Origin of the sequence: Streptomyces cellostaticus (assembly GCF_001513965.1) — a bacterium.
Lineage (GTDB): Bacteria > Actinomycetota > Actinomycetes > Streptomycetales > Streptomycetaceae > Streptomyces > Streptomyces cellostaticus.
The window spans coordinates 253463-311133 of the sequence record NZ_KQ948020.1 but is presented as its reverse complement, the minus strand read 5'-3'; the positions used below and the strand labels follow the sequence as shown (position 1 = coordinate 311133).

The window sequence follows — 57671 nt, the reverse complement described above, 5'->3', positions numbered from 1 at the left end:
GGTCGGCGGCCGGACCTACCTGAACGGCACCAACGGCACGGTCAGCAAGGTCGCCAAGATCTGGATCAACCCGGACTACACCGACGCCACCAACGGCCACGACGTGGCGGTGCTGACCCTGTCGACGGCGATGTCGTACACCCCGGCGTCGTACGTCTCCTCCTCCCAGACCAGCGTGTACGCGGCCGGCACCACGGCCCGCATCCTCGGCTGGGGCACCACCTCGGAGAACGGCAGCTCCTCCAACCAGCTGCGGACCGCGACCGTCCCCGTCGTGGCCGACTCCAGCTGCAAGAGCTCCTACGGTTCGGACTTCGTCCAGACCGACATGGTTTGCGCCGGATACACGTCCGGCGGCACAGACACCTGCCAGGGCGACAGCGGCGGTCCCCTGCTCATCGGGGGCGTCCTGGCAGGGATCACTTCCTGGGGCGAGGGGTGCGCGGAGGCCGGTTACCCGGGTGTGTACTCCCGGCTGACCACCTTCTCGGACCTGGTGACCGCGCAGGTCAACTCGTAACCCGGAAGAAGGACACCTGAGCACCCCTCAGGTAGATACCAGGGGGGCGTTGCGAGCCACCACGAGCGGCCCGCAACGCCTCCCTCTCCATGCGCCCCGCCCCGTAGGGGGCTACTTGTCGGCCGTGAGCTTCCCGGCGGCGCCCCAGCTGTCCGCCGGCACCTCGTGGATCCACACCTGCACGCTCTCCGCCGGGATCTTGTACGCGTCCACGAAGGCGTCGGTGACCCGCTTGACGAGGTCCCGCTTCAGCTCGGTGTCGCGGGGGCCCTGCTGGATGGTGACGATCGGCATGACTGACTCCCTGTGTCCCTGCGGTCCCTGGTGACCGCCTGTGGGAACAGTCCATCGCGCGGCGGGCCGCCGACCAAGAAGCAGATCGCGACCGCAACGATCAGCGTTCGTGATCGTTGCAGGCCAGCAGTAGTTTCTCCAGGTGCGGGGTGGGGGCTGCGGCGGACACGGCGAGGCCTGTGGACAGGGCGAGACCGGGTGCGCGGAACGGAACGTAGGCCACGCGTGGCGTGTGCAGCACGCGCGCGTGGGAGGCGTAGACGACCGTCCACAGGGGGCGGGAGCCGATGGTGGCGAGGGTGTCCTGGAGGGAGCCGTTGACAGGTCCCGGCACCGGCTCGAACCCGGCCGCGTGACAGGCGCCGACGACGAGGTCCACCAGGGCGGGGTTGTTGCGGCGCGGGGTGAGGGCGAGAGGCAGCCCGGCGAGGTCGGCCAGGTCGATGTCCGGGCGGCCGGCCAGGGGGTGCGAGGCCGGAAGGGCGGCCACCAGCGGGTCGGGCCACAGGGGCAGCACCCGTACGCCGGGCGGGGGTTCGGCCGACCGGACGAAGGCGGCGTCCAGCCGGCCGGCCGCGACCCGGGTCAGCCGCTCGGAGGCCGGCAGGGAGAGCAGTTCGACGGGCACGTCCGGTGCCCGCTCGGCGAACGCGGCGAGCACCCGGTCCAGGTGGGCGCCGAGCCCGGTGCTGGTGCCGAGGCGCAGCCCCGCGGGCTCGGCCACCGCAGCCCGCGCCTTCTGCGCCGCCGCCAGCACCGCCCGTGCCTCGGGCAGCAGCCGCTCCCCCGCCGCCGTCATCCGTACCCGGCGCGGCGAGCGGTCGAACAGCTCGGCGCCCAGCTCCCGTTCGAGCCGCTGTATCTGCTGGCTGACGGCCGACTGCACGATGTGCAGCCGTTCGGCCGCCCGCCCGAAGTGCAACTCCTCGGCGACGGCGACGAAGTAGGTGAGCTGCCGCAGTTCCATGGCCCCGACTGTAGACGCGTCCTCGCCGGGCTCACCGCCGTACGACGGTGCCGAACCGGATGTCGTACGACGTCCCGGGGTGCATGGTCGCCAGCATCCGGGCGCCCTCCTCCCTCACATCCTCCCGCTGGGTCTTGGTCAGTGTCCCGAAGGGCTCGATGACCAGGATGTCGCCGTCCTGCTTCCACAGGCCGGCCAGGAAGCCGTCGACCAGGAGGGTGCGGAGGGCCTGGTTGCCCTGCCAGCTGCGGCCCCGGTACTCGGGCGGTACGACACGGGTGCGGTCGGCGTGGGAGAGGAGGAGGTTGTCGGACTCGGGGAGGAAGCGGGGCGGGGCCGGGGTCGCGGGGTCGGGGCGGGGCGCGTCGGGCAGGTCGAACAGTTCGACCCCGTTCGCGTCCCGGAAGGTGAGCAGCCGGGGGCGCAGGCGCTCGAAGGCGTCCCGGAGCCGGGTGAGTCCGGCCCAGGTCTGCATGTCCTTGACGGAGGCGGGTCCGAACGCGGCGAGGTAGCGCAGGACCACGGCATCCGGTGCCGGGGCCGGTTCGGCGGGGCGGCCCAGCCAGTGCTCGGCGGTGGTGAGGGCGACCTGGCCGCTGCGGCCCCACAGGCCGCGCGGGGTGACCTGGACCAGGGGCAGCCGGCAGCGGGCGGCGACACCGAGGGACTGCGGGTCGGCGTCCGGCCACTCGGCGCCGAGCGCCTCGCGCAGCTGGGCCATGGTGCGGGGCTCGGCCTCCACCAGGTCGCGGGCGAGCGCGGCCAGCCGGTCGAGGTCGACGCCGTCGAGGCCCTTGCGGAAGTTCGTGAGCTCCCGGTGCCGGGCGGGCTGGACGAACGGCCTGAGGGTCAGGCAGTCCTCGGCGGTGTGGGTGTGCAGGGTGGAGCGCAGGGTGACGATCCGGGCGACCTCGCGGCCGGCCATGAGCGCGGACAGCTGCTCCGGGGCGAAGCCGTCGAGGCGGGCGGCGAGGGCGTAGTACGGCGGCTTGACGTTCTGCGCCTGGAGGCCGAGGAGGTGCCGTACGGCGTCCGCCGCGGACAGCGGGGAGCGGCGCAGCAGGAGCTGCCGGGCGAGGGTGGCACGGTTCAGGGCGCGGGTGTCCAGGAGGGGGGCCACGGCTGCACTGCTCTTCGTCATGCCCGCACGTTAACGGGGCTTGCGGACACCTCCTGTCCGCAACTCTCACCGAACCCTGCACCGGTTCCGGGCGCCTGCCGGGTATGCCCCCGATATCCTGCTCGTACCCGCTGCGTGATCACGCCGTACGCAGGCTCGACCGAGAGGGAGCCGATGTCCGAGCGCCCCGCCCGCCCCACCGCGAAGACCGCCGAGGCCTCCGGCACCCCGGGCAGCACCGCGAAGGCCGGGAACGCCCCTGCCGCCGCGAACGGCGCGAGCGCCGTGGGCGGCAGGAACGGCGGCGGCAAGGGCAACGGAGGCGGCCGCAACGGAGGCCGCAAGCCCGTCTGGCGCCGTGCCCTGCCCGCGCCGCAGCCGGCCGCCGAGCCCGCCACCACCCGGTCCCCGGAGCCGGCCGACACGGCGCGCGTGGTCCAGGCGGCGCTGTACCGCGACGGCGTCCGCCTCGCCGCCCCCGCCGGCCTCGCCGAGACCTACCGCGAGCTGCGCGAGCAGCCCGCCGGCATGGCGTGGATCGGCCTCGCCCGGCCCACGGAGGCCGAACTCCTCTCCTTGGCCGCCGAGTTCGACCTGCACCCGCTCGCGGTCGAGGACGCGATGGAGGCACACCAGCGGCCGAAGCTGGAGCGGTACGGCGACACGCTCTTCGTCGTCCTGCGTGCCGCCCGCTACCTCGACGCACCGGAGGAGGTCGACTTCGGCGAGCTGCACGTGTTCGTCGGCCCCGACTTCGTCATCACCGTCCGGCACGGCGCGGCCACCGACCTGTCCGCGGTCCGCCGCCGCCTGGAGGACTCCCCCGAGCTGCTCAAGCTGGGCCCGGAGGCGGTCCTGTACGCGATCCTCGACGCGGTGGTCGACGGCTACGCACCCGTCGTCTCCGGCGTCCAGAACGACATCGACGAGATCGAGACCGAGGTCTTCCGCGGCGACCCCGAGGTCTCCCGCCGTATCTACGAACTCTCCCGCGAAATGGTCGAGTTCCAGCGCGCCACCCGCCCGCTGGTCGGCATGCTGCACGGCCTGATGGCCGGTTTCGCCAAGTACGAGACCGACGAGGAACTCCAGCGCTATCTGCGGGACGTCGCCGACCACGTCACCCACATCAGCGAACGCGTCGACGGCTTCCGCCAGGCCCTCACCGAGATCCTCACCGTCAACGCGACCCTGGTCACCCAGCAGCAGAACGCGGAGATGCGGGCCCTGGCCCAGGCGGGGTTCGAGCAGAACGAGGAGGTCAAGAAGATCTCGTCGTGGGCGGCCATCCTGTTCGCCCCCACGCTCGTCGGGACGATCTACGGCATGAACTTCGACCACATGCCGGAGCTGCACTGGGGGTTCGGATACCCGTTCGCGATCGGGCTGATGGGCGTGGTGTGCGTCAGCCTGTACGTGATCTTCAAGCGACGGGGCTGGCTCTAGGGCACACCGGCTGACCTGGGTTCCCGGCCTCGGCCTCAGGGGGCGATCTTGTCCGGGCGACCGGAGAATGGGCGGGTGGACGAGCGAGCCGCACGCATCGCGGACTTCATCGGGCCACTGCGGGTGGCACCGGGTTCGAAGGTGCGCCTGGGCCGGGACTTCGACCCCCGCTACAAGGCCGGTCTGAAGAAACGGGAGAGCGTCGAGCTGCTGCGCAGCGGGGTGGCTCTGCTGGCCGAGTACCAGGAACGGCTGGCCGCCCAGGACACCTACGGCGTCCTGCTGTGTCTCCAGGCACTCGACGCCGGGGGCAAGGACGGCACGATCCGGCACGTGATGAGCGGCGTCAATCCGCAGGGTGTGAAGGTGAGCAGCTTCAAGGTGCCCTCCGCCGAGGAACTGGACCACGACTACCTGTGGCGCTACGGCCGGCGGCTGCCCTCGCGCGGCGAGATCGCCATCTTCAACCGCTCCCACTACGAGGAGGTCCTCGTCGTCCGCGTGCACCCCGAGAACCTCGTGCGGCAGAAGCTGCCGGACCGGGCGCGCGGCCCGGACGTCTGGGCGCGGCGCTACCGCGAGATCAACGAGTGGGAGCGCTACCTCACGGACAACGGGTTCAAGGTGGTGAAGGTCTTCCTGAACCTGTCCGAGGAGGAGCAGCGCACCCGTTTCCTGAAGCGGATCGACCTGCCGGAGAAGAACTGGAAGTTCTCCGCGGCCGACGTCCGGGAGCGGCGCCACTGGGACGAGTACCAGAAGGCGTTCTCCGAGATGCTCTCGGCGACCAGTACGGCATGGGCTCCCTGGTACGTCGTACCGGCCGACCGGAAATGGTTCGCGCGGATCTGCACGGCGGCGATCCTCGGGCACACGCTGATGGACATCGACCCCCGCTACCCCGAGGTGAGCGAGGAGGCGCGCAAGGACCTCCTGGCCGCCCGGCGGGAGCTGGAGCAGGAGGCACCCTCCGGTGTCCCGGCCGATCCGTATGCGGCACGCCATCCGTCGGCCAAGGACAGACGCAGAGCCGGCCGAGGGCAGCCGGCGGGGAAGAAGCGCGGCCGGAGCTGACAGACCGGGACGCGACCGGCCCGGATCGGAGGCAGGGCGATGACGGTGCAGCCGGATTCCGCCGGGGCAAGGTCCCGGGCGTCGCAGGAGGCCTGGTGCGCGCGGTCCGCCCCGGACGTCGTGGCGGCCCTCGGCGTCGATCCGGCGGTCGGGCTCTTTGCCGCCCGGGCCGCCGAACTGCGGGCTGCACACGGCCCGAACGCCCTGCCCGAGGAGAAGCGGACTCCGGCCTGGCGCCGGTCCCGGACCACTTCTTCCCCACCGTGGAGGCCGCCGTCGCCGCCTTCCGCCTGCGCACCGGAGCACAGTGGACGACCCTGCCCGAATCCGGCCCCGGCCCCGGACCCGGGGAACCCTGACCGCGGTCAGGCGGCGTCGCGTCCTGCCGCGGCCCGTCCCATCGTCAGGGCCAGACGCCGTACCCTGCGCCAGTCCATCGGCGGGGCGGCGCGCGGCGCTCCGGGGCGGTGCCGCGGCACGCGGACGCGCAGGGCGCCGGGCGCGAGACGGCAGTGCACCGGGGTGGGCAGCATCAGGGCCTCGCCGTCGACGCCGACCGGGATGACGGGGGCGTCGGCGTCGATGACGACCTCGCGGGCGGTGACAGCGGTCAGTCCGCGGCTGCGCTCACCGCGCAGCAGCAGCTCCGTCGCCTCCGCCGCGGTGCCGACCTCGACGGCCAGGACTCCCAGTCGGCCGGAGTCCAGCCGCTCCCGGCGCCCCAGTCCCGCCGGGTCGCCGCTCAGGTAGGGGTTGTTGCTCACCAGGACGGCCTGGGGATCGTCCGGGAGCCGGGCACCGGCACGGACCGTCAGATGCGCGCCGCCGTGGTGGGTCAGCAGGTCCGGCAGCAGCTCCAGGGTGGTGCGGGCCTTGTCCTCGCGGTAGGCGGGACTCTGCACCACGGCCGCGTACACGCCGAACGAGGCGTTGTTGACGAAGACGCGCTCCGCGCCGGCGTCCGCGGGCCGCCGTCCCGCGCGGATGCGGCCGAGGTCGACGCGGAGCTCGACGCCGTCGGTCAGCGCGTCCAGACAGGTCGAAGGATCCTGCCGGTCCAGGCCCAGATCCATGGCGAAGTGGTTGCGGGTGCCGGCGCTGATCACCACGAACGGGATGTCGTGCGCCGCGGCCACCGCGGCGACCAGCGCCTGCGTACCGTCGCCGCCCGCGACGCCGAGCAGGTCGGCGCCCTGCGCAACGGCCCGTCGCGCCAGCTCGGTCACGTCCTGGTGGTCGGCCGGGTCCAGCACGACGACCTCCGCGCCCAGGGCCCTGGCGCGCTCCGCCAGGCGGAACTCCTCGACCTTTCCGCCGCCGGAACGCGGATTCATGATCAGGAAAGGCCGCCGGGCCCGGCCGACGGCACGCTCCGGCATCCCCGGTGCGGTGTCGTCGACGAGTGCGGCCCGGCCCGCAAGGACGGCGAGCGCCCACAGGCCGAGCGAGACCAGCACGACCCACAGCAGCCCGGCGGTCGCGTACCAGGTGAGGACGGTGAGCGGGGTGGCGACCGTCAGCAGCACGGCCAGCGCCCTCGTCCACCCGGTGCGGGTCAGCAGCCACCAGACCCCGGCCACCGTGAGTACCAGCCCGGCCGCTCCCACCGCCAGGAGTACGACGCTGCCGAGTCCGGCGAAGACCAGCAGCACCGCCACCGCCGCCGCGCCCGCCAGCAGGGCCAGACGGGCGGTCCAGCGCCTGTTCATGAGGCAACCTCCCGTCCCCGTACCCGCGTCCCGTTCCATGGGCGTCGGCGTCCACTTCAGGCTACGAGCGGGCGCCCTGACCGGCACGTCCGGCACGCCCGCGGCAAAAAGCCGATAGGACGGACTTCAAGGAGCTGACATGACCGAGGCGTTGGTGCTGGGCGGCGGCGGTGTGGGCGGGATCGCCTGGACCACCGGGCTGCTGGCGGGGCTCGCCGGCACCGGGCAGGACGTGACCGCGGCCGATCTCCTGCTCGGGACCTCCGCGGGGGCGACCGTCGCCGCACAGGTGGGCAGCGGGCTGGGGCTGGAGGAGTTGTACGCCCGGCAGGTGGATCCCGCGTTGCAGGCCGCCGAGATCATGGCCGAGATGGACCTGGAGAAGTTCGCCGCGGAGATCGGCGCGGCGACGGGCTCCGCCGCCTCGGTGCCGGAGCTGCGGCGCGCGGTCGGACAGGTGGCGCTCGAGGCTCGGACCGTGCCGGAGGCGGTTCGGCGCGCGGTGATCGAGTCGCGGCTGCCGTCCCACGGCTGGCCGGACCGTGCGCTGAAGGTCGTCGCCGTGGACGCCGAGAGCGGGGAGCCGCGCGTCTTCGACAAGGACTCCGGCGTGCCCCTGGTCGACGCCGTCGCGGCGAGCTGTGCCGTGCCGGGTGTGTGGCCGCCGGTGACGATCGGCGGGCGCCGGTACGTCGACGGCGCGGTGCGGTCCGTCGCCAATGCCGACTACGCGGGCGGCGCGGACCGGGTGCTGGTGATCGTGCCGCTGGGGGCCACCGAGCCGTTCCCCAGCGAGCAGCCGCTGGAGCGGGTCGTCGAGGAGCTGCGCGCCCGGGGGGCCGAGGTCGTGGTCGTCACGCCGGACGAGGCGTCGCAGGCGGCGATCGGCGACAACGCGCTGGACCCGGCCACCCGCCGCCCGGCCGCCGAGGCGGGACGGGCGCAGGGACGGGGGCTGAAGCTTCCCTGGAGCCGGGCCTGAGCCACCTCCTCGCCGTCGGCCTGCACCCGGTTCCGCCCCGGCCCGTCCGGCTCAGGTGCCGTGGCGGTCGTGGTCGTCACGCCGGACGGGGCGTCGCAGGCGGCGATCGGCGACAACGCGCTGGACCCGGCCACCCGCCGCCCGGCCGCCGAGGCGGGACGGGCGCAGGGACGGGGGCTGAAGCTTCCCTGGAGCCGGGCCTGAGCCACCTCCTCGCCGTCGGCCTGCACCCGGTTCCGCCCCGGCCCCGTCGGGCTCAGGTGCCGTGGTCGCAGACCGACGGCAGCCAGGTCAGTTCCTCGTCGCTCCTGAGGCTGTCCAGGTTCTTCAGCAGGCCGTCCAGGTCGTGCGGGTCGGCGAGGAAGTCGATGGTGGCCTGGGCGAAGGCGTCGCGGACGGCGGGCGGCATGGCGTCGGAGGCGTCGAAACAGTGCACCGCCTTCCTGCCCAGCAGGGTGCCGGCCAGGGAGCGGTGCCAGGAGCCGGTGGGGCCGGCGGCCGGCTGCGCCCGGGCGTCCACGGAGAAGCCGGACTCCGTGGCGTTCCAGGCCTGCTGGGCGTCGGCGGAGGCGAGGTGGCGGATCAGCTGCCGCGCCTCGGGGGTGTCGTGCAGCAGGGCCACCAGGTCGCCGGAGACCTCCCAGGTGTTCCTGGCGCTCGCGCCGGGGATCAGCCGGTACGAGGGCCGGTAGCTGCCGTGCGCGTCCTTCCAGGGCCGGTAGGTGCGGACGAAGGACGCCTGGTGCTCCAGCATGCACTGCCGCGGCCGCTGCGTGACCAACTGGGACACGTCCTGGTACTCGGTCTTCAGGGCCCGCGCCACGAGGTCCCGGGACCCTTCCGCGCCGACCAGGTCACCCCAGGTCCGCCAGGCCCGTTCCACCTCCTTGGACTGCCAGGGCAGCAGACCGCGCGCCCACCGCTGGTAGATCCGCGGGCCGGACTGCTGCAGGAGGATGTCCTCGATCCAGTCCGTGCCGGGCCAGCCGCTGGTGGCTCCGGATCCCATGCCCAGGCACCACTGGTCCGGCCGGCCCCTGGCCTCGTCCAGCTGCCGGTCGGTGGTGCCCCCCGGGTACCAGACGATGCTCTTGACGTCGGCCTTGAGCGGGAACCAGTACACGTGCCCGTTCAGCGGCGTGGCCCAGGACGTGCTGAACGCGCCCTCGGGGACGAGGTCTTCGACGGGGAAGAGCTGCCCCCGCCCGGCGTAGTCGGCGAGTTCGCCCGGGCCGGTGAGCACCACCACGTCGGGCGGTGTTCCGGCCTCCACGTCGGCGCTGAGCACCTGGCTCTCGGCGGAGCTGCCCTGGTAGTCGACGTGGATGTGCTGCTTGTGCTCGAAGGGGGCGATCACCGCGTCCCGGAAGTGCCGCGCGTCCTGGCCGGTCCAGTTGGCCAGCAGGGTGACGGTCGGTTCCTGCCTGATCGCGTGTACGCCCACCACGACGGCCGGCACCAGCACGGCCAGGCAGCTCGCCACCACGGTGAGCACGCGCGCGGGGTGCCTGAAGAGGCGGCGCCGGGCGCCGGGTGCGGCCGTCGCGGGGCCGCTGCCGGGCGCGCTCACCGGGGCCTGAACCGGTAGTCGTTGATGTGCGGCCTGAGCCCCGCCTCGGTCAGCACCATGAGCAGAACGCCTCCTATCACGATCCACACCGAGGCCGCCGCGCGGAAGCCGGTGTGCGCCAGGTACGAGGCGGTGTGCCGCCCCGCGTCGGGTATGTCCGGGCCGGGCGACGCCCCGTCGAGCAGGGTGCGGGTGTCCGCCATGCCCTGGTGGGTCCACACCGTGAACATCAGCAGCGCCCCGAACCCTGCGGCCGACAGGGCGCCCGTGGCGATGAGTTGACGGTTGTACCTGCGCCGGAACCGGCGGCGCAGGAAGAGCTGCGTCTCCGCCAGGGCCGCGCCGAGGGCGAGGACGAGCAGCGCGGCCACGCTCCAGCCGAGCCACAGCAGCGGCCCGAAGGAGGTCTGCCGCCCGACCGCCGCCAGCTGCTCGCGCTGCAACTCCCGCAGCCGGGCCTCGATGCCGGCGTCGCCGGCCTTCAGGAGACTGGTCGCGTAACTGAGGTAGGCCTCCCGCAACACGCTTCCCGCGGGCTCCGCCTGGGCCTTCTGGACCATGCCGGTGTACCCGGTGATCAGTCCGGAGACCGTCTGTACGGCCTGCCGGCCCGCCGGGCCGCCCACGTCGCCGGCGGCGGCCCGGGAGAGGCTCTGCGCGGCCACCGAGATCTGCTTCTGGAACTCGCTGAGGGACGGGGGCGTCGCGGTGGCGTCCGCCTGCGCCTCGTCGAGCGCGTACAGCGCGGTGTCGATGGCGAGGACGGCGGGGGCGCTGGAGGTGCGCAGCGGGTTCGCGTCGCCGTGCACGCCGTCGTAGGAGAGGAACAGGGACAGGGTCAGCAGGGCCGACAGGGCCAGCAGCAGCCGGCGGCGCACGGCGAGGTCAAGGGCGGTCGTACTGCCCTCGTCCGGCGGGCGCCGCCCCACACCCGGGAGACGGCCGAGGAGGCGGGGTACGGGGGCACTCGCACCCGTGGCGGCTCTCATGAGGCCCCCTTCAGCAATCGCCCGCAGTCGCCCCCGCAGTACACGGAGTCCGCCGGGCCGATCCAACGGCAGCCCGGGCACTCGATGAGTTCGTCGGGGCCGGGCGGGGCCGACGGACCCGCCGCGGGCGGATGGGCGGCGGGTGCACCGGCGGCCGGCTGCCGCGGTGGCGTGGTCATGGCGGTGGAGAGGATCAGGTGCTGCCAGTCGACGTCCTTGAGACCGTCGCGGACCCGGCCCGTGCCCGGCGCGGCCTCGATCCGGCGCAGTTCGTCCAGCAGGGGCGCGTCGCCCAGTTCCGCGGCCAGCGCCAGCGCCCGGGCGAGTTCCCGGTCCGCCGTCGCCCGGCCCTCCGCGCGGCGCAGCCAGGCCCGGTGCGCCCGGGCCACGGCGGCGCTCGCCTGCTGGTACAGCTCGTGGCGGCGGACCCCGGGATGCTGCCGGGAGGCGTCGAGCGGGTTGTCGGTCCAGCGGACCAGGACCGGCCGCGGCGCGGGCAGCCGTACGGTGCGCCCGAAGTCGGGTACGACCACCTCCACGGCGGCGAGCTGGAGGTCCTCGCCGGTCTCGTGGCCGGTCGGGTCGGCGGTCAGGACGACCTGGAAGTGCCGGATCTCCTCGCCCCAGGCCCGGGTGACGTACTCGGCGCCGCGTTCGCCGAACCCGGCGCCGGTGGCGAGGAGATCCTGCTCGATCGGCACCACCTGCTTGACCTGGCGGATCACCGTGCCGGGGGTCGGGGTGAGCTTGATGCGCAGCTCGGGAACGGCCGTACCCAGCAGGCCGCTCATCAACTCCTCGTACGCGGCGGGGAGTTCGGATGCGTCGCGGACCGCGCCAGCCCGGCCGTGCAGTCGCCGGGCGATGCCGAGCAGGAGGTCGGCGTCCCAGTCGTCGCCGATCCCCCAGGCGTCACAGACGAACCGGCCCTCGCAGGCGTCGAGCACGGTGTCCAGCCGGACGGCGCTGCGGTGGTCGTGCTCGTTGCGCCCGTCGGTGAGCAGCAGGACGTGCTTGATCGGCGCGGACTGCTGTTTGAGCAGCCGCCGGGCCAGGTCGAGCCAGGTGCCGATGGCGGTGCCGCCGTCCGCCTCCAGGATCCGTACGGCACGCTCGGCGGCCTCGCACTCGGCGGGCCCCGCGACGGCCATCGTCGCCCGGCCGGGCCCGGGGTGGACCACGGTGGCGTCGAACCGGCCGGAGAGCACGGCGAAGGCCGTGCCCTCGGGCAGCAGCCGGATCGCGGCGGCCGTGGCGTCCTTGGCGGCGTGCAGTTTGGCGGCCGGGTGGAGCATGGAGCGGGAGGTGTCGACGATCAGCACCTCGGCGAGGACGGGTCCGGACCCGTGGGCGGGCCCGCCGGCGATCCCCGGGGCACCGTTGCCCCTGACGCCGATCTCCAGGATGGCGTACATCTCGCGGCCGTGCGGCTGCCCGGCCGCGGTGGGTACGGCGGGCAGTTCCTTCTGCTGACCGACCGCGAGGGTCACCTCGACGCTGCCCTCTGTGTTCTCTGTGTTCTCTGTGTTCTCTGCGTTCTCGGCGTGCTCTGCGTGCTCTGCGTTCCCGGCCGCACTCATGGCCTGCGTCCCCCTCGCTGCCCTGTGGGCTCGTGTGTGTGCCGCGTGCTCAGAACGTGGTCATGGGCCGCACGGCGTGCGCCAGGTCGAGCAGCCGTCCGTGTTCACCCGCGGTACGCGCCTGGGCCGCCAGGTGCCGGAAGGACTGCTCCAGCAGCACGCGCAGGGTGTCCTCGGCGTCGGAGCCGAGCAGCTCGCCGGCGGGGAAGTCGGACCCCCAGCCCTGCTCCGGACGGCAGTGCAGGACGTTCTCGCGGACCTCGGCGACCAGCCGGGCCCGTGACTCGCCGTCGGCGGCGCCGCCGTCCAGGCGCAGCTCGGGCAGCCGCCGGTCCGCGTCCCGCAGATCGGCTGTCGTCGGGGGGTGGCCGTGCAGGATGCCGGCCCGGATCCGTACGGCCGCGATGCGGGCGGCGTCGTAGTGGCGGGAGGTGGTGGGGACGTCGTCGAGGACGTGTACGGCGGCGTCCCGGTCGCCGGCCAGGAGGTGGCCGCGGGCCAGGCCGAAGGCGGCGGCGGTGTGGGCGAAGTCCCGTGCCCACACGGCCTCGTAGAACCGCATGGCGTGGGGCGTGCGCCGGTCGCCGCCGTGTTCGGCGCAGTAGCCGAGGGCGAGCTTGGGCACGTATTCGCCGGGCAGGGCCCGGTAGACGGCCTCGAAGCAGCTGCCGGCCTCCCGTACCTCGGCCCTGCTCAGGTGCAGGACGCCGCGGTGCCAGGCGATCCGCCAGTCGTAGGCGGCGGCGCGTTCGCCGAGCTGGGTCGCGGCCTCGGCCAGCCAGCTCTCGGCCTCGCTCTGCTCGCCTCGCCTGAGGTAGGCGCGGCACAGCCACAGCGCGGTCTCGGGGGTGCCGAGGCGGGATTCGCGGGGCCACTGCCGGGCGACCCGGTCGGGTGCGTCGGGCGGGAAGGTGTCCAGCAGCAGGGCCGCGCCGTCATCGGGGTCGGGGACCGGCTCCGGGAGGGCGCCGGCGACCTCGGCGGCCGGGGGCGGGGATACGTCAAGACCGCCGGGGCGGCCGGTCCAGTGGTCCAGGGCGGGGATCGCGCCGAGTCCGGCGTCGAGGCTGGCCTCGGTGGCGCGGAACCGGGTGGAGCTCTCGGGCAGCTGCTCCCCGAACTGCAGCGAGCGGAACTCGCGCAGCACTTCCCAGAGTTGACGGGACATCTCGGCCGCCGAGCGGAACCGGGCGCGGGGTTCGGCGTGGGTGGCGCGCTCGATGAGGCGGCGGAAGGAGTCGGGGGCCAGGCCCCGGGCCGGCTCGGCGCCCTCGTACAGGTCCTGCAGGGTCCTGCCGACGGTGTAGAGGTCGCTGTCGACGTGCCAGCCGCGGCTGTCGAGCTCCTCCTTGGGCGGGGCGAAGACCGCGGTGTACACGTAGGCGGAGCCGCGGTCGCCGATCGCGCGGACCGCGCCGAGGTCGATGACCTTGACGGCCCGCCCGAAGTGGATGACATTGGCGGGTTTCATGTCGCAGTAGAGCAGCCCGCGTTCGTGCATGTACTGCAGGGCGCCGAGGATCTTGCAGCCGTAGGTGAGGACGTGGTCGAGGCGAGGGCGGCCGTGGAAGATCCGCTCGGTGTCCTCGGCGGCGAAGAGCTGCTGGAGGGAGCGGCCGCCGATGTAGTCCATGACCAGGTAGCCGGTGGGTGAGCTGCCGCTGACCTCATGTTCGGCGTAGGTGATGATGCGGACGATGTCGGGGTGGTGCAGGTCGGTGAGCGAGCGGCGTTCCTCGACGGCGTTGCGGCGGGCGAGGGCGTCGTGGACGTCGATCAGCCCCTTGAGGACGACGCGGTAGCCGTCGGCGCGGGTGTCCTCGGCGAGGTGGATCCAGCCGAGGCCGCCGCGGGCCAGGCAGCCGAGGACCCGGTAGTGGCCGGCGACCACGTCGCCCTTGTTCAGCAGGGGCAGGAAGGAGTAGGGGGTGCCGCAGCGCGGGCAGCGGCCGGTGGCGCGGGCGCTCTGGCCGCCGTAGCCGATGCCGATGGTCATGGTGCAGCCGCCTGCGCCGCACGGGCGGCCCCCGGTGGGCGGCCGGGGGTCCTCGACGAGCCCGCCCTCGGGGACCGGGACGTCGGGCAGCCGGACCAGTCCGTGCTGGTCGAGCTCGCCGACCCCGGCGACGGCATGGGTGGGCTGCGGGCCGGGGGGCTCCTCGCTGCCGGGGCCGGGCTGCGAGGGCGGTGGCTCGGTCCGCGGCTCCTGGTGCCGGTGTCCGCAGGTGTCGCAGTAGCCGGTGCCCATGATGTGGCCCGCGCAGCCGGGCCGGATGCACGAGGTCATGGGGCGCCCTCCTTCCCGGGTGCGGTGCCGGAGCAGAATCCGATGAACCCTTCGACGGCGCTCTCCGCCAGGTCCACGTCGCAAGGGGTCTGCCGCAGCAGCGACAGGGCGCGTTCGTAGAGCCGGTAGGCCTCCATGACCCGGTCGCCCTGGGCCGTGGCCCGTTCCCGGCACAGCGGCCACTCGGCGGTGACGCGGCCGAGGAGTTCCCCGCGGCGGCGCAGCCGGGCGTCGAGGGCCGAGAGTGCCTCTTCCAGACGCCGGCGGCGGCGTTCGGCGGCGTCCTCGAAGGTGAACATCAGGTCGGCGCGCCGGGGTTCGCGCTCGCGTTCGGGGGTGTGGGCGACCCAGGCGCGCAGCATCCGGGTGCGCCGTACGCCGGCCTCGGCCTGGTCCAGCAGGGGCCGGGTGCCGGGGTCCGGCAGGACGCGGTCGCGTCGCTCTTCGAGTGCGGGTCCCAACTCGTCCACGATGCGTTCGAGTTCGTGGTGCAGCCGGGTCCAGCGGTCGCGCAGCGGGCGCTGGACAAAGGATTCGGCGGCCTGGGCCGCGCGGCCGCCGCTGCGGCGGAAGACCAGGAGCAGGCGGGCCCCCTGCTGGGCGAGCCGGTCCAGCAGGCCCAGCAGGGCGTCGGGTTCGGCCGCCTGGTCGACGCCGACCAGGACGGCGGCGAGCGGGACGCGCAGGGCGCCCAGCTCTTCGGGCATGGGGTCGCCGCGGATGCCCAGCCGTCCGGCGATCCGGTCCAGCACCTGATTCACGGTCAGGCCTTTGACGTCCAGGGCGAGATCGTGGCCGCCGGCCGGGGGCACCGTCTCGGGCGGGTCGTGACCGAAGGCGCTGGTGTTCTGCAGGGTGCGCAGTTCCCGGTCGGCCAGGGTGATGGCGCGGGTGAGGGTCCAGGCGCGGCCGCTGCGGGCGGGGACGACGGTGACCAGCACCGGCCAGCCCTCGCCCCGGAACCAGGAGGCGAGTTCGGTGGCGAACGGCACGTCGAGCCGGCCGGCGCCGTCCGTCGCGCCGGTGCGCAGTGCCGGGTCGACGGCTTCGGCGCCCTCGGTCCAGGCGGCGATCTGCGGCAGATGGCTCAGGATGGTCTCGGTGGGGCTCATGTAGCTGAAGACGGAGCCCTCTCCCTCGTCGACGCTGAGGACGATGCCGATGACCTCGTCGGTGGCGTGGTCGACCACTCCCCCGCCGCTGAAGCCGGGGGCGGCGCGTTCGTCCGGGGTCTGCGGGCGCAGTTGCACCTGGTTGTCCCGGCCGCGGGCGGCGACCAGGGTGGCGCCGTGCCAGCGGCCGCCGTCGTCGCCGGCCGGGAAGCCGTACATGCTCACCGGGCCGTGCGGCGAGGCGAGCCGGTAGAGCCGGGTGGCGTGCTCGGCGGGCAGCGGCCGTGCCAGCCGCAGCAGGGCCAGGTCGCCGCTGCGGTCGCCGAAGGCGTCGTTGCGCTGCGGTACGTGCTCGTCGGCGTCGGCCGTGGCGGCGACGCCGGGTACGCCGGGCACGCCGACGAAGTGGACGACGTAGGGCCGGCCGGGACTGACGACATGGGCCGCGGTGAGCACCCGGTCGGGGGCGAGCAGCACCCCGGCGCCGAGGACCCGCCCCTCCGGCTCTTCGATGCGGGCGATCCAAGGTGGCGTCCGTAACCGCGACTTGACGGCTCGCTCCCCCGTGCGCGTCATGGCACCCGAGGTTACTCCGCGTGGCCTTCCGGTACTACTGGTGTGCACGGGGTTGTCGCTCAGGGGCGGGTCTCAGTCGCCGCGGACCGGTGCCCGCGCCTCCCATCCGGTCCACCGCCGTACGGTGACCGTGATCACCGGGCCGGCCGGCGGGCGGTCCCGGTACTGCGGGTACTTCGCGCGCAGCAGCCCTACGGCACTCTCGTACGCCTGCCGTACGGCGGGGTCGGCCGCGTCGGGCCACAGGATGCGGGCCTCGCCGTCGGCGCGGACCCACCACAGGTGGTCCCAGTTCTCGTCGTAGGCGTCCGCGAGCAGGCAGACCGGCGGATGTGCCGCGATGTTGCCCAGCCGCTTGAGGCGGGTGGTGGTCTTGGGTTTGTGGTCGACGGCGGTCACGAGCCGGTCGGCGCCGGCGGCGGTGTGCGCCGCGAAGACCACCGGCACCTGGTGGGGGCGGCCCTTCGGGCCGACGGTGGCCAGCCGGGCCACCCGGGCCGCGGTGAACCGGCGTCGCGCCTCCGCCTCGGCCAGCTCGGGCATCGTCGCTCCCCGGACGCTCAGCGGGCGTGCAGCGCGTCGAGTACGTCGAGCACGTCGGCGTCGGTCAGCTGCTCGAAGTCGTCGTACCACTGGCCGACGGCGCTGAAGGCGGCGGGCCGGTGCGGGCACACGACGGTGTCGGCCTCGGGGGCGAGCAGGTCGAGGGAGTCCGGGGCGCCGACCGGGACGGCCAGGACGACCCGGGCCGGAGCCCGGCGCCACACATGGCGCAGGGCGGCGCGGGCGGTGGCGCCGGTGGCCAGGCCGTCGTCGACGACGATCACCGTACGGCCCCTCAGGTCCGGGGGCGGCCGGTCGCCGCGGTAGCGGTGCTCGCGCCGGGCCAGCTCGCGCCGTTCCCGCTCCACGACCGGGGCGAGTCGCTGCTCGGTCAGGCCCAGCCGGTCGAGGGTGTCCGCGTCGAAGAGGGGCGGGTCGTCGGCGGCGAGGGCGCCGACGGCGAACTCCTCGTGGTGCGGGGCGCCGATCTTGCGGACGACGAGCACGTCGAGCGGGGCGTCGAGGGCCCGGGCGACGGGCGCGGCCACGGCGATCCCGCCGCGGGGCAGGGCCAGGACGAGGGGATCGGGGAGTTCGCCCCGCTCGCGCAGGTCGCTCAGCAGGCCGGCGAGTGCCCGTCCGGCCTCGGCTCGGTCCCGGAAGCGCATGGGCTCGTCCTCTCGCCGGGGTCCCTTCCTCCCCCGTACCTCCATGGTGCTACGGCGGCTCCGTACCGGTGCCTCCACAGCCCAGGATTCGCACACATGGACTATACACAGAGTGTATAGTCCCGGCATGCCTCTTTCGACTTCGACGATCCCGACCGGGACGATCCCGGCACCGCAGCCCGCGCCCGGGAAGATGCGCGGACCGGGCCGGAGGTTGCGTCCGGCCGCCCTCGCCTCGGCCGCCGCCTTCCTGGCGCTGACGCTGTCCGGCTGCGCGGACGTCCCCACCACCGCGCCGAGCACGGTGCGCGCCGAGGCGGCGCACGGGGCACCGGCCCGGCTCGGGACCGTCGACTGCCGCGAGGCCAAGTGCATCGCGCTCACCTTCGACGCCGGCCCCAGCGAGAACTCGGCGCGGCTGCTCGACATCCTCAAGGAGAAGAAGGTCCCGGCCACCTTCTTCCTGCTCGGCAAGCGGCACATCGAGAAGTACCCGGAGCTGGTCAAGCGGATGGCGGCCGAGGGGCACGAGGTCGCGAGCCACACCTGGGACCACCAGATCCTCACCCGGATCTCCGACGCGCAGATACGCGAGGAGCTGAAGCGGCCCAACGAGGCGATAGAACGGCTCACGGGGCACAAGCCCACCCTGATGCGCCCGCCGCAGGGCCGCACGGACAGCAACGTCCACAAGATCGCCAAGGAGCTGGGCCTGGCCGAGGTGCTGTGGAGCGTGACCGCGAAGGACTACACGACCACCGACTCCGCGTTGATCACCAAGCGGGTCCTCGCGAAGGCGTCCCGGGACGGGATCATCCTGCTGCACGACATCTACCAGGGCACCGTGCCCGCCGTACCCGGCATCATCGACGCCCTGAAGGCGCGCGGGTACGTCTTCGTGACGGTCCCTCAGCTGCTGGCACCGGGCAAGGCCGAGCCGGGGAAGGTGTACCGGCCCTGACCTCGCCGCGCGTCAGAACACCACGGACCAGCCCTCACGCGCTGCCTGTTCGGTGGTGTACGAGACGCCGTGCACCTTGAGGCCCGCCGCGTCGAGGAGGGTGATCTCGCCGCCGTGGTTGCCGAGTTGGGTGCCGTCGGTGAAGGGGACGGTGAGGGCGGCGCCGGGCGCGAGGGGCGCCGTGGCGGGTAGCTGCGCGCCCCGGCCCGCGCGGGCGACGAGGCGCCAGCCGGTCAGGTCGACCGGGGCGGGCGAGGCGTTGAGGAGGGTCACGGTCTCCGCCTCGGGCGCGGGGCCCGTGGGGGTGACGCGCGCCGCCACGATCCGCACGGGCCGCGTGCCGGGCTCGGGCCGGGTGCCGTCGACGCCGTGGAGGGGGCGGCCGGTGGTGTCGTCGGTGTGCCAGGACTGGCTCTGGAAGGCGAGGAAGATCCCGACCCAGCGGTTCTCGCCGGGGAAGTGCAGCAGCAGTCCGCCGTCCTGCCAGACGCCGTCGTCGCCGATGAAGCGCCCGGTGTTGCCCTGGTTCATGTGGATGTCGTGGACGCCGTTGCCGGGCAGGAACCCGAACACCTTGTCCTTGACGGCCGGTTCGGGACCGAAGCGGGCGCCGAAGAGGTACAGGCGCGCGTCCGGATCGTCCACCGCGCGCCGCACGTAGTGGTCGAGGAGGTCCGCGAGGTCGTTGTCGGGGCCCGCGACGTCCGGCGGCAGCGTGCGCAGACCGGCCGGGTCGAAGAGGTTGCCGCGCACGAAGTCGAGGTTCGGGCCGCCGGGACCGGGCGGCAGCGGGTTCCAGCCGCCCGGCAGGGCCTCCAGGCGGGCGGTCACCGGGTGCCGGAAGTCGTCGGCGACCAGGTAGAGCAGGTCGGCGGGCTTCTGCTGGGAGAGCACGTTGACCGCGGCGCGGAAGTGCGTTCCCTGGTCGTCGGTGAGGTGGATCTGGTAGTGCGGAGTTTCCTGCGCGCCCTCGCGCCTGGTGCCGACGGCCCGGGCGATCAGAACGCCGTATGTCTTCAGCGGCATGTGGATCAACTCCCCCTGCGGGCGGGCGGTTTGCCTGGCCCACGGCTGGAAGCGTAAACGGGCGGCCGTCGTCCCTCTGCCCCGCGCACCGACTGTTCCCGGATACGACTTCTCACGGACACCCGGCTGCGCCGGACGGCTGAGCCCGGGGTGAAGGCGCAGGTGACCGGCGCCCATTCCCTACGATCGTGCCGTGCCCACCTTCTCTTTCGAACGTACGGCCCCGCTCCCTCTGGACGAGGCGTGGCGCCGGCTCACGGAGTGGCCCCGCCACGGTGCCGTGGTTCCGCTGACCCGGGTCACCGTGGTCACTCCTGCACCGACCCGGGAGGGCACGCGCTTCGTGGCCCGTTCGGGCCTTGGCCCCCTCGCCTTCAACGATCCCATGGAAGTCACGATCTGGCATCCGCCGGTGGACGGTGAGCCCGGACTGTGCCGCCTGGAGAAGCGCGGCCGCATCGTGCTGGGGTGGGCCGAGATCGAGGTCCGGCCGGGACCCGGCGGCCGGACCCGCGTGGTGTGGCGGGAGGAACTGCGGATCCGCTTCCTCCCCGGCTTCTTCGACGGCGTCCTGGACCGAGCGTCACGCGCGGTGTTCGGGCGAGCGGTGAACCGACTCCTCAGGCGAGCGTGAGACAGGGCGGGCCCCGTGAGTAAATCCGGCTCGGCCCCTTCCTCCGGTCGTCTCGAGTCCGGCCACCCCAACCGCGAGCCCCTCTCCCCGAGGGCGCGCACCCCGCCGCGCACCGGGCCGTCTTCCGTGAAGACCGCCCGCGGCGAGCCGCGTTGCCACCGCGCCCTGACGCCGAGGCCCAGGAGGTGGGCGGCGCCAGCGAGTTCCCTGGCCGTGCGGACGAGGACTTGAGCGCACCGCGATCGATCCGGCGCCGAACGCCACGGCCATGGTGAACAGGCAGGCGCCGAGCGTGTTACCCACGACGGTGGACAGCGCGGGCCCGCGCCCGTGAGCGAGCGCCCGATCACGACTCCGGGCACATACGGGGGGCGGCGTCGGCCCGCAACCCCGTGGCCCACGGCGCCTCAGGCCACCGAGCCGATCCGCGCCGCCGGACGCGAGGCTGCGTCGTGGTGGATCGGGGTGTGGGCTCCGGTCAGGGAGACCCCGGTGCCGCCGCGGCGGTGCGCGACGATCTCCGCGGCGACGGACAGTGCCGTCTCCTCCGGCGTGCGGGCGCCGAGGTCGAGGCCGATCGGGGAGCGCAGGCGGGCCAGTTCGAGTTCGGTGACGCCCACCTCGCGCAGGCGCTCGTTGCGGTCGAGGTGGGTGCGGCGGGAGCCCATCGCGCCGACGTAGGCGACCGGCAGGCGCAGGGCCAGCTCCAGCAGCGGTACGTCGAACTTGGCGTCGTGGGTGAGGACGCACAGGACGGTACGGCCGTCGACCTCGGTGCGCTCCAGGTACTTGTGGGGCCACTCGACGACGATCTCGTCGGCCTCCGGGAAGCGGGTGCGGGTGGCGAACACCGGGCGGGCGTCGCACACCGTGACGTGGTAGTTGAGGAACTTGCCGACGCGCACCAGGGCTGAGGCGAAGTCGATGGCGCCGAAGACGATCATGCGGGGGGCGGGCACCGACGACTCGACCAGGACCGTGAGCGGAGCGCCGCAGCGCGAGCCCTGCTCGCCGACCTCCAGGGTGCCGGTGCGGCCCGCGTCCAGGAAGGCGCCGGCCTCGGCGGCGACCGTACGGTCCAGTTCGGGGTGGGCGCCGAAGCCACCGTCGAAGGAGCCGTCGGGGCGGACCAGGAGGGCCCGGCCGCGCATCTCGGCCGGGCCGTCCACGATCCGCGCGACCGCCGCCGCCTCCCCACTGGCGGCGGCGGCCAGCGCGGCCGCGACCACCGGCCGGACGGGACCGTCCGCCCGGACCGGTGCGATGAGGATGTCGATGATGCCGCCACAGGTCAGGCCGACGGCGAAGGCGTCCTCGTCGCTGTACCCGAAGCGCTCCAGGACGGTTTCGCCGTCCTCGAGCGCCTGCCGGCACAGGTCGTACACGGCGCCCTCCACGCACCCGCCGGAGACCGAGCCGATGGCCGTGCCGTCGGCGTCCACCGCGAGGGCGGCGCCGGGCTGGCGGGGGGCGCTGCCGCCGACGGCCACCACGGTGGCGACGGCGACGTCACGGCCCTGCTCGACCCACCGGTTCAGCTCCTCGGCGATGTCCAGCATCTCTCGGTCTCCCTGACGGGGTTGCGTGGGAAGGGCGTTGGCGGGCCGGCTAGTGGATGCCGAGCCAGCCCTCGATGGGATGGAGTGCGAAGTAGACCAGGAAGATGACCGTCAGGCCCCACATGAAGGCGCCGATCTCGCGGGCCTTGCCCTGGGCGGTCTTGATGGCCACGTAGGAGATGACACCCGCGGCGACACCGGTGGTGATGGTGTACGTGAACGGCATCAGGACGACGGTCAGGAAGACCGGGATGGCGGTCGCGCGGTCGGCCCAGTCCACGTGCCGGGCGTTCATCAGCATCATGGCGCCGATGACGACCAGGGCGGCGGAGGCGACCTCCTGCGGGACGATCGCGGTGACCGGGGTGAAGAACAGACAGGCCGCGAAGAACAGGCCGGTGACCACGGAGGCCAGGCCCGTTCGGGCGCCCTCGCCGACGCCGGTGGCCGACTCGATGAAGACCGTCTGGCCGGAGCCGCCCGCCACGCCGCCGATCGCACCGCCGGCACCGTCGATGAACAGCGCCTTGGACAGGCCCGGCATGCGGCCCTTGTCGTCGGCCAGGTTGGCCTCGGTGCCGACGCCGATGATGGTGGCCATCGCGTCGAAGAACCCGGCGAGCACCAGCGTGAAGACGATCATGCCGACGGTCATCGCGCCGACCTTGCCCCAGCCGCCGAACTCGACGTGCCCGAAGAGCGAGAAGTCGGGCATCGAGACCGCGCTGCCGTGCAGTTCGGGGGCGCCGTTCGCCCACTGCTTGGGGTCGATGACGCCGAGCCCGTTGAGGACGGCGGCGACGATCGTGCCGGAGATGATGCCGATCAGGATGGCGCCGGGAATGTTCCGGGCCTGGAGCATGAAGATCAGCAGGAGGGTGCCGGCGAAGAGCAGCACCGGCCAGCCGGCGAGTTCACCGGCGGGGCCGAGGGAGACCGGGGTGTGCGCGCCCTGGTGCACGAAGCCGGCCTTGTAGAAGCCGATGAGGGCGATGAACAGGCCGATGCCCATCGTGATGCCGTGCTTGAGCGCGAGCGGGATCGCGTTCATGATCATCTCGCGCAGGCCGGTGACGACCAGCAGCATGATGACGACGCCGTACATCACGCACATACCCATGGCCTGCGGCCAGGTCATGTTCGGGGCGACCTGCGAGGACAGGACGCCGGAGACGGAGAGGCCGGCGGCGAGCGCGAGGGGCACCTTGCCGAAGAAGCCCATCAGCAGCGTGGTGAAGGCCGCCGCGAACGCGGTCGCGGTGATGAGGGCCTTCTGGCCGAGCGTGTCCCCCGCCGCGTCCTTGCCGGACAGGATGAGGGGGTTGAGCAGAAGGATGTAGGCCATCGCCATGAAGGTGGTGATGCCGCCGCGGACCTCACGCGAGACCGTGGATCCTCTTCTGGATATGTGGAAGTACCGATCGAGCCAGGCACGCCCGGCCGGGACGCGGTTGCCATCGCCCGCGTCGTCGGCTGCGGTCCTGGGCTCCACTGACTGCTGGGTCATGGTGCCATCTCCCAAGGTTCACAGGGGCACCCGTGCCTCCTGACGGGCACGGGATTTGGGGAATGGACGACCCGGGGGACGGCCCGAGACGAACAAATTTCCTGGTACTTCAAGGACCGCGAGCGGTGCGGAACTCAAAGGGGGTTCCTCCGGGCGGCGCGGCGGAGTGTGTGACGTTCCCTCACGCCGCCCGGAGAGTTTGGGTGTTACGCGGTCCCCGTCAGGTGCTCGGGCCGCACCGGAGTGCGGTTGAGCTCCAGCCCGGTCGCGTTCCGGATCGCCGCGAGGACGGCCGGGGTGGACGACAGGGTCGGGGCTTCGCCGATGCCGCGCAGCCCGTACGGGGCGTGGTCGTCGGCGAGTTCGAGGACGTCGACCGGGATGATCGGCGTGTCGAGGATGGTCGGGAGCAGGTAGTCCGTGAAGGACGGGTTCCTGACCTTGGCGGTCTTGGGATCGACGATGATCTCCTCCATCACCGCGATGCCCATGCCCTGGAGGGTGCCGCCCTGGATCTGGCCGAGGACGGACAGCGGGTTGAGCGCCTTGCCTACGTCCTGGGCGCAGGCCAGCTCGATCACCTTGACCAGACCCAGCTCGGTGTCGACCTCGACGACGGCGCGGTGCGCGGCGAAGGAGTACTGGACGTGGCCGTTGCCCTGGCCGGTGCGCAGGTCGAAGGCCTCGGTCGGGCGGTGCCGCCACTCGGCCTCGATCTCGACGGTCTCGCCCTCCAGCACGTCCGCCAGGTCGGCGAGGACCTCGCCGCCGTCGGTGACGACCTTGCCGCCCTCCAGGAGCAGCTCGGCGGTGGCCCAGGCGGGGTGGTACGTACCGAACTTGCGGCGCCCGATCTCCAGGACCTTCTCGCGGACGAGCTCGCAGGAGTTCTTGACGGCGCCACCGGTGACGTACGTCTGCCGCGAGGCGGAGGTGGAGCCGGCGGAACCGACCTGCGTGTCCGCCGGGTGGATCGTCACCTGCGCGACGCCCAACTCGGTGCGGGCGATCTGCGCGTGGACGGTGACACCGCCCTGGCCGACCTCCGCCATCGCGGTGTGCACGGTGGCGACGGGCTCGCCGCCGATGACCTCCATGCGCACCTTGGCGGTGGAGTAGTCGTCGAAGCCCTCGGAGAAGCCGACGTTCTTGATGCCGACCGCGTAGCCGACACCGCGGACGACGCCTTCGCCGTGGGTGGTGTTGGACAGACCGCCGGGCAGCTGCCGTACGTCCGCGCCCTCGCTGCTCTCCCACTGGCGCTCCGGCGGAAGCGGCATCGCCTTGACGCGGCGCAGGAGTTCGGCGACAGGCGCAGGGGAGTCGACCGGCTGCCCGGTCGGCATGATGGTCCCCTGCTCCATCGCGTTGAGCTGCCGGAACTTCACCGGGTCCATGCCGAGCTTCTTCGCGAGCTTGTCCATCTGTGCCTCGTAGGCGAAGCACGCCTGGACCGCGCCGAAGCCGCGCATGGCGCCGCAGGGCGGGTTGTTGGTGTAAAGGGCGATGGCCTCGATGTCGACGTCGTCGACGACGTACGGGCCGACGGAGAGCGAGGAGGCGTTGCCGACGACGGCCGGGGAGGCGGAGGCGTAGGCGCCGCCGTCCAGGACGATCCGGCACTTCATGTGGGTGAGCTTGCCGTCCTTGGTGGCACCGTGCTCGTAGGAGAGCTTGGCCGGGTGCCGGTGGACGTGTCCGAAGAAGGACTCGAAGCGGTTGTAGACGATCTTCACGGGCTTGCCGGTGCGCAGCGCCAGCAGGCAGGCGTGGATCTGCATCGACAGGTCCTCGCGGCCGCCGAACGCGCCGCCGACGCCGGCCAGCGTCATGCGCACCTTGTCCTCGGGCAGGCCGAGGACGGGCGCGATCTGGCGCAGGTCGGAGTGGAGCCACTGGGTGGCGATGTAGAGGTGGACGCCGCCGTCCTCCTCGGGCACGGCGAGGCCGGACTCGGGGCCGAGGAAGGCCTGGTCCTGCATGCCGAAGGTGTACTCGCCCTCGACGATCACGTCGGCTCGCTTGCGGGCCTCCTCCACGTCGCCGCGGATGATCGGCTGGCGGTGCACGATGTTCGGGTGCGGGACGTGGCCGATGTGGTGGTCGTCGCGGTTCTCGTGGATGAGGATCGCGTCCGGGGCGGTCGCGGAGGCCTCGTCGGTGATGACGGGGAGCTCCCGGTACTCCACCTTGATCTTGGCGGCGGCGCGGCGGGCCGTCTCCGGGTGGTCGGCGGCGACGATCGCGACCGGCTCGCCGTGGTGGCGTACCTTGCCGTGGGCGAGGACCGGGGTGTCCTGGATCTCCAGGCCGTAGTTCTTCACCTCGGTGGGCAGGTCGTCGTAGGTCAGGACCGCGTAGACGCCGGGCGTGGCGAGGGCCTCGCCGGTGTCGATCGAGACGATCTCGGCGTGGGCGACGGTGGAGCGCAGGATCTGGCCCCAGAGCATGTCCTCGTGCCACATGTCGGACGAGTACGCGAACTCGCCGGTGACCTTGAGGGTGCCGTCCGGGCGGAGCGTGGACTCACCGATGCCGCCCCTGGTCCGGGAGCCCTGTGTGATCTTCGTGGGGGCGCCGTTGGTAGGCATCGTCAGACCCCCTCTGCCTGCCGGGCGGCCGCCAGGCGGACCGCGTCCATGATCTTCTCGTAGCCCGTGCAGCGGCACAGGTTGCCCGACAGCGCCTCGCGGATGTCCGCGTCGGACGGGTTCGGGTTGTGCTCCAGCATCTCGTCGGCGGCGACCAGCAGACCCGGGGTGCAGAAGCCGCACTGGACGGCGCCGGCGTCGATGAACGCCTGCTGGATCGGGGAGAGCTCGGTGCCCTCGCCGGTCTGCGAGTCGGAAGCCGGCTTGGCCTGCCACTGCTGGGCGTCCTGCAGCGTCGTACCGCAGGCACCGGTGCCGCAGGAGCGCTCCTTGGCGTAGTCCGCCAGGCCCTCCACGGTCACGACCTCGCGGCCCTCGACCTGGCCGGCCGCGACCAGGCAGGAACACACCGGGACGCCGTCCAGGCGGACCGTGCAGGAGCCGCACTCGCCCTGCTCGCAGGCGTTCTTGGAGCCGGGCAGACCCAGGCGCTCGCGCAGGACGTACAGAAGGCTCTCGCCCTCCCAGACGTCGTCGGCTTCCTGCGGACGTCCGTTGACGGTGAAGTGGACGCGCATTACGCAGCTCCCTCAGAGGCGCGGCGGGCGCCGCGGTACGACTCCCAGGCCCAGGTGAGCGTCCGGCGGGCCATGACGCCGACCGCGTGGCGGCGGTAGCTCGCGGTGCCCCGGACGTCGTCGATCGGGTTGCAGGCGCCGGAGCACAGCTCCGCGAACTGCTTGGCGACCGACGGGGTGATGATCTTTCCGTTGTCCCAGAAGCCGCCCTCTTCCAGGGCCGCGTTCAGGAAGTCCTCGGCGGTCTTGGCCCGCACGGGGGTCGGGGCGGCGGAGCCGATGCCGGTCCGGACGGTGCGGGTCTGCGGGTGCAGGGCGAGACCGAAGGCGCACACCGCGATGACCATGGCGTTGCGGGTGCCGACCTTGGAGTACTGCTGCGGGCCGTCCGCCTTCTTGATGTGGACGGCGCGGATCAGCTCGTCGGGCTGGAGAGCGTTGCGCTTGACGCCGGTGTAGAACTCGTCGATCGGGATCAGGCGGGTGCCGCGGGCCGCCGACTCCGCCTCGACCTGGGCACCGGCCGCGAGGAGGGCGGGGTGGGCGTCACCGGCGGGCGAGGCCGTGCCGAGGTTGCCGCCGACACCGCCGCGGTTGCGGATCTGCGGGGACGCGACCGTGTGCGAGGCGAGCGCCAGGCCCGGCAGCTCGGCACGGAGATCCTGCATGATCCGGGTGTACGAGACGGAGGCACCCAGCCGTACGGTGTCCTCGCCGACCTCCCACTCGGCGAGGTCGCCGATGCGGTTGAGGTCGAGCAGGTACTCGGGCCGGCGGTGGTCGAAGTTGATCTCGACCATCACATCGGTGCCACCCGCAATCGGCACGGCGGTGGGGTGCTCGGCCTTCGCGGCGAGCGCCTCCTCCCAGCTGGCGGGGCGAAGGAAGTCCATGACCGGCCCTCTCCTTCTTCGTCTCGGGGGTCGTGCAGATTGAGCCAATCCGTGTGCGGCGGGCCCGGCTCGTTCATGTCCTGTTAACGCGGAGTGGACTCAGTACACCGCCCCGTACTCCGGCGGGGTCAGTCACGGAAACCATGAAGGAGTTGGCTGGCCACGGTGGGCATCTTGTAGATTCGTATGAACGGAGGTCATCGGTAACCTCTCCGTTTTCCTCGGGAAACGCAGGACACAGCCCGAAAAACCCGGAGTAGGGCCTGCGCGTCCCCGCGCCGGGTCCCTCCCCCGTCACCCATCAAGATTCATCGTAGGTTTCGAGACAAAGAACGGCGGCGACAAGATGCGGCTTCGCGCACTTCTGGACACCGATGCGCTGGGCCTGCGGCTGCTCGGCGGCGAGGACGAACTGGACCGCTCGGTACGCGGGGTCATGACCACAGACCTGCGCGACCCGAGCCGCTACCTCGCGGGCGGCGAGCTGGTGCTGACCGGCCTGGCCTGGCGCCGGGACGCGGACGACTCCGAGCCGTTCGTACGGCTCCTGGTCCAGGCCGGGGTGGCAGCACTGGCGGCCGGCGAGGCCGAGCTGGCCGATGTGCCCGACGACCTGGTGCTGGCCTGCGCCCGGCACCGGCTGCCGCTGTTCGCGGTGAACGAGTCGGTGGCGTTCGCGACGATCACCGAGCACGTCGTACGGCAGGTCTCCGGCGAGCGGGCCGGGGACCTCGCGGCGGTGGTGGACCGGCACCGCCGGATGATGACCTCGGGCCCGGCGGGCGGCGGCCCGGACGTGGTCCTGGACCTGCTCGGCTCCGACCTGGACCTGCGCGCCTGGGTGCTCTCCCCCACCGGCCGGCTGATCGCGGGACCGAAGGTCGCGGGCCCGGCGCTGGCGCCGGAGACCTGCGCCAAGCTCGCCGCCGAGCACCTGGCGGCCGCCCGCACGGGCCGCCGCGGACCGCACCGGGTGCTGCTGGACGGCGCCCGGTACTCCCTCTTCCCGATCCGCTCCTCCGGCCGCTCCCCGCAGGCCGCCAGGGACGTCCGCGAGACGGTCCTGTCGGACTGGCTGCTGGCCGTCGAGGCGGACGCGGGCGATTGGCCGGAGGAGCGCCTCGACCTGCTCCAGGGCGTCACCCAGCTGATCGCGGTCGAGCGGGACCGCCGGGACGCGGCACGCACGGTACGGCGCCGGCTGGCCCAGGAGGTGCTGGAGCTGGTGCAGACGGGCGCCGCGCCCGCCGAGATCGCCGCGCGCCTGAGGGTGGCGGCGCCGGTGCTGCTGCCCGGGCTCGGGACGGCCCCGCACTGGCAGGTGGTCGTGGCCCGCGTCGAGTGGGAGGGCGCGGAGGTCGAGAGCGGCCCGGTCGCCCAGTCGCTGCTGGAGGAGGTCCTGGTCGACCCGCAGGCCACCGGCCCGGAGCCCTCGGACCGCATCGCCGTCGCGCACACGGGCGACGAGGCGATCGCCCTGGTGCCCCTCCCGGCGGTCTCCGCCGAGCACGACGGCCCGGAGACCGGCCTGCTCGCCGACGCGCTGCTGCAGGCGGTACGGGAGTCGCTGTCGGCGGGCCTGAACGACGACGGGCGGCTCACTCTCGGCGTGAGCGCGGCCGTGCACTCGGCGGAGGGGCTGCGCGGTGCGCTGGAGGAGGCCCGGCACGCCCGCCGGGTCGCGGCGGCCCGCCCCGGCCGGGTCTGCGCGGCCGGCCACCAGGAACTGGCCTCGCACGTCCTGCTGCTCCCGTTCGTCCCGGACGACGTCCGCCGCGCCTTCACCGCCCGCCTGCTGGATCCCCTGACGGACTACGACCGCCGGCACCGGGCCGAGCTGATCCCCACCCTGGAGGCATTCCTGGACTGCGACGGCTCCTGGACCCGCTGCGCCACCCGCCTCCACCTGCACGTCAACACGCTGCGCTACCGAGTGGGCCGCATCGAGCAGTTGACGGGACGGGACCTGTCGCGCCTCGAGGACAAGCTGGACTTCTTCCTGGCGCTGCGCATGAGCTGAGGTCACAGGGGCGTGGGATGGCCAAACCAAGTCACGCCAATGTCCCAGCACTTTGTGAAATCTTTCACCCACCCTCTTGGCCCGGCCCCGCCATTGGTGCTGGAATGCCGCCACCACTCAACAGCTCGATGGCGTGCTCGGGGAGGGCAACGTGGCGCATTCCGCCATGTCTGGTAACGGAACGACCGCCGGTGACGATCCTCTCCAGACCGCGGTGTGGCGGCTGCGCTCACGGGCCTGCTGGGCGGATGCGGCGGCCCTGCTGCCGGCCGACACCCCGACGGCCTCGCTCCAGCGGGCCTCGCTCCTGGTCGAGCGGTGCCTGTACACCGAGCGGGGCTGGGAGGAGGCCGAGGACGCCCTGCGTACGGCCGAGGCGCTGGCGCACACCGACGAGGAGCGGGGGGCGGCCGCCTGCGAGCGCGGCCAACTCGCCTACGCCGCCACGCTGCACGGCGTACGGGACCGGGCGGACGAGGCGCGGGCCGCGCTGGGGCGGGCGGCGGCGCTGATCCCTCCGGGGGGTGCGGGCCGGGCCCTGCTGGACTTCCGCCGAGGCCTGCTGGCCGAGAACCTGGCCCGCTCCCCGCAGGCGGCCCGCGCCGCGTATCGCCGGGCCCACGCGGGTGCCACCGCGCAGGCCGACCCGCTGCTGCTGTCCTTCACCTGGCGCCACCTCGCCGGACTCGCCCTGCGCGACGGCGAGTTGGCGGAGGCGCGGCACGGCTTCGCCGAATCGCTGCGGATCCGGGAGGAGTTGGGCTACTTGGTGGGCACGGCTCCTGCGCTGGCCTCCTTGGCGGACGCGGAGTCCGAGCCGGAGGCGTCCCGCTTGCGGGAGGAGGCCCGGCGACTGTTCCGGTTGCTCGGGGGTGTGCCGACCTGGCTGGCCCGCCAGTTGACACCGCCTACGCCGGGGGCGGCGACGGCTTAGCGGCGGGGGGCTGCGGTTTCGACGCCGGCTGCGAGCCGGTGGGGGCCGATCGCGCAGTTCCCCGCACCCCTGAGGGGCGGGGAACTGCGCGACCAGCCACGACGGACCCGCACCCGGCAGACGCACCGCGCCTCGACGGCGAGCCCCCGCACAGCCGGGGGAACGGCTCAGCTCGCGCCCGCGAAGTGCTCCCCCACCAGCGCCCGCACCCCGTCCACGTCACGAGCGATCAACGCATCCAGCAGCGCCGTGTGCTCCGCCGCGTCCGCCACCAGCTCCGCCCGGCCGTGCCGTACCGGTCCCCCGACCAACGGCCACTGTGACCGGCGATGCAGATCCTCCGCGATCTGGACCAGCTGCTCGTTGCCCGACAGGGACAGCACGGCCCGGTGGAAAGCCCTGTCGGACTCCGCGTAGGTCGCCGCACAGCCGGAGGACGCCGCGCGTGCCGTCTCCTCCGCGAGTGGACGGAGCTCGGCCCACCGCTCGGCGGGCACCGTGCGGGCGAGCCGCAGCATCACCGGGACCTCGATCAGCCCCCGCACCTCGGCCAGCTCGGCCAGCTCCCGCGCGCCACGCTCGACGACCCGGAACCCGCGGTTGGGCACGACCTCGACCGCGCCCTCCAGTGCGAGCTGCTGCATGGCCTCCCGCACCGGTGTCGCCGAGACCCCGAAGCGCTCGCCGAGGACCGGTGCCGAGTAGACCTCGCCCGGCCGCAGCTCGCCCGCCACCAGCGCCGTCCGCAGCGCGTCGACGATCTGGCCGCGCACCGAGGACCGCTGCACGACGGCCCGCGGCTGCGATGGGGGCGCCCCCGCTCGAGCGAAGCCGAGAGTGGGGGACGGCTGCTCACTGTGCGTGTGCTCGCCCCGCGCGCCCGGCTCGACGGTGTCCCGTTCCCGGGCCATGTCCCTCGCGCGCTGCTGCACCGGCACCCGGGCGGCGCCCTGCGTCCCGGCGGAGCCCTGCACACCCTGCTTCACGGGGCCTCCTCCGGCTGGTCGGCACTTGGGTCATTAACGGCGGGTTGTTACTTGTCCGTCAAGCACCTTAGGCGCACAAGGCGACAGTTCAAATTTCCCCAAGGATGAGTAAGGCTAGCCTTGCCTAATCGATTACCCCTGCACCGCCTGGCCGACCAGCCTGCCGATCACCGCCCCGCGGTCCCCGCACCGCCGCCTGCGCACGTTCCGCGCGGTCCACCCCGCGGGCACCTGCAACAGCGTTCGCATCGCCAAAACCCCTGCCATCGCGCCTGCCTGATGGTCCGTCAGGTCCCGAGCACGGCGCCGCGTCCTCTAGGATCGTCGGGATCGGACCGCCCGCCTCCGGACAGCCACTTCACAACTTCCTCACCAGTCACAGGAACTTTCCGAAGAACCATCCGTACGGGTAGTCTTATTCGAACTCAACTCCCGCCCCTCAAGCGGCAGTTCGAGCAGATCGCCGCCCTGGGCATCCCCTTTCATATTTATGGCGGCCTCTTGCCCCGAAACCCCCTGAGGGCCGTCGGGAGTGGGCCACTATGGCGGGCGTTACGCCCTATCCCAATGCAAGGGACCCCTGATGAGACTGACCGACATATCGCTGAACTGGCTGCTACCCGGCGCCGTACTGCTCCTGGGCATGCTGGCGGCGGTGGCGGTGCTCGCGCGCGGCAAGCGCTCCTCCGGGGAGAACGCTGGCGCGGACGACTCGTGGGAGCGCAGCGAGGAGCGCCGCAGACGCAAAGAGGCCGTCTACGGCACGGCCTCCTATGTGCTTCTGTTCTGCTGTGCGGCGGTGGCGGCCGCACTTTCCTTCCACGGCCTGGTCGGCTTCGGCGAGCAGAACCTCGGGCTGACCGGCGGCTGGCAGTACCTGGTGCCGTTCGGCCTGGACGGCGCGGCGATGTTCTGCTCCGTCCTCGCGGTGCGCGAGGCCAGCCACGGTGACGCGGCCCTCGGCTCCCGGATACTCGTATGGCTGTTCGCCGCGGCCGCGGCCTGGTTCAACTGGGTGCACGCGCCGAGGGGCGTGGGGCACGACGGCGCGCCGCAGTTCTTCTCCGGCATGTCGCTGTCCGCGGCCGTCCTGTTCGACCGCGCACTGAAGCAGACCCGCCGGGCCGCCCTGCGCGAGCAGGGCCTGGTGCCGCGTCCGCTGCCGCAGATCCGTATCGTGCGCTGGCTGCGGGCTCCCCGCGAGACCTACCGGGCCTGGTCGCTGATGCTCCTGGAGGGCGTGCGCAGCCTGGACGAGGCCGTCGAGGAGGTCCGCGACGACCGGCGGCAGAAGGAGGAGGCGCGGCAGCGCCGGCGCGACCAGCAGCGCGTGGAGCGCGCCCAGCTCAAGGCCATCAGCCGGGGCCATCGCGGCTTCGTCGGCCGCACCGTCGGCCGCCAGGTCGAGGTGCAGGCCGTGGAGCGCGGCCCCGCCCAGGCCACCGCGGAGCCTGCCATATCGGCGCCGGAGCAGCTGCCCGTACGCTCTCGGCCCTCCCTTCAGCCGGCCCGCAAGGGCGCTGAGCAGATCGCCGTCGACCTGACCGCAGAGGACGACACGATGGCCCTGCCGCGCCTGGACTCCCTGGAGCGCAAGCTGAAGGACCTTGAACAGCAGTTCGGCTAGGACATCGGCTCAGCGCGGGGCGGGGGCGTGACCACACGGGTCACGCCCCCGCCCCGTTGCCGCATCTGTTGCGCATCCGGCACCGGACGGCCTCAGGCGGCCTCGGCGCCGAGTTCGAACCACACCGACTTGCCCACCCCGTGCGGCCGTACGCCCCAGGCGTCCGCGAGGGACTGCACCAGGACCAGCCCCCGGCCGTGGGTGCCGTCCCCCGTGTCCGGCGCGCACGGGCGCGGCCTGCGGGCCACGAAGTCCCGTACCTCCACGCGCAGTCCGTGCGGTGAGACGACGGCGGTCAGGACGGCGTCGTCGTCGGTGTGCACGAGTGCGTTGGTGACGAGTTCACTGGTGAGCAGTTCGGCTATGTCCGAGCGGCCGGGTTTGCCCCAGTGCCGCAGCAGCTCGCGCAACTCCCGGCGCGCCTCGGGCACCGCCCTGAGGTCCGCCCGCCCCAGCCTGCGCATGAGCTGGGGCGCATGCACCCGATCCGTGATGGTGTCGGTCCCTTCCCCCGCCTTCACCGAGGAGGCCCCGATGGCCATGGGACCGCCCCCTCGCGCCTGCCTCTTCATGGCCCCCGCCCGCATGTTGCCGAACCTGCCCCTCCTGGTCGAACATGTTCACGGGAATCCATGCCCACCCGTCCTGTGGGCACGCATGGGCGTCCGCCCGACGGCCGTCTGTTCGGCCACGCCCGTACGGCCGCCCGGCCGCCCCTGCGGCTCCCCCGCACCCGCGCCAGGCCCGCCAAGGCCGCCCTACCACGCCACCCGCGCCCCATCCCGGCCGGGCACGGCCGTCCGGCGGCGGAGGCCGACGGGTCGTCACATGGCGTGAATCTGGCCGGAAACCATCGCTCCGGTCGGCCCGTTCAGGGCCGGGGGACGTTGCGCAGATTGGAGCGGGCCATCTGGAGCATGCGGCCGACGCCGCCGTCCAGCACGATCTTCGAGGCCGACAGCGCGAACCCGGTGACCATCTCCGCGCTGATCTTCGGCGGGATGGACAGCGCGTTGGGGTCGGTGACGATGTCCACCAGGGCGGGCCCCTTGTGCCGGAAGGCGTCCTTGAGCGCCCCGGCGAGCTGCTTGGGCTTCTCCACCCGCACCCCGTGGGCGCCGCAGGCGCGGGCGACGGCGGCGAAGTCGGGGTTGGTGTTGGCGGTGCCGTACGAGGGCAGGCCCGCCACCAGCATCTCCAGCTCGACCATGCCGAGGGAGGAGTTGTCGAACAGCACGACCTTGACCGGCAGGTCGTACTGCACCAGCGTGAGGAAGTCGCCCATCAGCATGGAGAATCCGCCGTCGCCGGACAGGGAGACGACCTGTCGGCGCCGGTCGGTGAACTGGGCGCCGATCGCCATGGGCAGCGCGTTCGCCATCGAGCCGTGCGAGAAGGAACCGATGATCCGGCGACGGCCGTTGGGCGAGAGGTAGCGGGCGGCCCACACATTGCACATGCCGGTGTCCACCGTGAAGACGGCTTGGTCGTCGGCGACTTCGTCCAGTACCGCGGCCACGTACTCGGGGTGGATCGGGATGTGCTTGTCGACCTTGCGCGTGTACGCCTTGACCACGCCCTCCAGCGCGTCGGCGTGTTTCTTCAGCATCTTGTCGAGGAAGCGCCGGCTGGTCTTCTCCCGCACCCGCGGGATCAGACAGCGCAGCGTCTCGCGGACATCGCCCCACACGGCGAGGTCGAGCCGGCAGCGGCGGCCGAGCACCTCGGGCCGTACGTCGACCTGGGCGATCTGCACGTCGTCCGGCAGGAAGGCGTGGTACGGGAAGTCGGTGCCGAGCAGGATCAGCAGGTCGCACTCGTGGGTGGCCTCGTAGGCGGCGCCGTAGCCGAGCAGCCCGCTCATGCCGACGTCGTACGGGTTGTCGTACTGGATCCACTCCTTGCCGCGCAGGGCGTGTCCCACGGGCGCCTTGATCCGCTCCGCGAACCGCATGACCTCGGTGTGCGCGCCCGCCGTGCCGCTGCCGCAGAAGAGGGTGACCTTGCCTGCCGCGTCGATCATCTCCACGAGCCGATCGATCTCGGCGTCGCCGGGCCGGACGGTGGGCCGGGAGGTGACGAGGGCGCTCTCGGGGGCCTTGTCCGGGGCGGGTTCGGCGGCGATGTCGCCCGGCAGGGACACCACGCTCACCCCGCTCTGGCCGACCGCGTGCTGGATGGCGGTCTGCAGCAGCCGGGGCATCTGCTTCGGGCTGGAGATCAGCTCGCTGTAGTGGCTGCACTCCTGGAACAGCCGGTCCGGGTGGGTCTCCTGGAAGTAGCCGAGGCCGATCTCGCCGGCCGGGATGTGCGAGGCGAGGGCGAGCACCGGGGCCATGGAGCGGTGGGCATCGTACAGGCCGTTGATGAGGTGCAGGTTGCCCGGGCCGCAGGAGCCGGCGCAGGCGGCCAGCTTGCCGGTGATCTGGGCCTCGGCGCCGGCCGCGAAAGCGGCGGTCTCCTCGTGGCGTACGTGGATCCAGTCGATGGCGGAGTTGCGGCGGACGGCGTCCACGACCGGGTTGAGGCTGTCGCCGACGACGCCGTAGAGGCGGCGCACGCCGGCCCGGACGAGGATGTCGACGAACTGTTCGGCGACGTTCTGTTTGGCCATGGCTGTCGGCTGCCCCTTCGGTGTCCCGGGATCCGCCCCCTCCCGTTCCATCAATCCACAGGGGCCGCGGTTACGCCTCCCACACGGCCGCCGCCGTACGGTCGTCGGCGTAGCCCTTCACCCGCACCTGGACGTCCGCGAGGAACGCGGCGAGGCCGGGCGCGGTAGGGCTGGACCAGCGCCGGGCCAGGTAGGCGCAGAGGGCGGGCTCGCCGCGCAGCGGGTCGGCGAGCCCGCCGGTGCACATCACCAGCACATCACCCGGACGGGCTACCGAGGCGCGGAAGCGGAAGGGTTCACGGGGCGGCTCGGGGGCCGGCTCGTACGGGCTCGGCGGGGTCGGGATGCCGAGGTCCATGGTGAGCCGGTCGCCCTCCGGGGTCTCGGCGGGCGACGAGCCGAAGCCGAGGACGGGTCCGCCGGCGGTGTCGGCGGGGGACACGCGCGGCTCGATGTCCTGCCACTCGCCGTTCCGCAGCCGGAACAGGCCCCCTTCGCCCGCGCCGAAGAACACGCGGGTGCGGCAGTCCGGGTCGGCGGGCAGCAGCAGACAGCGCAGGCTCGCCGTGTACTCCTCGGGGTCCAGGTCCTGTTCGACGGCGTCGGCCCGCAGTCTGCCGAGACTGCGGTCGGTCAGACGGTGCAGTCCGGACTTCAGCTCACCGCGCCGGGCGGCCCGGACGTCCTCGACCAGCCTGCGATGACTGCGGCCCACGGCCTGCCCGATCAGCCGGCAGGCCTCGGCCGCCGCCAGATGCGCGCCCGGTGTGGCCCGCGCGCCGGTCGCCATCGCGACGAGGAGCAGCGCCTGCTCCCCCGTCCCGAACCGTGCGGTGAGCAGCGCGTCCCGGCGCGGCTCGCCCCGGAACCGCCCCGAGTCCCCGCGCGACGACACGGCCCGCAGCGTGCAGGCCCCGTACCGGGCACCGTCCAGCACGGTGTCTGAGACCAGTTCGCCGAGGTCGTCGGGGTCGGCGGCGGGCAGAGCGGTGGGCTCGGGGTCGTAGGTGGGGGGTCCGGAGCCGACGTAGTCGAGGGAGGAGGGGGGTGGGGCCGGGAGGTCGAGCGGGGTGGCCGGTGCGGAGGGCTGGTCCGCGGCTTCGGCCGGCACGGGTGGGAAGGCCGGCGGTGTCGCGGGCTCGCGGGGTGGGGGTTCCCAGGGGGCGCGCTGCCTGGGTGGCGCGGTGCCCAGGGGCGACGCGGTGCCGGTTCCGGTCGGACCGGGCGGCGGGGACGTGGTGGGAGTGATCGGAGTGATCGGTGGTGACGCGGCTCGCTGTGACGGGACCGCCGCCCCGCCGGGCCGCCCCGTCACCGCGTTCTTCGCCGAGGCGAAGCGGTCGTCCAGGGAATCGGGCGCGGCCGTGGGGCCCGTGTCCTCGGTGGAGTCGTCGTCGTACAGCTGTCCCCACCAGTCGTCCTCATGACGGGCGGGGCTACCCCCCTGCTGGCTCATGCCCCTAATTGTCCACCGCACGGGCCGGTTGAAAACGGGGCATCGGGAAAATCCGGCGCACGAGCGCGCCCCGAACGGCGCATCGAGGGACAGCCCGAACTCCCGTACGGGAGAAGGGAGAAGGCCGCCGGGCGGCCCCACCCCCCACGGGAGGACCGCCCGGCGACATCCGCAGTGGCCCGGCCCCGCATCCCCTTCGTGCGCTCGCGCACGTGCGGGCCCGGGTCACCGACCCTTGCGACCAGTGCCGCCGAGGGCGCCGGCCGAATGGCCTGATGATGGCTTGGTCTCCTGGGACGCGGCTGTGAGCCGTGAACACGGCCGCGCGTCCTCGGGTGCTGCCGCCTGCGCAGAGGGACGATGATGGGCGGCGCGGGTTTGTGCCATGGCCGGTTTCCACCGGGGCGCGGGGCGCGGACGGCTGGTTCTCAGGGCCGGGACGTGGGTCGATGCCGGCAGCGACAGGCCTGGACGAGACGCACGGGTCGGGGTACCGGGCGCTGGTGTCCCTGCGCGCCACGGAGGTGGCCGATCCGGACACCGAGCGCGCGCTGCGCAGGCTGGAGCGGCAGGGTCTGGCGGCCCGGTCCCCGGCCCGGCCGGGCCGCCCGGGGTGGCTCTGGGCGCGCTGCTCACCCGGCAGCGGCACGAGCTGGAGAAGGCGGAGCCGACTGCAGCGCTGTCGGCCGGGGAGTACCGGGCGGCGGCCGCCTGGCCAGAGGTGCACCGACCTGGTGGAGGTGGTGACCGGCGCCTCGGCGCTCGCACAGCGCTTCCTCCGGCTCCAGCTGGGCGCCACCGAGGAGGTGTGCGCGCTGGTCACCCGCAAACCGGGTGGTGGTCTCCGGGATGGACAACGACGCGGAGGAGCAGGCGGCCGGGCGCGGGGTGCGCTACCGGGTGGTGGTGGAGCGCTCGGTGCTGGACCTGCCGCACGGGCTCACCGAGCTGACCGCCGCGCTCGGCCGGGACGAGCAGGTGCAGGTGGTGGACCGGGTGCCGACCAGACTGGTGGTCGCCGACTGCTCCCTGGCCACGGTGCAGCCGCTGACCGGCCTGACGACCCGGTTGCAGTGGGGCCGGCAGGCCTGCGAGCGGGGCTGGGTGTCCCGCGAAGGCTCACGCTGACCTGCGGCTTCTTCGGTCCTCCGGCACTCTGGGCAGATGGGAGCGTGGGAACTCCTGCTGGTCGGCGTGGTGATGGCGCTCGGCCTGTGCGGAGTGCTGGTGCCCGGGGTGCCGGGGTCGTGGCTGGTGTGGGCCGCGGTCCTGTGGTGGGCGCTGCAGGACCCGCAGCCGGTGGCCTGGGGTGTCCTGGTCGGGGCCACCGCGGTGCTGCTGCTGTCCCTGGTGGTGCGCTGGCTGCTGCCGCCGCGCCGGCTGCGGGCGAGCGGTGCGACGCCCCGCATGGGCGTGTACGCGGGTGTCGGCGCGTTCCTCGGCTTCTTCCTGATCCCGGTGCTGGGCGCGCTGCCCGGCTTCATGGCCGGCATCTACCTGCACGAGCGGCTGCGGCTCGGCCGGCACGGCGAGGCGATGGCCGCGCTGCGCACGACGATGCGCTCGGGCGGCTCCAGCGTGCTCGCCGAGTTCTTCGCGTGTCTGCTGATCGCGGGGGCATGGGTGGGGGCGGTGGTGTGGGGCTGAGTTCCGTCGGGGGTGCTGTTTGCGGCCGACTGCGGGTTGTGCGTGGCTGGTCGCGCAGTTCCCCGCGCCCCTGGCGCTGCAAATGCGGGCCGGCTGACGACCAGAGCGCGGGCCACGGCGTCGGCGACCGCGCGCATGCCCGTGTCGTTGAAGTGCAGGTGGTCGCCGGGGTCGTAACCGGGCAGGATGCGCTCGGGGGCGGCCGGGTCGCGGACGGCGGCATCGGCGTCGGCGACCGCGTCGAAGGCGCCGCCGGTGCGGATGAACGCGTTGACCTGTTGCCGGACCGCCTCCCTGGCCAGGGTGTAAGCGGGATGGCCGCCGTACGGCGTGAGGGTGACGCCGACGACCCGGATGCCCCGGGCGTGGGCGCCGGCGACGAGCGCGCGGTACGCGGTGGCGAAGGCGGCGGGGTCGGTCGCCTCGGGGGTGCCCTTGATGTCGTTGATGCCCTCCAGCACGATCAGGACCCGCACCCCGGCCCGGTCGAGGGCGTCGGCGTCCAGGCGGGCCAGGGCGCTCGGTCCGGCGCCGTCGCGCAGCAGGCGGTTGCCGGCGATTCCGGCGTTGAGGACGCCGAGCCGGTCACCGCTCAGGCGCTCGGCGAGCCGGTCGGGCCAGCGGCGGTTGGTGTCGGGGGTGGAGCCGGTGCCGTCGGTGAGGGAGTCGCCGAAGGCGACGATGCTGCCGGCGGCGCTGCCGAGGACGTCGACGCCGGTGACGTAGTACCAGGAACTGATGGCCGTGGTGTACGCGGAGCCGTCCTCGTCGGCCGCGTGGCCGGTGCCGGCGCGGGCCACGAAGCTGGTCTGCAGGGCGGTGCGGTGGTAGGTGGCCGGGCCGCTGTCGACCGGGGTGAGGACGGTGACCAGCAGGTCGGCGGCGGCCGGTACGGGCAGCGGTACCGGGTCGGTGAGCAGGTCCTGGCCCGGCGGGACGGTGGCCGTCGGAGCGCCGCTGAAGGTGGCGGTGTGCAGGGTGCCGGGCACGGCGTCCGGCCCGGCGGCCCGCCGGAGCGCGACCGTGACGGCGCCGAGGTACAGGGGCGTGGTGCCGAGCCGGTTGCTGAGCCGGATCCGCACGGCGGTGCCGCCGACGCTGAGGTGGACGACGTTGCGGACGGCGGCACCGGGCAGCGCGGCGGCGGTGCCGGAGGGGGCCGTCTCCCAACTGCCCGTCCACGGCGGCGGAGCGGGTTCGGCGACGGCCGTCGCCGTCGTCTCCGGCAGCAGCGCGATCAGGAGCGCTACGAGGACTCGTCCGACCTTGGCCATGTACGCCCGCCCTTCCGTCGCCCGTCAGAGGCGACCGTGCCACAAGGCGGGAGCGGGGCGCCGGAACATCACCAGCGGTCCACCCACTCGGCGTAGGCCGTCCGCCCTGGGGCGGAGAGCCGATGTGCCGTACGGGCGGCCGTGGTTGGCTGCCGTCAAGACCGAATCCAGCGAGGCCGGGCTGTCGGATCTGCGCTCGCAGCGGCTCGGCCGCAGGGCCACCGTCGCCCCGCACGGCCGGCGCGTGCGCGGCGTCGACATCCGCGGCGACGCCGAACTCCTCGTGGACCCCCATGAGTTGGGACCGCACCTCAGCGATGAGCTGATCCGTGTCCCTCCGCGCCGGGTGCACAGCTGGGGGCTGGAGGAGAACTAGTCCGGGCCGGGGAGCACGCCCTCCAGGGTCAGCAGCCACACCTTGCGCTCAAGTCCGCCCGCGTATCCGGTCATCGAGCCGTCCGCGCCGATGACACGGTGGCAGGGGCGCACGATGAGCAGGGGGTTGGCGCCGATCGCCCCGCCGACGGCCCGGACGGCGGCGCGGGGTGCGCCGATCCGCGCGGCGATCTCGCCGTAGGTGGTGGTGGCGCCGTACGGCACGGAGTCGAGTGCGGCCCACACCCGTTCACGGAACTCGGTGCCGTGGGTGCTGAGCGGCAGCCGGAAGTCCTTGAGTTCACCGGCGAAGTAGGCGGCGAGCTGTTCCCCGGCCGCCCGGAAGGGCCCGGGATCGTGCCGCCAGCCGTCCTGGACGACCCGCCCGCCCTTCTGCCCGGGCACGGACAGCGAGGTGAGCGCGCCGTCCGGGTCGGCGGTGAGCAGGAGCCGGCCGAGCGGGGCTGCCAGGTCCGTCCAGTAGGTCGTCTCCATCAGTCGGTCAACTCCCCGGCTACTCGCAGATGCTGGATGGCGTACGACCGCCAGGGCCGCCAGGCGTCCGGCAGGTCCACGCCGGGCGGGGCCACGTCGGGATCGCCGAGCGCGCGGACGCGGACGGCGGCGACGACGGCCGGGTCCATGCCGGTCAGGGCGAGCAACGCCTTCTGGGCGTCAGCCCGGTCGGCACCCGGGTCCAGGTGCACGGTCCCGTCGGCGAGGGCGGCGGCGAGCGCACCGAGCGGACCGCCGGCCTCGAACTCGGCCTCGGCGAGGACGGCGGGCTCCGGGAAGAGGTGCGTGAGGCTGCCGCAGGGCGCGTCGAGCGCCTTGCCGTAGCGCCGGACCAGGGCTTCCGCTCCGGCCACCCCCACCAGCGCCCCTACGGCGGGCTCCAGCGGGTCCACGGCGCCGGGCGAGCGCAGGCCGGGCCGGGCGGCGACCAGCGGGGCGAGCCGTGGGTCGGCGCCCAGTCGTTCGTCCACCGCGTACGGGTCGGCGTCGAGGTCGAACAGCCGCCTCAGCCGCTGCACGGCAGTGGTCAGGTCCCGCGGGTCGGTCAGGTGCAGCCGGGCGTCGAGCCAGCCGCCCGGATGCGTGCCGCCGGCCGCCCTCGGCACCCGGGTGCGCTCCTGGACGGCGACGATGGCGGTGCCGTACGGCAGCCGCAGGGTGCGCCGGTAGGTGCGGCCGCCCGGGGCGCCGCTCACCTCCTCGACGCCGGGTACGGCCTCCCGCGCCAGCTGGTCGAAGACGGCGGCGGCCTGGTAGGGGCCGCGGTGGGCGAGCCGGAGGGGGATGCCCGCGCCCGGGGTGGCCCGGCGGGCTCCCCTGCCCCGGGGTGCGGCGGCCCGTACCCCGGTCGGCGTCGCGTCGTACACCTCGCGGATCGTGTCGTTGAACTGCCGCACGCTGGCGAACCCGGACGCGAACGCGATCTCGGTGACCGGCAGGTCGGTGGTCTGGAGCAGCACCCGGGCGGTGTGCGCACGCTGGGCCCGGGCGAGCGCCACGGGGCCGGCGCCGAGTTCGACGGTGAGCTGCCGCTGCACCTGGCGGGCGCTGTAGCCGAGCCGGGAGGCAAGTCCTGCGACGCCCTCGCGGTCCACGACGCCGTCGGCGATCAGTCGCATGGCCCGGCCGACGGCGTCCGCGCGGACGTTCCACTCGGCGGAGCCCGGCACGGCGTCCGGCCGGCACCGCCGGCAGGCGCGGAAGCCGGAGCCCTGCGCGGCGGCGGCCGTCCGGAAGAACCGCACGTTCTGCCGCTTCGGAGTGACCGCCGGGCAGCTGGGCCGGCAGTAGATCCCGGTCGTCTCCACGGCGAAGAAGAACGCCCCGTCGAACCGTCCGTCCCGGCTGCGCACCGCTTCGTACCTGGTGTCCTCGTCCATCACGTCTTCCAGTGTGGGACGCGACCGCGGGAGTGGGCTAGCGGAAATCGGACGTGCAGCTGGGCGGCGACCAGAGGGCGGGGTCGTCCCTCTGGTCGTCCCACTCGTCCAGGAGGTCGTCGGCCGTTTCTCGGAGGGTTACGTCCAGCGTCCCCGCTTGGCCTCCATCGCCGCCTTTCCTTGCGCCCCCTTCCGCTTCCAGTCCTTCTTGATCTCGGACCTGAGGCGGGCGTCCGTCTTGGCGACGATCCACTGGTTCTCCCGCATCAGCTTGCGGTAGCTCTCCAGCCGCCGGACCGGAAGTTCCCCGCTCTCCAGGGCCAGGCGCACCGCGCAGCCGGGCTCGGTCTCGTGCGCGCAGTCGTGGAAGCGGCACCGGCCGGCCAGTTCCTCGATCTCCGAGAACACCTGCCCGACCCCGCCCTCTGCGTCGAACAGCCCGACACCCCGCAGTCCGGGGGTGTCGATGAGCACGCCCCCGGAGGGCAGGGGCAGCAGGTTGCGGGTGGTCGTGGTGTGCCGGCCCTTGCCGTCGACGTCCCGCGCGGCCTGCACGTCCATGACGTCCTCGCCGACGAGCGCGTTGGCGAGGGTGGACTTGCCCGCGCCGGACTGGCCGAGCAGCACGGACGTGCCGGAGCCGACGAGAGCGACGAGCACGTCGAGGCCGTCGCCGTGCAGGGCGCTGACGGTGACCACGGGCACACCGGGCGCGGTCGTCTCGACGTCCTGGACGAGGTGGGCCAGCGTCACCGGGTCCGGCACGAGGTCGGCCTTGGTGAGTACGACCACGGGCTGTGCGCCGGACTCCCACGCGAGGGCCAGGAACCGTTCGACCCGGCCGAGGTCGAGTTCGACGGCGAGGGAGATGGCGACGACGGCGTGGTCGACGTTGACCGCGAGGATCTGCCCCTCGGACCGCTTGGAGGAGGTGGAGCGCACGAAGGCGGTGCGGCGCGGCAGATACGTGCGCACATAGCGGGGGTTGCCGCCGGGCTCGACGGCGACCCAGTCGCCCGTGCACACGACCCGCATCGGGTCGTGCGGGGTGACGAAGGCGGTGTCGGCTCGCAGCACACCGCCGGCGGTGACCACGTCGCACTGCCCGCGGTCGACCCGGATCACCCGCCCGGGCAGCAGCCCTTCGGCCTCGTACGGGGTGAACGCGTCGGCCCAGGCGTCGTCCCAGCCGTAAGGAGCCAGCGCGGAGAACTCAGAGGTGGAAGTCAAGGGAGACCCTTCACAAGGGCGGCCCCGGCGTGCGCAGTCGGCGCGGATCGGTCAGCCGGTGGCCACGGAGGTGGACTTGAGGAGTTCCTGGATGAGGGCAGCGCCCAGCACAGTGACAGCCATTGGTCACACCTCCCGTTCTCCACTCGACCGACGGCGGCGGCCACCGGCCACCGCGTGATGTGCACCCCACCTTAGAGAGCTACGCCCCCGGGCGCCACGGAATATCGCTCCTCGTCATAGGGAGATCATCACGATGACGATGATGGGCACGACGATGAAGAGGACGACGACGCTCCCGATCAGGCAGCCCGTGTTGTTCAACTGCTCGGTGAGCCAGTCGGTGAAGGAGGGCTGTTGGTCCGTGAGGGCCGAGGACTCGGGCGCGGCCGGGCGGGTCAGGGCGGCCATGGGCGGCGGGGCGGAGCGGGGCTCCGGTGGGGCGGCGGGCGGTCTGCTGCTCCGGCTGATCGCGTCCTTGAGGATCTGGCGCCACAGGGTCGGCGGCAGGTCGGGGACCTGGTCGTCCGGCGCATCGACGATGGTCTGCCAGAGCCAGTTGCCCGTGGTGGGGTGGGGGTCCCGGCTCATCCGGTACAGAAACTCCCGCAGTTGGCTCAGATAGCGTTCGTTCCGGGCCAGCGGGGCCACGGCCCAGCGGAAGAGCACGGCCGCCCGGTCCACCATGGCGGTCCTCGACGCGAACTCCCCGCTGTGTTCCTGCGGCGTCAAGTACAGGTCCCTGCCGAGCACCTCCGCACACAGGGCGTGCTGCATCTGCGGATCGCGTGCCGCGGTGCGGCCGGACTTGCCCAACTCGTTCAGGACCAGATCCAGGGCGTCCTGCGGCAGTTGGCCGAAGCGCAGCTCGCCGAGGAGGAACTCGTCGGACTGCTCGCTCAGCTGCGCCTTCAGGAGGCCGCGCCGCCTGATGTCCCCGCGCCGGCGGTCGCGCAGCTCCGCCTGGAGGGTGGCCCGGACGCCCGGGTCGGCCGCGGGAAGCCCCCCGCCGGGCGCGGACCCCAGCGGCCCACCGGGCAGGGGCTCGTACGCGGGTTTGTACCCGGGCTCGTGCCCCGGCTCGTATCCGGGCTCGTACCCCTGCTCGTATCCGGGCTCGTACGCCGGCCCTTGCGCGGGCCCCTGCGTCGGCCCCTGCGTTGACCCATGCGCGGGCGGTTGCCAGGGGCGCGAAGGCGGTGCGGACGCGGGCTCCGGACGGAGCTCCGGGCCGAACGTGGCCCGCGCCTGCTCCTGCTCCCGGGCCCGCCCCTCAACCCCGTACCGTCCTTGATCCCCACCCGGCTCCTGGCGCCCGTGCCGTCCTTGATCCCCACCCGGCTCCTGGCGCCCGTACCGCTCCTGCTCCCGATCCCGAACCGACTCCCCACCCCCATACCGCTCCTGCTCCCGATCCGCGGACCGCTCCTGTCGCCCATACCGTTCTTGCGCCGGGTGCCGGTCCGGATCCAGGTCCCGATCCCGATCCCGGCCCCGCTCCCAGTCCGGCGCCGGGCCCCCGCCCGCCGGGCGGGGTGCGGGCGCCGCGGTCCTGCGGCTCGTCGGGCGGTCGGTGTCGAGGATGTCCCGGAGCCGGGCGCGCCGTCGCTCCCAGTCGAGGGCCGCGCCGTCGGCGAGTTCATCGACCAGGTGCGGCACACCGGCAGAGGCCTGCGGATGCGCGAGGAGGTACTTCACCAGTTCGGCAGCCGCCTGGTGCTCGAACCGGGGTTGGGCCGGCGGGCGGCCCATGACCCGGGCCAGCGGGCCGGACCCACCCGTGTCCGGTTCCCAGCGCGGGACGGACGTCAGTCGCAGGGGGTGGGTGTCCACCGTGTCGTAGGTGGCGAACGTCCACTCCTGGCGCAGCCAGCGCCCGAAGAGCAGGTACAGCCCGAGATAGACCAGCGGCACCCCGTCCCGGTCCGGCCAGCCATGCGGTGTCTGCTCCTCCAGACGCAGCGACACCCGCTGCGCCGGATCGCGGAGCAACTCCGCTGTGACCAGCGTCAGCGCGTGCTTGACCGTGGGCAGCAGCTCCAGCATGTCCGGCAGCCGGCGCCGGGCCAGATCGTCGAGATCCGCACAGTCGATCTTGGGTTCTTTCCCGAGCGCCTGCTCGGCCTTCTCCGGCCTGCCCCAGCCCCGGTAGGCGAGACCGAGGCACTGCCACGTGTTCAGGATCTCGGGGTCACCGACGAGGACATGACTGACCGTGCTCGGCCGGCCGCCCCGGTCGGTGGTCGGCCAGCGCTGTACGAGCATGACGTCGCCGTCGCGGGACAGGGTGCGCACCACGCTCGGCCGTGCCGCCGCCGCGCCGGACACCCACAGCAACGGGCCGAGTTCCCGGCCCAGTTCCCCGGCGCGCTCGGCCGGGCAGGAGTGGGCGACGGCGTTCATGCCGGTGCCCTGGCGGCCGTGGTTGCCGTCCCAGCGGAAGACGACCTGGTGCACCGAGTCCCGGTCCTGGAAGCCGTTCACTGAAGTTCCTCTCCCCCGGATCCCCCGGATCCCGCTGTTTCCTCTGTTTCCTCCCATGGCACCGCTTCGATGACGGGCGTCTCTCCGACGGCGAACGCCTCGGCGCCGCCCGCCACGTCGATCAGCCCGTGCATCGCCAGCAGGGCCAGCAGCGGCTCCAGCACCCGCCGGGGTCCCGCGCCCGCCGGATAGCGGCCGTGGGCCTCCTGACCGCCGGTGGCGGACGCGATGTGCAGGGTGCACCGGCGGATCGCGTCGAAGGGGCGCAGCCACGCCTGCCCGGCGTGCCGGCGCAGCAGCCCGTACACGTCCCGGCTCTCCTCGTGCGTCAGCGCGGGGTCGAGCGCGGTCGCCGGCGGCCGGTTCAGCCACCGGTCGACGGGCGGCTGGAAGCGGAGGAGGTCCGCCTTGCCGAGTACGATCGCGGCCGGTACGTCCAGGTACGGGCCGTTCTTCGGCAGCCGGTCCAGGACGGTGCCGAAGGCGAGGTCGCCGTCCCGGTTCACCTCCACCCCCCAGCGTTCCCTGACGTGGTCCAGCTGGGGCAGCGGCAGGGCCAGCGCCGGGTCGACGACGAAGATCAGGGCGTCGACCCCGAGCAGGAACCGCAGCGCCGCATCGGTCCGCACGAGGTCCTCGCCGCCGAGGTCGAAGAAGGCGACCGGGCGCACCTGCCCGCGGGCGTCGGTGATCAGGAGCGACTCCACGAAGCGGGCGAAGTCGTCCAGGCCCAGGGCGGCCGTGTGGTCCAGGACCTGGCCGCTGCGCAGGGGCTGTACCCGCTCCCGTACGAACCGGGCGTGCTGCTCCGGGTTGACGGACTGCCACTTCAGCCCGAACGGCTCCAGGCCGCCGTCGGTGACGGCCGCGATCATCTGGGTCAGCAGATGGCTCTTGCCGGTGGAGGACTGGCCGACCATCGCGACGGTCAGCGGGCGGCCGTACGTCAGATAGGGCACCGGGATGAAGTGCTCGGGGAAGTCCGCGTCCGCCGTGCACTTCTGGACGGCGCCGCGCATGACGTCGTTGCGCCGGACCGGGTTCTTGATGCCGGCGAGGTCCAGCGGCTTGTACTGCATCCTGCTGTCGGTGATGAACAGCTTGGTGAGATCGAGCTGGATGGTCTCCAGGCAGTACGGGCAGAGCACCTCGCCGGTGCCGCGCCCGGCCGCCGCCCCGGACCCGTCCTCGGAACGGGCGACAGGGGCCTGCCGTTTGAGGCGCAGGGAGTCCTCGAAGGCCTCCCGGTGCGGGCGCATCTCGTCGGGGGGCAGAGTCAGCCGGACGCGGCGGGCGGCTCCGGGCGCCACGAGGTCGAGCACCTGGGCGGGCGTCGGCCGGTCGGCCGCCCGCGGGGCGAATGCCTGCCGGAGCGTCTGGTCGAGCACCCGGTGTTCACCGAGGTCGGCGGGCGCCCGGTCGGCCGGTCCGGTCCGGCCGGTGACCAGCCGGTAGAGCACCTGGGCCGCGCTCCACACGGCGTCCCGCGCGTCGGTGAACCCTTGGCCCTGGCGCTGTTCGGGCGAGCAGAAGGGCTGCCGGCCCCACGGGCTCCTCGGCCGTCCCGTCCGGGTCACCGCCTCCAGCCCCCACAGCTGGACCCCGGCGCCGTCCCAGAGCACGGTGGCGGGCGAGAGGCCGCGCGGCACCAGGCCCAGTCCGTCCAGCAGGCACAGGGCCAGCATCAGGTCCCGGGTGAAGCGCTGCTGGTCGGTCGCGGCCATCACATGGGTCCGCGCGGCGGCGATGCCGCGCGGTGCGGCGTACAGCAGGAACGGCTCGGCCGTGTCCAGTTCGTAGCCGATGATCCTCGGGAAGAGCGCCGCGTACTCGGTGTCGTCGAGGACGCGGTGCAGGTGCAGGGCGGTGCCTGCCTCGGTGTCCAGCAGGGCGCGCGCCGCTGGGTTGGCCGCGTCGGCGGCGGTCAGGCGTACCTGTACGCATTGCTCCGCGTCGTCGAGCAGGCAGTTGCGGATCAGCTGGGGCAGCAGCCGGTCGCGGCGGGACTCGCGGCCGAAGCGGGCCGGGGTGACCCGGCGCCGGCCCGAGGGCAGGGTGAACGCGAGCTTGTCCGGGGACGAACCGCCCGGCCCGGGCCGAGGGGGATGCACGGAGCTGGTCACCGACGGTCCTCTCCTTCGTACGTGTGCGCCGGGCCGTACGGGTGCGGGCGGCCGGGGTGCGGAGTGCGGGTCACCAGGGGTCACCGTCCCCTCGGTGATCCGTGTCCGGCCGGCCGTACGGGTCCGCGTGGTCCTCCCGGTCCGCGTGGTCCTCCCGGTCCGTCCGGTCCGTCCGGCCGTAAGAACTCGCCCGGTCGGAGGAGTCGGTCCCGTCGTACGAGTCCGCCCGGTCGTAGGAATCGGTTCCGTCGTACGAGCGCGGCCCCTCGTATGAATCCGTCCCGTCGTACGAGCGCGGCACCTCGAAGGAACCCGCCCCGTCGTACGAGCGCGGACCGTCGTTCGAGTCCGCCCGGTCGTAGTCGTACGGGTCCGCCCGGTCGTAGGGGTTCCTCGGCTCGTCGTACCGGTTCCTCGGCTCGTCCGGGTTCCGGCGGTCGTACGGCTGGGGCCCGTCGTCGGGCCCGGAGCCGTAGCGGGGCCGGATGGTGTCCACCACGCCCATCCGCAGCGGGGTGAGCCGGACCAGGCCGGCGTACCGTCCGGACGACGTCCACAGGACCTCCTCCGGCTGGGCCGAGCCGCTCGACCGCCAGGCCTTCTCGACCTCGTCGCGAACGGCCCGCGGTGCGAACCTGATCCACACCGCGGCCGCCGGGTCGCGGCTGAGCAACGCGCCCTGCTCGGGTGAGGACAGCTGCACCACGGCCTGCCGGTCGGCCTCCGCGCCGACCAGCTCGGCCGGTCCGTACGGGTCGGTGCCGAGCAGGTTCGCCGAGGTGGCGCGGACACGGCGGGCGGCGGCGAACGGGGGCGGGGCCAGCACGCCGTTGTGCTGGAGGTGACGGCGCGCGGTCGACAGCAGCTCGTGGACGCGTTCCTCGGTGCGCCGCACGGCACGGGTGCCGGCCTGGCCGCGTTCGACGGCACCCCAGTAGTGCTTCATCGCCTCCAGGGCGGCGTCCGTCAGATCCGCGGCCAGGGTGGCGACCAGCTCCGGTCCGCCTTCGCCGCTCTCCCGCTCGAGCCAGCGCGGCACCCCCCTGGTGCGCTCCTCCCAGGGCGCGGCGGGGTTCTTCTCCCGGCTCTCCCCTGTCTCCTTGTGCCGGTCCTCCTGCTCGGCCGGTTCCTCCCACGTCGGCTCCTGCCAGGCGTACACGCTCGCCCAGTCGCCCTCCGTGTCGTCGGAGGCGGCGAAGGCGTCGTCCGGCTCCAGTGCGGAGGGGCCGTCGAGCCAGTCGTCCTCGGCGGGCGCCCGGTCGCCCGGCTCGGCGAAGGCACCGGACGCCGCGAGCCGCTCGGGCTCGGGTGCCGCTTCGGCCTCCGCCGCGGCCGCCGTCGCCCGCAGCATGCCGGCGACGGAGCGGGCGGCGTCGGCGCAGTACAGGCGCTCCTCGATGGCCCAGTGTTCCCGGACCGCCTCGGCGAGCAGGCCGTCGAGCCCGTCCAGGGCCTGCCGCAGTACGGCCGTGGTGCGGCCCGGCGCCCAGGCGCCCGCCGCGGCACGCCAGAGCCGGCGGGCCGTCTCCCCCGCGACGCCGAGACCCGCGAGCAGGCCGAACGCGCCCGCCCAGAGCGAGGGCCCGGTCGCGTACGCCAGGCCCGCCCCGGCCGCCGCGCCGCCGAACGCCGCGATGCGGGGGGCCACGGCCCAGCGGCCGGGGCGTCCGGCGCCGCGCAGCCGGGCCGCCCCGAGAGCCGCCATGCCGACGAACAGCAGGGGGACGACGAGGGCCAGCGCGAGGTACGGCCCCTGCCACAGCGCGCCGAACAGCCCCGCCACGGCCGCCAGCGGGGCGGCCAGCGGGAGGCCGGGGACCGTGGTGCCCTCCGTCCCGGACTGCCGGGCCACGGTGTCGGCGGAGTAGTCGGCGAGCTTGGGCAGCAGCGCCGAACCCGGTACCGGCTCCACCCGCCCGGCCAGGCCGGTGAAGCGCTGGGCCACCGCCCGCATGGGCAGTCCCTGGCCCAGCAGCTTCCCGGCGAACTCCTTGAGGCCCTCGCCGATCCGTTCGCCCATGCCCTCGGCCGACGGTACCCGCAGCCCGAGGGCCGCGAGCCGGGCGGCCGACTCGGCGGCGGACGGTGTCGTGCCACCGCCGCCGCGCAGGGCCGTGCCGACGAGGTCCCGGTACTCGTCGAGGGCCTCGCGTGCCTGGTCGACGTCCGCCTCGAACGCCTCCCTGCGGGTGGGCCGCAGCAGCCCGGGCAGGCCCTGGAGCCCGGCCAGCGCGTCCTCGGCGTGGTCGAGGGCGTCCGCGCAGGTGCGGTAGGCGTCCTCCGCCACGCCGCCGGGTTCCCGGTGCCGCTGGTCCCGGCCGCCGCGGACCGCCACCAGGGCGCGCAGCGGCTCCGGCAGATCGGCTCCCGACGAGGCGGTCAGCAGGACGTCCGGCGCGAGATCGGTGTCCTCGCCCGCGAACCGGGTGAGCGCGTCGCGCCAGGCCCGGTCGCGCACCTCCGGCGGCAGGTCCTGCTCCAGCAGCCGGACCCCGGGCGCGGCGACGGCCTCGGGCAGCGAGCCGACGGCGTCCAGCACCTCGAGGTAGAGGTCCGGGACCGACAGCACGCCCACCAGCACCGCCAGCGCGTCCGGGTCGTCGGGCGCGGGCTGCTCCATCGCGGTGCGGGCGGAGCGCAGATCGCCGGCCCACACCAGCGCGGTGCCCGAGGTCCGCAGGACGGCGGGCCGCACCAGCCGGCGGTCGGGCTGGAACGCCTCGTCCTCACCGGCGTACGAGCCCGGCGCGCTGCCGACCAGCAGCACCAGGAGCCTGACCTCTCCCACGGCCCTGAAGCCGGTGAGCAGTTCGTACTGGAGCTGGTGGTCGGTGAGCCCGGCCGGGGTGTCGACCACCAGGAAGAGGGGTTCGTCGGGTTCCGGCAGCCCGGCCCGGCCCAGCTGCCGGGCGACCCTGGCGCGCAGGGCCGAGGCGCTGTCGAGTTCGGCCGCTCCGGCCCGCAGGTCCAGATGGATGACGGAGCCGAAGTCCTGGGGCATGCTCACTGCGCGTCACCGTCCCAGGGGCTGCGGCGGGGGCGGTCACGCTCGTCGCCGTCGCGGTCGCCGGGCTCGTCCCAGGGCGGCGGAGGCACGTCGTCGCGGCGGGGCCGTCCGTCCGCATCGCCCGCGGAGCCGGAGGGGGACCGGCCGTCGCTGCGGCCGTTCCCGTCGGCCCAGCTGTGCCTGCCGTCCTCGTCGTCCTTCCGGAACCGGCTGCCGCGCTCGTCGCCGTACGACCGCTCGTCGCCGTGCCGCCGCTCGTCGCGGTGCCGCCTCTCGTCGCCGTACGCCCTGTCCTCGCCGTACGGCCTGTCGTTGCCGTACCCGCCGGTGCCGTTCCTGTTGCCCGGCTCGTCCCGTTCGTCCTCGCGGCCGTGGGTTTCGAAGGAGGAGATGGGTCCCGTGCCCCAGTCGTCGTCATCGGGTGCCACGCGCCGGGGTTCCGGGATGTCGTCGCGGACGCGCGGCCGCGCCGGTGTGCCGCCGCGCACGTGCTCCAGCAGGGTGCGCAGGGTCGGCTGGACGGCGCGCTGATCGCCGAACTCCTTGTCCAGGGCGGCCGGGAGGGTCTCCGCCCAGAACTCCCACAGCGGCCGCACCCAGCCCTCGACCCGCTCGCCGCCCCGTTCCCGGCGGTCCGCGAGCAGCTCCAGCTGGCGCGGGGCGATCTTCTCGACCAGGTCGACGAAGAGCGGATGCGGTTCGCTGCCGGTGCGGGCGAGGCCCACCGGCTGAGCTCCCATCAGCTCGCGGCAGTAGTCCTCGACGGTCCGCTCGTCGTCGAGGACCGTCCAGCGTTCGTACGACCGCAGCAGCTCCGCCCAGCTCGACACACCGCCGGGGAAGTCGCCGAGGCGCAGCCGGACTCCGGGCACGTTGGAGCCCGTCTCGGGGAACAGCCGCAGCCGCACCCGCTCCGGCGACGCCGGGTCGCCGTCCACCACGTCCACCTGGCCGTTCCACAGGCAGCACAGCAGCCGGTGCAGGATGGTGCGCCGGTCCTCCTCGCTGCTGACCATCCAGTTGTCCCGGAAGCCCAGCCGCTGGCGCCACCGCAGCACGTCCTGGGCCTGCTCGGACTCCTTGGCCCGGGCCCACTGGCGGAGCACCTTGCGGGCCTCGGGCACCTGGGTGAGGCTCATCTCGCTGCGGAAGAGGACCACGGTGATCGAGTCGCTCTCCACCCCGCGGTACTCCACGGAGTTCTTCGCGTCCGAGGGCAGCCGCAGCGTCTTGCCGAGGTACTCCTGCACCTCCTCCACGGCCTGCACGCGCGGGTGGGTGACCAGGACCCGCAGCACACCGGTGCCCTCCGGGGTGAAGCCCACGGGCAGCAGCCCGGTCAGCTTGCGTCCGAACAGGTCGAGTGCCTCCTTGCTGACCTGGTCGGTGGCGTCCTGGCTGCCGGCCGCGGCGGCCAGCAGCGTGCCCATGGACGGCAGCAGCGGCCGCTCCTCCAACTGGGTGCCGCTCTCGGCGAACAGCCGGGTGATGCGGGCCTCCAGCTGCCCCTTGACCTGTGCGACGGCGCCCTCCGGGTCGCGGCGGCTGCGGGCGTGGACCTGGCGCCAGGTGTCCCCGTCGACCAGCTTGAGCAGCAGCGCGGCCTCGTAGTCGTTCTCGCGCAGCCCCTCGCGGCGGATCAGCCGGGCGACCACGTCCTCGTAGAAGTGGTTGAGGTTGCGCTGCGGCGGCAGCAGGTACGAGATGCCGGTGCGGTCCTCGTACAGTTCGTGGCCCTTCTGCGCGGAGTGCTTGCGCTCCTGGTCGCAGTGGCTGCGGAAGGCCCGCACCAGACGGTCGAGGTCGGTCCCGGCCGCGTCGGCCTGGGGCTGCCAGTGCTGTTGCTGCTCCCGCCAGGCCTCGTGCCACACCGACCGGCAGCGCCACTGGTACCAGGCGTCCTGCTCCTGGATGGCCGCCTGCACGTCGTCGTCGCCCCAGCGGGCCGGTGCCAGGCCGCCCAACTGGCCCTTGATCCTGGGGATCTTGGGCGGCTGCTCGGTGACGCCGGACGGACGCTGCGGGGCGCGGGCGCGGCTGTCCAGCATGCCGAGGAAGCCGAGGCGGGCGATGGATTCGTCGCTGTCGGGTATGCCCCTGACGACGCGTTCGGCGAGGAAGGGGTCGGCGCTCTGCAGCAGCTTGTCGATGGCGGGGCGCGGCGCGAACCGGTCGGCCATCACGGTGGCCTGGCGGTCGGCCTCGGCCCGCAGGTCGGACACCAGCCGCTGCATGTCGGCGATGCGCTCGCCCAGCGCCTGCTCGATGTTCCGGCCGCCGCGCGGCAGCGGATCGGGCTCCGGTACCGCGAGCTGCCTGCGTTCCCACAGCTCTTCCAGGTGGGAGTCGGCGAACAGCTGCCGGATCATCGGCACCGCGCCGTCCCGCAGCGCGGCCCGCGGCCGCTCCACGAGGTCCGTGACCGCCTCCCGCAGCACCCGCCCGGCCACCAGGTCGGCCAGCTGGTCCATCGGGGCGGTCATGGCGGCCACCAGGCTGGTGGAGACGCCCTGCCGGCCGATCCCGGTGGGGGACAGGGAACCGCGGGCCACGCCCCGGTTGATGAAGCTCGCGGCGAAGGTCTGGTAGTCGTCGTCGGCCGCCATCTTGCGGCCCCGGGAGCGGCCGTCGCCCAGTTCGGTGCCGATCAGCGACATCACCAGGGAGACGATGGAGCGGCGCAGGTCGTCCGCGCGGATGCCGGCGGTCGGGCTGAACAGGAACGCCGTGGGCAGGATGCCGGTGCGCAGCCGGACCGGGGTGGAGCCCGGGTAGCGGATGCCGAAGCTGGCGTCGTGGTCGAGGTCGCCGATCTCCGCGCCCTCCCGCGGCGCGTTCTGCCGGTCCACCAGCCGGAACAGGTCGACCAAGGACCGGGCCGCGTTGAGTTCCGCCTCGCGTCCGCCGCCGGTCGAGGAAGAGAACGACGACGGCATGACGACCAGCGGGTAGATCTTCACCCCGTCGAAGCGGCGCAGCTGGAAGGCGTGGTTGATGAGGTGCAGGTAGTCCAGGAAGATCCCGGCGCCGGTGCCGCCGGCCACCGAGAAGGCGACGAACACGTCGCATCCGCTGACCTTGCCGCCGCCCAGCTCGCTCAGCTGGCCCGCCGACTTGGCGATCGCGTCGATCGCCTGGAGCAGCGGGTCCAGGACCGGGCCGAGGCCGTAGCGCAGTGTGGCGAACAGGGCGGCGCGCCCGACGGTGGGCAGCTGCCCGGCGCCGTTGTGGAGCGGGGTGACCTCCGGCTCGTCGATGATCGGCGGCAGCCAGCCGGCCACCTCCTCGCGCAGGCTCGCCCGGAGCATCTTGGTCACTTCCGGTGAACTGTCGAAGTTCGGCAGCAGGTTGTGCGTGGCGCGGGAGGTACGGGCGTAGGCGGCCCGCAGCGACCGGTCCACGTTGAACTGCGGAAGCCGCTGCAGGTCGCTCTCGCTGTAGTCCGCGTACACGAACTGGAGGCAGTCGGGCAGCTGGAAGGGGGCGTGGCCGCTTTGCCGGCTGAGCGCCATGCCGTCGGGACCGCACAGCTCGGTGCGCAGCCTGCGTTCCAGTTCGGCGCCGACCAGTCCCCCGGTGCCGCCCAGGCCGACGAAGAGCATCGGCTGGAAGATCTTCATGGTTTCCTCCCCGCTCGCGGCCGGGGCGGCCGCGGGTTCGTGCTGGGAACGTCCGTGGTGGGTGCGCGGCGTGGTGGCCGCGGAGCGGTGGGCCTGCGGGCGGGCGGCGAGGTGTCGCCCGCCCGCACGTCATTCGTAGTCGCCGTAGGGGCTGCCGCTGCCGCCCCCGCCGGCACTGGATGCGGGGCCGGTGGGGGGCGGCTGCGGCTTGCCGCCCTTCCTCGGTGGCGGGCCGTCACCGCCGCCGAGGGCCAGGTGCAGCGTGTCGGTCAGGGGGACCTGCCCCCGGGCGGGCACCGGGGTCCGGCGGCCGCCCCGCTTGCGCAGGACCGCTCCGCCTTCGGGGCTGCGCTGGACGGCGTACGGGCCGTGGGGGCGGCGCTCGATGCGCGGGCTGCGGTGGGGTTCGGCGACGGCGAACTCGTACCACTGCTTGTGGCCGTGGCCCGCCCGGTGCTCGTTGAGGACGCTGCCGTCCTCCGAGACCAGCCGCAGCACCAGGCCGTTCGGGTCCCGGCTCTTGCGGCGATGCCCTGCCCAGACGGTGGCCGCCGCGGCGAGCAGCACGAGCAGGGCGGCGCCGGCCAGGAACGCCCACCAGTACTGGTCCCAGATGCCCGGCTTGGGCGTGACCCGCACGGAGAGCGGGAGGCCCTGGAGGGTCCGGTCGTGGTCGGTGGTGTCGACGACGGTGACGGTGCCTGCGAGTTTGAGCCCGTCGTCGCCGAGGCGGTCGCCGAAGACGTTCGCGGGGGCGACCTCGATGGTCACCTTCCGGGTGCCGGACTCGTGGGGCTCGACCGTGATCTCGGCGGGGCTGACCGAGAGCAGCCCGGGCTGCACATCGGCCACGGCGAGCCGCAGGGTGTGCGCGCTGCCGGTGGTGTTGTGGACGGACAGGGTGCCGCTGATCGTGCCGCCCGGGTGGGTGCTCGCCGCGGGCAGGTCGAGTCCGGCGGTGACGGGCAGCTGGCCGGGGGCGGCCCAGCCGCCCTCGCTGCGGGTGTCGGCGCGCAGCCCCGAGGCGGTCAGCGTGGCGCTCACCTTCAGCGCCCCGGTGGCGGTCTGCGGGATCCGCACGGTGCCGGTGAAGGAGCCGTCGCCGGCCGTGGGGTCGGGCGTCTTGCCGTCGTCGGTGAGGTCCAGCGCGAGGGGGCTGAAACCGGCACCGGTCAGTTCGCTGCGGACGCGCAGTCCCGCGTAGTCGCGCGGGTCCTTGACCTCGTAGCCCTCGCGGGTCTGCAGCCGCATGGTCACGGTGACCTTGTCCCCGGGCTGCGGCGAGGGCGGGTCCATGGTGATGGCGCCGCGCAGCTCGCCCTGCCACAGCACGCTGACGGAGACCGGCAGGGAGCGGTGTCCCTCCGGGGCCTCGGCCTTCACCTTCCAGGTGCCGGGCAGCGGGTCGACGATCTTCAGCGCCTCCACGGGGCCGTTGCCGCCCGCCAGCTCGAACTGGGACTTCTTGTACGTCCCGTGCGTGGGGACCTTGGCGCCGCTCGGGTCGTAGTAGGTGACCTTCACCTCGGGGTCGCCCTTGTCGACCACGATGCTGCCCACGGTGGCGAGCGGCGAGATGCCGACCTCCAGGGTGGCGGGGGGCCGCTTGCTGGTCCCCTCTTCGTGGCGCATGCAGTGGGCGGCGGCGAAGATGTCCTCCAGCGTGGAGCCGATGTCCGCGGCCTTGACCTTGTGGGGCTGCGGCCTGGCGGAGGACAGGTCGACGCAGCCCTTCTGGTAGCCGCCGGCGGCCATCCGCTTGAGCTCGTCCAGTCGCGGCTGGTCTCCGAAGCCCAGCGGCCAGATCTGCACGTTCTGCGCGGCGGCCTCCTTGAGCGCGAGGCCCAGCTGCCGTTCGCCCTCGGCCTTGCGGTGCTCCGGGGGCCCGTACTTGGGGCTGTCGGTGACGTCCATGTACCCGTCGGTGAGCAGGAACAGCACCCGGGGCTGGGAGGAGTCGGTGCCGTCGGTGAGGTCGTGCACGCCCTGGCGTATCGCGCTCGGGAAGTCGGTGCCGGTGCCCTCGTCCTTCTTACGGCTGTGCAGCTTGTCGACGCAGGCACCGATCGTGTCGCGGCCCGCCGCGTCCAGCCCGGTGCGCGGGCACACCGGGTCCACCGCGCGCTGGTCGCCGGACTCGGCGGCGGCGAATCCGAACACGGTGACATGGGAGTCCGAGGACACGTCACCCAGCGCGATCCGTGCGGCGGCGGCCTTCTCGGCCTTCATGTCCTCGGGTGCGAGGCTCGCGGACTCGTCCACCGCCACCGCGTAGTTGACCGCCGGGAACGCCGGCACGGAGTCCGCCGCCGGCACCGGATCCTGACCGGCCGGTGCCAGCAGGGACACGAACAACGCGGCGCCTGCCAGCACCGGGACCGCGGTGCGGCGCACCCGGCCCCTTCCTGTCTGCCGTCTTCCCGTGACTCTTCCCACGGCCGTCCCCTGATTCTTCGTTCGATTCTGCATGGAGTGCTTGGTGCGGGCCGGCCACGCGTCAGCGCGGGGTCAGACCCCAGGCCAGTGCCAGGGCGGCCGACAGGGCGAGCGAGCCCATGCCCCAGCGGATGGCCCGGTATTTGGCGGACAGGATCGAGCTGACGTCCACGGCCTGGACGAGCAGCCACTCGGCGGGATCGAGGCCGGCCTCGGCGATCTGGGCGGACAGCGCCGCGAGGTCGCGGGAGGCCGCCAGGTCGCCGAAGTAGGTCACCCCGGCCGAGCCGCGGACCGTGCGGGTGCGCGGCATCAGCGCGCCGATCAGCGCTGTCACCGCGCCGGCCCAGAGCGCAGCGGCGAGGACCAGCGTCACGTCGGCGGGCCCGTGCCAGCCCGGAGCGCCGTGCCAGCCGATCAGGAACGCGGGCAGTGCCAGCGTTCCCGACAGCAGGACGGCGGCCTTCGAGTCGGCCCGTCCGAGGTCCTCCCTGACCGTGCTCAGCAGCCGCTCGGCGATGCGCTCCCCCGCCCGGTCGTGGCAGTGCCGACCCCCGTCCGGCACAGGCCCGACCGGGTCGGGGGAGGTCTGGGCCTCGCCCTCGGCGGTCATCGGTCCTCTTCCGCCCAGTCCCAGCCGTCGTCCCGCGGGCGTCTGCGGCTGCGCGGCGGCTCCCGGTCGGGGCCGTCGTCCGGATAGCGCTCGGGCCGGTAGGTCCGGCCGCGCGGCGGCTCCCGGTCGGGATCGTCCGCCGGG

42 protein-coding genes and 3 pseudogenes (1 of these 45 cut by a window edge) are annotated in these 57671 nt (G+C 73.5%); 14 read left to right on the top strand and 31 right to left on the bottom strand.

Annotation, left to right across the window (positions count from 1 at the left end; translation table 11 throughout):
• On the top strand, positions 1–520 hold the 3' portion of the coding sequence (locus tag AQI88_RS14640) for a S1 family peptidase (protein WP_066997879.1). It extends 272 nt beyond the left edge of the window; the window shows 520 of its 792 coding nt (coding positions 273–792); the start codon falls outside the window, past its left edge; its stop codon occupies positions 518–520.
• A gap of 111 nt (positions 521–631) precedes the next feature.
• Here AQI88_RS14640 and dmpI read toward each other — a convergent pair whose 3' ends face one another.
• The 3 genes from dmpI to AQI88_RS14625 form a co-directional block, all read right to left on the bottom strand.
• Positions 632–814 carry a 4-oxalocrotonate tautomerase DmpI gene (dmpI, locus tag AQI88_RS14635; RefSeq protein ID WP_066997876.1) on the bottom strand — a complete coding sequence of 61 codons (183 nt, stop codon included), beginning with the start codon at positions 812–814 and terminating at the stop codon, positions 632–634.
• Positions 815–914: 100 nt separating this feature from the next.
• Positions 915–1781: a LysR family transcriptional regulator gene (locus AQI88_RS14630; RefSeq protein WP_066997873.1), complete on the bottom strand. Its 867-nt coding sequence runs from the start codon at positions 1779–1781 to the stop codon at positions 915–917.
• Between the two features lie 31 nt (positions 1782–1812).
• Positions 1813–2922, bottom strand: a complete 1110-nt coding sequence (locus AQI88_RS14625) for a winged helix DNA-binding domain-containing protein (RefSeq protein WP_066997870.1) — start codon at positions 2920–2922, stop codon at positions 1813–1815.
• 411 nt (positions 2923–3333) lie between these two features.
• Between AQI88_RS14625 and AQI88_RS14620 the strand changes: the two genes are divergently transcribed.
• The 3 genes and pseudogenes from AQI88_RS14620 to AQI88_RS43045 all read left to right on the top strand — a co-directional run.
• Positions 3334–4347: a magnesium and cobalt transport protein CorA gene (locus AQI88_RS14620; RefSeq protein WP_066998145.1), complete on the top strand. Its 1014-nt coding sequence runs from the start codon at positions 3334–3336 to the stop codon at positions 4345–4347.
• Positions 4348–4422: 75 nt separating this feature from the next.
• Positions 4423–5421 (top strand): polyphosphate kinase 2 family protein, encoded by a 999-nt coding sequence (locus AQI88_RS14615; RefSeq protein WP_066997868.1) that lies wholly within the window; start codon positions 4423–4425, stop codon positions 5419–5421.
• A gap of 39 nt (positions 5422–5460) precedes the next feature.
• Positions 5461–5649: pseudogene (locus AQI88_RS43045) on the top strand (cation-transporting P-type ATPase); the annotation flags it as partial.
• 137 nt (positions 5650–5786) lie between these two features.
• Here AQI88_RS43045 and AQI88_RS14610 read toward each other — a convergent pair.
• Positions 5787–7130 carry a diacylglycerol/lipid kinase family protein gene (locus AQI88_RS14610; protein WP_066997864.1) on the bottom strand — a complete coding sequence of 448 codons (1344 nt, stop codon included), beginning with the start codon at positions 7128–7130 and terminating at the stop codon, positions 5787–5789.
• 139 nt (positions 7131–7269) lie between these two features.
• Between AQI88_RS14610 and AQI88_RS14605 the strand changes: the two genes are divergently transcribed.
• A complete protein-coding gene (locus AQI88_RS14605) occupies positions 7270–8112 on the top strand; it encodes a patatin-like phospholipase family protein (protein WP_066997861.1) in 843 nt (280 codons plus the stop codon).
• Between the two features lie 60 nt (positions 8113–8172).
• Entirely contained in the window at positions 8173–8316 is a 144-nt protein-coding gene (locus AQI88_RS45000) for a hypothetical protein (RefSeq protein ID WP_279616544.1), read from the top strand.
• A gap of 52 nt (positions 8317–8368) precedes the next feature.
• On the opposite strand, the gene AQI88_RS14600 is transcribed toward AQI88_RS45000, so the two are convergent.
• The 7 genes from AQI88_RS14600 to AQI88_RS14570 form a co-directional block, all read right to left on the bottom strand.
• The gene (locus AQI88_RS14600) at positions 8369–9682 is read right to left on the bottom strand and encodes an extracellular solute-binding protein (protein ID WP_066997858.1); all 1314 of its coding nucleotides are present in this window, start codon (positions 9680–9682) and stop codon (positions 8369–8371) included.
• Positions 9679–10671: a hypothetical protein gene (locus AQI88_RS14595; protein WP_208615786.1), complete on the bottom strand. Its 993-nt coding sequence runs from the start codon at positions 10669–10671 to the stop codon at positions 9679–9681. Before AQI88_RS14595 ends, AQI88_RS14600 begins: the two co-directional genes overlap by 4 nt.
• Positions 10668–12251 (bottom strand): VWA domain-containing protein, encoded by a 1584-nt coding sequence (locus AQI88_RS14590; RefSeq protein WP_079057573.1) that lies wholly within the window; start codon positions 12249–12251, stop codon positions 10668–10670. The genes AQI88_RS14595 and AQI88_RS14590 overlap by 4 nt, the downstream gene beginning before the upstream one ends.
• A gap of 49 nt (positions 12252–12300) precedes the next feature.
• A complete protein-coding gene (locus AQI88_RS14585) occupies positions 12301–14247 on the bottom strand; it encodes a serine/threonine protein kinase (protein ID WP_425264571.1) in 1947 nt (648 codons plus the stop codon).
• 287 nt (positions 14248–14534) lie between these two features.
• The gene (locus AQI88_RS14580) at positions 14535–16226 is read right to left on the bottom strand and encodes a trypsin-like peptidase domain-containing protein (RefSeq protein WP_066997852.1); all 1692 of its coding nucleotides are present in this window, start codon (positions 16224–16226) and stop codon (positions 14535–14537) included.
• 72 nt (positions 16227–16298) lie between these two features.
• A complete protein-coding gene (locus tag AQI88_RS14575; protein ID WP_066997849.1) occupies positions 16299–16769 on the bottom strand; it encodes a TIGR03668 family PPOX class F420-dependent oxidoreductase in 471 nt (156 codons plus the stop codon).
• Positions 16770–16786: 17 nt separating this feature from the next.
• Entirely contained in the window at positions 16787–17437 is a 651-nt protein-coding gene (locus tag AQI88_RS14570; protein ID WP_066997846.1) for a phosphoribosyltransferase, read from the bottom strand.
• 193 nt (positions 17438–17630) lie between these two features.
• Here AQI88_RS14570 and AQI88_RS14565 point away from each other — a divergent pair, with 193 nt between their 5' ends.
• The gene (locus tag AQI88_RS14565; RefSeq protein WP_398697024.1) at positions 17631–18398 is read left to right on the top strand and encodes a polysaccharide deacetylase family protein; all 768 of its coding nucleotides are present in this window, start codon (positions 17631–17633) and stop codon (positions 18396–18398) included.
• A gap of 12 nt (positions 18399–18410) precedes the next feature.
• On the opposite strand, the gene AQI88_RS14560 is transcribed toward AQI88_RS14565, so the two are convergent.
• Positions 18411–19424: a DUF2278 family protein gene (locus tag AQI88_RS14560; protein ID WP_066997840.1), complete on the bottom strand. Its 1014-nt coding sequence runs from the start codon at positions 19422–19424 to the stop codon at positions 18411–18413.
• Positions 19425–19617: 193 nt separating this feature from the next.
• On the opposite strand from AQI88_RS14560, the gene AQI88_RS14555 reads away from it, so the two are divergent.
• Complete coding sequence (locus AQI88_RS14555; RefSeq protein ID WP_066997837.1) at positions 19618–20058, top strand: SRPBCC family protein; 441 nt, start codon at positions 19618–19620, stop codon at positions 20056–20058.
• A 407-nt stretch (positions 20059–20465) separates the two neighbouring features.
• On the opposite strand, the gene AQI88_RS14550 is transcribed toward AQI88_RS14555, so the two are convergent.
• From AQI88_RS14550 to AQI88_RS14530, 5 genes are all read right to left on the bottom strand, one after another.
• The gene (locus AQI88_RS14550; protein ID WP_066997834.1) at positions 20466–21617 is read right to left on the bottom strand and encodes an XdhC family protein; all 1152 of its coding nucleotides are present in this window, start codon (positions 21615–21617) and stop codon (positions 20466–20468) included.
• Between the two features lie 49 nt (positions 21618–21666).
• Positions 21667–23124 (bottom strand): NCS2 family permease, encoded by a 1458-nt coding sequence (locus AQI88_RS14545; RefSeq protein WP_066997831.1) that lies wholly within the window; start codon positions 23122–23124, stop codon positions 21667–21669.
• 206 nt (positions 23125–23330) lie between these two features.
• Entirely contained in the window at positions 23331–25715 is a 2385-nt protein-coding gene (locus AQI88_RS14540; protein WP_066997828.1) for a xanthine dehydrogenase family protein molybdopterin-binding subunit, read from the bottom strand.
• A gap of 2 nt (positions 25716–25717) precedes the next feature.
• A complete protein-coding gene (locus tag AQI88_RS14535; protein ID WP_066997825.1) occupies positions 25718–26293 on the bottom strand; it encodes a (2Fe-2S)-binding protein in 576 nt (191 codons plus the stop codon).
• Positions 26293–27186, bottom strand: coding sequence for an FAD binding domain-containing protein (locus AQI88_RS14530; RefSeq protein ID WP_066997822.1), 894 nt, complete (start codon positions 27184–27186; stop codon positions 26293–26295). The genes AQI88_RS14535 and AQI88_RS14530 overlap by 1 nt, the downstream gene beginning before the upstream one ends.
• A 346-nt stretch (positions 27187–27532) precedes the next feature.
• Between AQI88_RS14530 and AQI88_RS14525 the strand changes: the two genes are divergently transcribed.
• Together AQI88_RS14525 and AQI88_RS14520 are read left to right on the top strand one after the other, a co-directional pair.
• Positions 27533–29206 (top strand): PucR family transcriptional regulator, encoded by a 1674-nt coding sequence (locus tag AQI88_RS14525; RefSeq protein ID WP_066997821.1) that lies wholly within the window; start codon positions 27533–27535, stop codon positions 29204–29206.
• 166 nt (positions 29207–29372) lie between these two features.
• Entirely contained in the window at positions 29373–30140 is a 768-nt protein-coding gene (locus AQI88_RS14520) for a hypothetical protein (protein WP_066998137.1), read from the top strand.
• Between the two features lie 167 nt (positions 30141–30307).
• Here the strand turns inward: AQI88_RS14520 and AQI88_RS14515 are convergent, their stop codons facing one another.
• A complete protein-coding gene (locus tag AQI88_RS14515; RefSeq protein WP_066997818.1) occupies positions 30308–31126 on the bottom strand; it encodes a GntR family transcriptional regulator in 819 nt (272 codons plus the stop codon).
• 583 nt (positions 31127–31709) lie between these two features.
• On the opposite strand from AQI88_RS14515, the gene AQI88_RS14510 reads away from it, so the two are divergent.
• Positions 31710–32753 (top strand): DUF2637 domain-containing protein, encoded by a 1044-nt coding sequence (locus tag AQI88_RS14510; protein ID WP_066997815.1) that lies wholly within the window; start codon positions 31710–31712, stop codon positions 32751–32753.
• 92 nt (positions 32754–32845) lie between these two features.
• Here AQI88_RS14510 and AQI88_RS14505 read toward each other — a convergent pair whose 3' ends face one another.
• The 3 genes from AQI88_RS14505 to AQI88_RS14495 all read right to left on the bottom strand — a co-directional run bounded on the left by AQI88_RS14505 (position 32846) and on the right by AQI88_RS14495 (position 36823).
• A complete protein-coding gene (locus tag AQI88_RS14505) occupies positions 32846–33295 on the bottom strand; it encodes an ATP-binding protein (RefSeq protein WP_066997812.1) in 450 nt (149 codons plus the stop codon).
• Positions 33296–33624: 329 nt separating this feature from the next.
• Positions 33625–35367 carry a pyruvate dehydrogenase gene (locus AQI88_RS14500; protein ID WP_066997808.1) on the bottom strand — a complete coding sequence of 581 codons (1743 nt, stop codon included), beginning with the start codon at positions 35365–35367 and terminating at the stop codon, positions 33625–33627.
• Positions 35368–35437: 70 nt separating this feature from the next.
• The gene (locus tag AQI88_RS14495) at positions 35438–36823 is read right to left on the bottom strand and encodes a protein phosphatase 2C domain-containing protein (RefSeq protein WP_066997805.1); all 1386 of its coding nucleotides are present in this window, start codon (positions 36821–36823) and stop codon (positions 35438–35440) included.
• A 449-nt stretch (positions 36824–37272) separates the two neighbouring features.
• On the opposite strand from AQI88_RS14495, the pseudogene AQI88_RS14490 reads away from it, so the two are divergent.
• Together AQI88_RS14490 and AQI88_RS43035 are read left to right on the top strand one after the other, a co-directional pair.
• Positions 37273–37876, top strand: a pseudogene (locus tag AQI88_RS14490) (TrmB family transcriptional regulator); the annotation flags it as partial.
• 111 nt (positions 37877–37987) lie between these two features.
• Complete coding sequence (locus tag AQI88_RS43035) at positions 37988–38470, top strand: DUF456 domain-containing protein (RefSeq protein ID WP_079057571.1); 483 nt, start codon at positions 37988–37990, stop codon at positions 38468–38470.
• Between the two features lie 101 nt (positions 38471–38571).
• Here the strand turns inward: AQI88_RS43035 and AQI88_RS14485 are convergent.
• Positions 38572–39744 (bottom strand): annotated as a pseudogene (locus AQI88_RS14485) (GDSL-type esterase/lipase family protein); the annotation flags it as partial.
• Positions 39745–39889: 145 nt separating this feature from the next.
• On the opposite strand from AQI88_RS14485, the gene AQI88_RS14480 reads away from it, so the two are divergent.
• Positions 39890–40120 (top strand): PNPOx family protein, encoded by a 231-nt coding sequence (locus AQI88_RS14480; protein WP_066998134.1) that lies wholly within the window; start codon positions 39890–39892, stop codon positions 40118–40120.
• Here AQI88_RS14480 and AQI88_RS14475 read toward each other — a convergent pair.
• The 9 genes from AQI88_RS14475 to AQI88_RS14435 all read right to left on the bottom strand — a co-directional run bounded on the left by AQI88_RS14475 (position 40117) and on the right by AQI88_RS14435 (position 57527).
• Positions 40117–40614, bottom strand: a complete 498-nt coding sequence (locus AQI88_RS14475; RefSeq protein ID WP_066997801.1) for a methylated-DNA--[protein]-cysteine S-methyltransferase — start codon at positions 40612–40614, stop codon at positions 40117–40119. The genes AQI88_RS14480 and AQI88_RS14475 overlap by 4 nt on opposite strands.
• Positions 40614–42014, bottom strand: coding sequence for an AlkA N-terminal domain-containing protein (locus tag AQI88_RS14470; protein ID WP_208615789.1), 1401 nt, complete (start codon positions 42012–42014; stop codon positions 40614–40616). The genes AQI88_RS14475 and AQI88_RS14470 overlap by 1 nt, the downstream gene beginning before the upstream one ends.
• A 138-nt stretch (positions 42015–42152) precedes the next feature.
• Complete coding sequence (gene rsgA, locus AQI88_RS14465; RefSeq protein ID WP_066997796.1) at positions 42153–43244, bottom strand: ribosome small subunit-dependent GTPase A; 1092 nt, start codon at positions 43242–43244, stop codon at positions 42153–42155.
• A 237-nt stretch (positions 43245–43481) separates the two neighbouring features.
• A complete protein-coding gene (locus AQI88_RS14460; protein ID WP_066997792.1) occupies positions 43482–45728 on the bottom strand; it encodes a hypothetical protein in 2247 nt (748 codons plus the stop codon).
• Positions 45725–47851, bottom strand: a complete 2127-nt coding sequence (locus tag AQI88_RS45910; protein WP_066997790.1) for a hypothetical protein — start codon at positions 47849–47851, stop codon at positions 45725–45727. The genes AQI88_RS14460 and AQI88_RS45910 overlap by 4 nt, the downstream gene beginning before the upstream one ends.
• 70 nt (positions 47852–47921) lie before the next feature.
• The gene (locus AQI88_RS14450; protein ID WP_066997788.1) at positions 47922–50852 is read right to left on the bottom strand and encodes a hypothetical protein; all 2931 of its coding nucleotides are present in this window, start codon (positions 50850–50852) and stop codon (positions 47922–47924) included.
• 2 nt (positions 50853–50854) lie between these two features.
• The gene (locus AQI88_RS14445; RefSeq protein WP_066997785.1) at positions 50855–54478 is read right to left on the bottom strand and encodes a tubulin-like doman-containing protein; all 3624 of its coding nucleotides are present in this window, start codon (positions 54476–54478) and stop codon (positions 50855–50857) included.
• Positions 54479–54607: 129 nt separating this feature from the next.
• The gene (locus AQI88_RS14440; RefSeq protein ID WP_398696967.1) at positions 54608–56947 is read right to left on the bottom strand and encodes a VWA domain-containing protein; all 2340 of its coding nucleotides are present in this window, start codon (positions 56945–56947) and stop codon (positions 54608–54610) included.
• 28 nt (positions 56948–56975) lie between these two features.
• On the bottom strand, positions 56976–57527 hold the full coding sequence (locus AQI88_RS14435) for a Pycsar system effector family protein (protein ID WP_066998132.1): 552 nt from the start codon (positions 57525–57527) through the stop codon (positions 56976–56978).
• Positions 57528–57671 lie beyond the last annotated feature (144 nt).

Excerpts from the sequence above, each read along its gene's own strand:
- dmpI (WP_066997876.1), bottom strand. The coding sequence starts at position 814 with ATGCCGATCGTCACCATCCAGCAGGGCCCCCGCGACACCGAGCTGAAG.
- AQI88_RS14630 (WP_066997873.1), bottom strand. The coding sequence starts at position 1,781 with ATGGAACTGCGGCAGCTCACCTACTTCGTCGCCGTCGCCGAGGAGTTG.
- AQI88_RS14625 (WP_066997870.1), bottom strand. The coding sequence starts at position 2,922 with ATGACGAAGAGCAGTGCAGCCGTGGCCCCCCTCCTGGACACCCGCGCC.
- AQI88_RS14610 (WP_066997864.1), bottom strand. The coding sequence starts at position 7,130 with ATGAACAGGCGCTGGACCGCCCGTCTGGCCCTGCTGGCGGGCGCGGCG.
- AQI88_RS14605 (WP_066997861.1), top strand. The coding sequence starts at position 7,270 with ATGACCGAGGCGTTGGTGCTGGGCGGCGGCGGTGTGGGCGGGATCGCC.
- AQI88_RS14595 (WP_208615786.1), bottom strand. The coding sequence starts at position 10,671 with ATGAGAGCCGCCACGGGTGCGAGTGCCCCCGTACCCCGCCTCCTCGGC.
- AQI88_RS14590 (WP_079057573.1), bottom strand. The coding sequence starts at position 12,251 with ATGAGTGCGGCCGGGAACGCAGAGCACGCAGAGCACGCCGAGAACGCA.
- AQI88_RS14585 (WP_425264571.1), bottom strand. The coding sequence starts at position 14,247 with ATGACCATCGGCATCGGCTACGGCGGCCAGAGCGCCCGCGCCACCGGC.
- AQI88_RS14580 (WP_066997852.1), bottom strand. The coding sequence starts at position 16,226 with ATGACGCGCACGGGGGAGCGAGCCGTCAAGTCGCGGTTACGGACGCCA.
- AQI88_RS14575 (WP_066997849.1), bottom strand. The coding sequence starts at position 16,769 with ATGCCCGAGCTGGCCGAGGCGGAGGCGCGACGCCGGTTCACCGCGGCC.
- AQI88_RS14570 (WP_066997846.1), bottom strand. The coding sequence starts at position 17,437 with ATGCGCTTCCGGGACCGAGCCGAGGCCGGACGGGCACTCGCCGGCCTG.
- AQI88_RS14565 (WP_398697024.1), top strand. The coding sequence starts at position 17,631 with ATGCGCGGACCGGGCCGGAGGTTGCGTCCGGCCGCCCTCGCCTCGGCC.
- AQI88_RS14560 (WP_066997840.1), bottom strand. The coding sequence starts at position 19,424 with ATGCCGCTGAAGACATACGGCGTTCTGATCGCCCGGGCCGTCGGCACC.
- AQI88_RS14550 (WP_066997834.1), bottom strand. The coding sequence starts at position 21,617 with ATGCTGGACATCGCCGAGGAGCTGAACCGGTGGGTCGAGCAGGGCCGT.
- AQI88_RS14545 (WP_066997831.1), bottom strand. The coding sequence starts at position 23,124 with ATGACCCAGCAGTCAGTGGAGCCCAGGACCGCAGCCGACGACGCGGGC.
- AQI88_RS14540 (WP_066997828.1), bottom strand. The coding sequence starts at position 25,715 with ATGCCTACCAACGGCGCCCCCACGAAGATCACACAGGGCTCCCGGACC.
- AQI88_RS14535 (WP_066997825.1), bottom strand. The coding sequence starts at position 26,293 with ATGCGCGTCCACTTCACCGTCAACGGACGTCCGCAGGAAGCCGACGAC.
- AQI88_RS14530 (WP_066997822.1), bottom strand. The coding sequence starts at position 27,186 with ATGGACTTCCTTCGCCCCGCCAGCTGGGAGGAGGCGCTCGCCGCGAAG.
- AQI88_RS14525 (WP_066997821.1), top strand. The coding sequence starts at position 27,533 with ATGCGGCTTCGCGCACTTCTGGACACCGATGCGCTGGGCCTGCGGCTG.
- AQI88_RS14520 (WP_066998137.1), top strand. The coding sequence starts at position 29,373 with ATGTCTGGTAACGGAACGACCGCCGGTGACGATCCTCTCCAGACCGCG.
- AQI88_RS14510 (WP_066997815.1), top strand. The coding sequence starts at position 31,710 with ATGAGACTGACCGACATATCGCTGAACTGGCTGCTACCCGGCGCCGTA.
- AQI88_RS14505 (WP_066997812.1), bottom strand. The coding sequence starts at position 33,295 with ATGGCCATCGGGGCCTCCTCGGTGAAGGCGGGGGAAGGGACCGACACC.
- AQI88_RS14500 (WP_066997808.1), bottom strand. The coding sequence starts at position 35,367 with ATGGCCAAACAGAACGTCGCCGAACAGTTCGTCGACATCCTCGTCCGG.
- AQI88_RS14495 (WP_066997805.1), bottom strand. The coding sequence starts at position 36,823 with ATGAGCCAGCAGGGGGGTAGCCCCGCCCGTCATGAGGACGACTGGTGG.
- AQI88_RS43035 (WP_079057571.1), top strand. The coding sequence starts at position 37,988 with ATGGGAGCGTGGGAACTCCTGCTGGTCGGCGTGGTGATGGCGCTCGGC.
- AQI88_RS14475 (WP_066997801.1), bottom strand. The coding sequence starts at position 40,614 with ATGGAGACGACCTACTGGACGGACCTGGCAGCCCCGCTCGGCCGGCTC.
- AQI88_RS14470 (WP_208615789.1), bottom strand. The coding sequence starts at position 42,014 with ATGGACGAGGACACCAGGTACGAAGCGGTGCGCAGCCGGGACGGACGG.
- AQI88_RS14450 (WP_066997788.1), bottom strand. The coding sequence starts at position 50,852 with ATGCCCCAGGACTTCGGCTCCGTCATCCATCTGGACCTGCGGGCCGGA.
- AQI88_RS14445 (WP_066997785.1), bottom strand. The coding sequence starts at position 54,478 with ATGAAGATCTTCCAGCCGATGCTCTTCGTCGGCCTGGGCGGCACCGGG.
- AQI88_RS14440 (WP_398696967.1), bottom strand. The coding sequence starts at position 56,947 with ATGCAGAATCGAACGAAGAATCAGGGGACGGCCGTGGGAAGAGTCACG.
- AQI88_RS14435 (WP_066998132.1), bottom strand. The coding sequence starts at position 57,527 with ATGACCGCCGAGGGCGAGGCCCAGACCTCCCCCGACCCGGTCGGGCCT.